The organism is Anaerococcus kampingae (assembly GCF_046365475.1).
In the GTDB taxonomy this organism is placed as follows: Bacteria; Bacillota; Clostridia; order Tissierellales; family Peptoniphilaceae; genus Anaerococcus; species Anaerococcus kampingae.
The window spans coordinates 1-55430 of record NZ_JBGMEF010000033.1; the positions used below are offsets into that span (position 1 = coordinate 1).

Sequence of the window (55430 nt, forward strand, 5' to 3'; positions counted from 1 at the left end):
TATTTTTTAATACCATAGTTACTCTTCTATAGCCATATCTACCTTTTGATGCTTCTATTATGGTTGTTATTTCTTTTCTAATTTCTTTATCTTTATCTATTGGTTTAGCTAATTTCATCTTCCATTCATAGTATGATGATTTTGGTAATTTTGCTATGCTTAACCATTCGCTTATTTTACTTTGTGGATATTCTTTTATTAAGTTGAGGATTATCTTTGTCTTTTCCTTGCTTCTGCTTCCTCTTCCAGGAGCAAGGCTTGTAGCTTTTTTTCGTATATTATCTTCATTTTTAGAAGTCTATTTTCTTCTCTTAATCTTATTAATTCTTCTCTTTCACTTTCATTTATTGGAGTATTAAGTTTAGACTTTTTATTTGATTTGGTCATGTCTTTTTTAGGCCTTCCTCTATTATCTTCTAGCCCAGATAGACCACGTTCTTGATAAGCTTTCTCCCATCTGTACACCATAGATCCATTTACAAGCTTGAAATGTTCTGCAGTCTCTCTAAGCGAAGTATTATTGATTTGCCTATATTGTATTACAGATAGCTTAAATTCACTAGTGAATTTATCCTGATTTTGCTTTTTTGATAAGTTATCAAATCCACCTGATTGATATTTGATTATCCAGTTTTGTAATGAACTTTCGGGTATACCATATTTTTTAGCAACCATCGGGCTGCCTCCAGATTCCCCTGATAAATATTCCGTTACTAGTTTTATTTTAAATTCTTTTGTGTATTTTGACATACTAAAACCCCTCCATCCGTATTCCGGATTTTGGGGTTCAGGTCATTTGGGCTCTTTTTTTAAATCATTTATAGGTCCTGTATATTTATTTGGTAAAATCGTTTTCTTGGTTTATAATTAGGATAGGGAAAGATTTTTAATTTAGAAGAAAATATCTATATAGGAGGCAAATATGAGTGAATTCAGGTTAGAGAGAGATTCTTTGGGAGAGCTAAATATACCAAAGGATGCATATTACGGGGCAAATTCTTACAGAGCTTATGAGAATTTTAAGATCACAGATAAGGCCATGGACCCTTATTTTATCAAGGCTATAGTCGAAGTTAAAAAGGCTTGTGCCATACTTAATAACAAGGTTGGAATCCTATCTGATAAGAAAATGCAGGCTATAGTTGATGCTTGCGATGAAATCTTGGCAGGCAAGTACCTTGACCAATTTATTGTTGACCCAATTCAGGGAGGGGCTGGCACTTCTTTTAATATGAATGCCAATGAAGTTATAGCAAATATTGCAAACCTAAGCCTAGGGGGAAGCCTGGGCCATTATGAGCACATCCATCCAAATGATCATGTAAACCTAGGCCAATCTACAAATGACGTTATCCCAACAGCGGGCAAGGTTGCCATAATCCGCTATATGGATGATTTATATGAAGAGGTGGAAAAGCTTGTCGAAGCCTTTGACAAGAAGTCCAAAGAATTTGATGAATATATAAAAATGGGCCGCACCCAGTTGCAAGATGCGGTTCCTATTACCCTTGGCCAGGAATTTAACGCCTACAGACGTGTTGTAAAAAGAGGGCTAAAGAGATTTAAGGCTGCAAAGAAGGAGCTATCCTATGTCAATCTTGGAGGAACAGCTATTGGTACAGGCCTTAATGCTGATTATTATTTTGTAGAAAATATAGTAACAACCTTAAGCGATATCACAGGTCTTGACCTAAATCAAGCCAATGACCTCATAGATGCAACACAAAATTTGGATGGTTTTTTATTTACATCTTCAGTTTTAAAAACTTTTGCAGCAAGCCTTTCAAAGGTTGCCAACGACCTAAGGCTTCTTTCATCAGGACCAACCACAGGGATTTCAGATTTTAAATTACCAGCCAAGCAGGCAGGATCATCTATCATGCCAGGCAAGGTAAATCCGGTAATTCCAGAGGTTGTAAACCAGGTTGCCTTCTTGGTAATAGGCAATGATATGACAGTGACAATGGCAGTTGAGGCTGGCCAGCTAGAGCTAAATGCCTTTGAGCCAGTAATTTTCTATAGCCTAATCGAGTCAATAACTGCTCTTAAAGGTGCAATTTCAACTCTTACCCTAAATTGCGTTGAAGGAATTACAGCCAATAAGGAAAAATTAAGACGCAAGGTTGAAAATTCTGTGGCAATAATTACTCCATTTGCACCACATATTGGCTATGATGCTGCAAGTGCCATCGCCAAGGAATCAATGAAATCAGATAAGTCCGTAAGGGAGTTAATCCTTGAAAAGGGCCTTATGGATGAAGTTGAAATCGATAAGATACTTGATTACAAGAGGATGACCAGACCAGGAATCCTTGATGAAGAACATATGGAGAAAAATTGATGAAAAAGCGCATAGAACACGATTCCATGGGCGAGATAGAGGTTGCTTGCGATAGGCTTTGGGGAGCTCAGACCCAGAGGTCTTTTGAAAATTTCCCCCAAGGCTTAAAGTTGATGCCAAAAGACCAAATCCATGCCCTAATCCTAGTAAAAAAGGCGGCGGCTATAGTAAATGAAAGCCAAGGCAAGCTTGATAATAAGCGAAAGGAAGCCATAGTTAGGGCTTGTGATAGGCTTCTAGCTGGTGGTTATGAGGACCACTTCCCGCTTACAGTCTATCAGACAGGATCAGGGACTCAGACAAATATGAATGTCAATGAAGTTATAGCCCACCTTGCCAATGAGCTCTTGGGGGAAGATTTAATCCATCCAAATGACCATGTAAATATGAGCCAATCTACAAATGACTCCTTCCCGACAGCCATGCACATAGCAAGCCTACTTGCTATCAGGGATAGGCTCTTGCCAGAAATAGAAAATTTAGGACAAGCCTTTAGGAAAAAGGCAGAGGAATTTGAGGGGATAATTAAAACAGGCAGGACCCATCTTCAAGATGCCACCCCCCTTGCCCTTTCCGATGAAATAAAGACCTACTCAGATCTTATACTTAGAGATGAGGACTACATCAAAGAAAGTGCCAAAGCTTTAGAGAAACTTGCCATAGGTGGCACTGCTGTGGGCACAGGACTAAATACCAAAGAAGGCTACGATAAGGAAATGGCCAGACTTTTATCAGAATTTACTGGCCTAGACCTTGAGGCTGACCCTAATAAATTCTTGCAATTATCATCCAAAGGTGGACTGGCAAGGACTCATGGAGCTATAAAAATCTTAGCCAGCAACCTCTTAAAAATTGCCGAGGACATCAGATTTTTATCATCTGGCCCAAGAACAGGCATTGGCGAGCTAATAATCCCAGCCAACGAACCAGGCTCATCAATCATGCCTGGCAAGGTAAATCCAACCCAAGTAGAGATGTTAAGCATGATTTGCCTAGAAGTGCTGGCAAATGACCAGGCAATCACCATGGCCAACTCCCTTGGCCAGCTTGAATTAAACGCCTATATGCCACTAATAATCTCAAAGACCTTAGAATCAATTGATATTTTAGCTGGGGGCATCCATTCCTTTAATATCCACCTAGTTCAGGGCCTAGTTGCAAATGAAGAGAAAATCAAAGAAAATCTAGAAAAGTCCCTCATGCTTGTTACAAGCCTATCTCCGTTCATTGGCTACGAAAAGGCGGCAGAACTTGCTAAATTTGCCCACAAAAAGGGTATAAGTTTAAGAGCAGCTAACAAAGAGCTAGCTTATGTGTCTGACGAAGAATTTATAAAAATCGTAGACCCAAAAAAGATGATCTGAGAGGAAGAATGAACAAGTCAATTAAAAATACTAATTTCAACGATAGACTTCAAAAAGCCATAGAGAATTTGCTCGCAAGACATGGCAGTGAGAATGAAGCCTACAGGGCAGATAAGAAGCCCTTTGCAGTCTTTGATTGGGATAATACCTCAATTATAGGTGATGTAGAAGAGGCACTTTTATATTATATAATAACCCACTTAGCCTTTAAGATGGATCCTGAAGAGCTTATAGAAGTAATAAAGAAAAATGTCCCTTCTGACAATCTTGATGAAAAATTTAATAATCTAGATGGAGAGCCTGTAAATATAGACCTCCTTGCTAGTGATATAAAAGAAGCCTATGACAAACTTTACGGGACAGCTAAGAGCCTTGGAGGGGATATCGACCTAGAGGATTTGCTAGATACCAATGTCTACAAGGAATTTGTAAGTAAGATGTTTTATAGGTACAAAGCTATCAGGGCAAGGTCTGATGCAAGGGAAGACTATTGTTGGATGTCATTTTTGCTTACAAATTACACCACAGAAGAGCTTTATAATCTCTGTCAAGATGCCTTTGCCTATGTCAAAAAAGAGACCCCTAGAAGGGAAATCTTTACATCTCCAGATATAGAAAGCTCCGCAGGAAGAGTTGAGATATCAATCTTTGTGGGCTTGGGTGATATAGATGAAATGGCAAAGCTCTATAAGACTTTAGAATCAAATGGAATTGACGTTTATATAGTATCAGCCTCCTTCATAGATATAGTAAGGGCTTTTGCCACATCAAGGGCCAATGCTTATGGATTTGACAAGGACAAGGTCCTTGGCCTAAGGTTAGAAAAAGATGGTGATGGTAAAGTTATTCCAAATCTTGACCCAGCCTACCCTCCAACCCTTAAAGAAGGCAAGGTCCAAACTATAAATAAATTTATAAAAAATCCAAATAATTACGGGCCAATCATGGTCGGGGGCGATAGCGATGGCGATTATGCCATGCTTACAAGCTTTGATCAGACGGACCTAGGTCTTATAATTGACAGGGACATAGGAGGAAAGATAAATGACCTTAAGGCTTTTGCCCTAGATGGAGATAATAAATACCACCTCCAAGCAAGGGATGTCAGAGCTAAGACCTTTATAAAAGAAAAAAGATCTAAGGAGCTTAAGAATGTATTTTGAAGATTATGAAATAGGAATGGTATTTGACAAGGAAATAGAGCCCATCAAATTTAGCGAAGAAGAACTGATTTGGGCTGGAGAAAAATACGACCCAAGGCCAATCCACACTGATAAAGAAAAGGCAGCAGCAAGCTCTTTTGGAAGGATAATCTCGCCAGGTTCTTATTCAAACATGGCCTTTTGGGGCCAATGGGTGAAGACAGATATAGATAAGCCAGGCATCATAGCTGGTATTTCTATAGAATATGGCAAATGGCTAAGACCAGTCTATCCCGACACTCTTTATGATATAAAAGTCGAAATTGTAGATAAAAAAGTTAGAAAAGAAGGGGTAAATGGTGCAGTCACTTATTTAATGACAGCGACAAATCCTCAGGGAGAAGTAGTAAGCGAATATTGTTGTACAGGACTTGTAAGATTTAGACCGGAATAAGATATTTGAGCAAAAGCCTAAAGAGAAGTGTAGGGTGGTTTGGAGAAATACGAGATATCTGTTATAATTAGATTATTAAAGTAAAGGCTTGCCTGAACTAGGCAAGTTTTTCTATTAAAGATAGGGGAGGATATACTTGAAAATCGTTTCGCTAAACACAACCAGAGCTTGCAATCTTTATTGTAAACATTGCTATAGAAATTCTGGTGAGGATGTAGATACCTCTGGAGAGCTTAGCACAGATGAGTGCAAGGCACTTTTTAGGGATATGAAAGAAGCTGGCTTTAATATGATCAAACTAAGTGGTGGTGAACCCCTTATGAGAGATGATATATTCGAGCTTGCAGAATATGCTCAAAACTTGGGACTATATACTTGCTTGGGGTCAAATGGAACCTTGATTAGTGAAGATAACATAGGAGAAATTAAAAAATACATAAGATCAGTTGCAGTGTCAATAGACTCAACTGACAAAAAATCCCACGATGACTTTAGGGGCTATGAAGGAGCTTTTGATAAGACCTTAAGAGGCATAGAACTTTTAAAGAAAAACGGTGTAAAGGTTCAAATAAATACAACCATATCAAGGATAAACAAAGATGAAATCCACGAGCTTTTAGATTTTGCAAGCTCTCTAGGAGCCAGCTCAGTACACGTATTATTTTTGGTAATGACTGGTAGGGGCAAAGATTTAGGGGGAGTCTACCTAAGCAAGGAAGAATATCTAAAAGCTATAAAGGAAGTTCTTGAATACGAATCAGACCTATTTATAAAGCCAACCTGTGCCCCACAGTCTACAGTTATAGCTAGAGAACTGGGTCTTGATCCTAAGGTTAAGAAGGCATGCATAGCCGGTATGTCATATTGCTCGGTAGTCTATGATGGAAGGGTGAATATTTGCCCTTATGCAGAAGTGACTGCTGGCAATCTAAGAGAGGAGAGCTTCCTTGATATATGGAATAAGTCTGAAGTCTTTGAAAAACTAAGAGACTATGATAACTACAAAGGAGCATGTGGAGCTTGTTCCTATAACGATGTCTGTGGAGGATGTAGGGCTAGAGCCTTTGCCAATACAGGAGACTACTTAGAATTTGATAATTATTGTTCACTAGGAGATTAAAATGAAGAAATTTACATTAAAAGATTGGGTCTTAATGGCACTTTCCTTAGCTATGATGATAGTAGTAGGAAAAATGCTTTACACTATAAGTCTAAGCTTACCTATCCCATCATCAAGAGTTTTAGTTACAGCACCAGTATTTGCCTTTATCTATACAGCTACAGCTATGCAGACAAGAAGAATAGGAACAGTTAGCTTTATATCTCTAGCCTATGGTTTGTATATGCTTAGATTTTCAATATTTGGGGCAGCAGCTGGAGTACTTTCAGGAATACTTTGTGACCTTTTAAGCCTATTAATATTTAAAAACTATGACAAGATAGAAAATATAGTTTATTCAGTACCGATCAAATCAACTTTATCAGTTTGGACATCATACTTTATAGTTACAAAGTTTGTACCAAATTCAAGATTTGTCCAGGCAGGTTTAATACCAACCCTAATAATTAGCGTAATAATCTATTTTGTGGGTCTTGGAGCAAGTAAATATACAGCTAGAGTCTTTTCTAAAAGGATGGCTATAGCGTGAGAAAAACAGAAGTAATAGAAGATTATAGGGCTAAAAATTTAGACCTTAAGGATAGAAAATACATCCTAGCCCATGATGATGATACTGGAGATTTGTATGTCCATATACTAGAGGATTTTAAAGATTACAAGCTATCAGATCATCTAGATGAGGTTTTCGGATATTGGAAAGATGATGATTTTGTATTTTCTTGCTTGCTTGATAATGATAAAAGTTCCTACACGACAGAGGGTAGGTATCTAATCTTTAAAGGTCATTTGAGAAATTCGGTATTGACTATGCTTAAGGCAGAAAGAAAATTAAAAGAAGAAGATTTGAATGTATCTTTAATAGAGATTTATAAATCTAATAATCCAAAATTTAATAAGATAATAAAAAATAAAAATCTCTATGATTTCATATATGAAAATGGTAAATTTGTAGACTATGAGAAGGGATTTGATTATGAGACTTTGCTAGGATATAAAAAAGGCTAAGAAGGATTTTTCTTTAAGCTTTTTTTGATTATTTTAAAAATATAAGACTTATGATCTTCTTAGAAATTGTCTGTAGGAAATCTTACAAATGATTTCCGATAAGGGATAATTTTGATAAAAATAAGAAAATTTATGAATTTTTTTAAAAAAAATCATGAAAAATGTAAGGGCTAACATCCTTTATAATATCAAGTTGATAATTTTCAAACAAAGAAAATCATTGATATTTTTTGGCGAATCCTCCCTCAAAGTGTTGACATAAACGTTTTTATAATATATAATCTAGTCAGATAGGAAATACAAATTGATATAGATTTTTGATAAATAATTAGTAATGATTTTGGGATAAGGCGACCCAGGTATATTTTAGAAAAAATCTACTTTTTTGATTCTATCGATTGCAAAGGTTTACATATTACATAAACAAGGAGAGAAAAATGAAAAAAATTGGTTTAATTCCAAGAATGATTTGTGGTATAATCTTAGGTATCTTAATAGGATCTTATCTACCAGAATCAATAGTAAGAATTTTTGTGACATTTTCATCTATCTTTGGTAACTTCCTAAACTTCATAATTCCACTTATGATTTTAGCATTCGTTACTAAGGGTATAGCAGACCTAGGAGAAGGAGCTGGTAAGCTTTTAGGTGTTACAGTAGCCCTAGCTTATGCATCTACTCTTATCGGTGGTTCTGCATCATACTTCATGTCAAGGGCAATCTTCCCTAACTTTATCAACGAAAGTCAAGTAGCAGCTATCCAAGCAGCAGATGAAATCAAGCTTGAACCATATTTTACCGTTGAGATTGCACCATTCTTTACAGTTACAAGTGGTATTATATTCGCCTTTATGCTTGGTATCTGTATTTCATGGTTAAGGAAAAAAGGCTCTGGCAAGTACCTATATGGAGCAGTTGATGAATTTAACCAAATCATCACCCAAGTATTAGCAGTAGCTATAGTTCCAGTACTTCCATTCTTTATCATGGGTAACTTCGCTAAGATGGCCTTTACAGGTTCTGTATTCGCAGTTCTTTCAATTTTCTGGAAGATATTTATCTGCATTATAGCCCTACACTTAATCTACATCACAATATTATTTGTGGCATCAGGTTCATATGCAGGCAAAAATCCATTTGCTATGCTTAAAAACCAACTTAGGGGCTACTTTACAGCTGTAGGTACCCAATCTTCAGCAGCAACAATTCCAGTTAACCTAGAATGTGCTGAGGCAAACGGCGTATCTCAACCAATCAGAGACTTCGTAATTCCATTAGGAGCTACAGTTCATATGCCAGGTTCTATGATTACAATTACAGGTTGTGTATTTACAATCCTTACAATGTATAACATGGACCACTCATATGGCCTAATGATCCAACTTATAGCTATCCTTGGTGTAGCAATGGTAGCAGCACCAGGAGCACCAGGTGGAGCAATCATGTCAGCACTTCCATTCCTACCAATAGTAGGAATTAGCCCAGAGTCAGCAATGGCAACATTAGCTATTTCTCTATACCTAACCCAAGACTCATTTGGTACAGCAGCAAATATCTCTGGTGATACAGCTCTAGCAGTAGCAGTGGATAAATTCTATCACAGAAATATCCTAGGAGACAAAAACTGGCAAGCAGACCCAGTTAAATAATAAGATTAGTAAAATTTTGCAAGATAAGGGGATGTTAACAAAATATCTATTGGGTTAACTCCCCTTTATAATTTAAGGAAAAGGAGAAATTATGGCAGTAAATGCTTCAATTTTTGAGATAATGGGACCAGTCATGGTCGGACCATCAAGCTCTCATACAGCAGGAGCTTGTAGGATAGGCAATATAGCCAGGAGAATGGTCGATAGAAATTTCAATGAAGTAGACTTTTATCTACACGGTTCTTTTGCCAAAACCTATAAGGGACATGGTACAAACAGAGCTTTAGTAGGTGGAGTTTTAGGTTATGAGCCAGATGATGATAGGATAATAAATTCATTTGACTATGCAGATCAAGCTGGAATTAAATACAACTTCTTAGAAACAGACCTAGGCGATGTACATCCTAATACAGTAAAAATAGTCTTCAAATATCCAGACAGAAGCCCACTAGAAGTCCAAGGTTCTTCTATAGGTGGTGGATCAATAGTAATAACCAAGGTAAATGGCAATCCTATCGAATACAACGCCACAAAGCCAACCCTCTTTATGTCTTATGGAGAGCAAAAGGGAGTAATAGCCTTTGTATCAGGAGTGCTATTTGAGTATGGTTATAATATTCACATGATGAAGACAATCAAAGATGGTGACAATGTAATGTTAGTTTGCGAGCTTGATGAACCACTCAAAGAAGGAGTCCTTGAGGAAATCAGAGCTGGTAAAGACTTCACCTTCTTAAAATATATAGAATAGGATAGAAATATGCTTACAACAATGAAATTACTAAAAGAAAGATGCGAGAATGAAAATCTCAATCTTTGGCAATTAGCTATAAAAGATGAAATAGAAAATACAGGCAAGACTGAAGAAGAGATATTTGCTAGACTTCAAAAGACCTTAGATGTTATGAAAGCATCTGCACAGCGTGCCCTAGAAGAAGACGTAAGAAGCGTAACAGGCATGACAGGCGGCAATGCCAAGAAGATGAACGAATACTTCCTAGGCGGGGAAAGTGTCCTAGGAGATACCCCATCCATAGCGATGGCCATGGCCCTATCAACATCAGAAGTCAACGCAGCCATGGGAAGGATAGTAGCAGCACCAACAGCAGGCAGCTCTGGAATAATCCCAGCTACCATGATGACCATGTACAAAAAATATGGCTATGACGACAGGAAGCTAAAAGAAGCCCTCCTAGTAGCAACCCAAATTGGTCAGGTAATCTTTGATAATGCGACCTTTGCAGGTGCAGAAGGTGGCTGCCAAGCAGAAACAGGATCAGCAAGTGCCATGGCAGCAGCTGCAGTATGCTACCTCAGAGGTTATGACATCCAAACCCAAGAAAATGCCGCAACAGCAAGCCTACTAAATATTATGGGCCTAATCTGTGACCCAATAGGCGGCATGGTAGAATTCCCTTGCAACCTAAGAAATGCAAACGGCATAATGAACGCTCTAGCAAGTGCCGACATGGCAATGGCTGGAGTGGCAATGTTTGTAAGCTTCGATGAGGCTGTAGAAGCCATGAAGAGAGTAGGAGATGCCCTACCAGAAAGACTTAGAGAAACAGGCGAAGGAGGCATAGCAGTATGCCCGTCAGCCTTAAAACTAAGAGATAAATATATAGACAACCCAGTAAAGGGCCAAACAGTAGAAAATGAAGCTAAACACTAAAAAATTGGGGAAGAAATTCCCCATTTTTTTATGCCTTTTTTTAAAAAATATATTTTTTGGAAAAATTTTGGGAATAATCATAGTAAGAAGGAGGTACTATGAAAAGGTATGAAATAGAGAAAATAAATAAGCAAAGAGATGACTTTCTTAAGGCTGTCAAAGAATCTGACCTTGACTACATAAAAGAATTTTTCCCTCAAGTAAAGCTTATTTTTACAGGAGAAAAGCTTGGAATAAGAGGAAGGGTAGCCAAGGATCCGCTAAGAAGTCTTAAAAATATAACTCTATCCTACAACACCCTATACTTTGTTAGTGCCTTAAGTGGCGGGATGGATCCTCTAATTGGCCATTATATGGCCGAAAAATATGCGATTATGATTGAATACACTGATAATGAAGAGGACTTGTGGAAAATACACGAAGAAATGCTTAATAGGTATGCTTCAAGGGAAAATAGACTCCACAACAAGGGCCTTGATACCTTATCTAGAAAGATAAATGCCTACATAGATAATAATTTCATGGAAGATATAAATAATGATAGCTTGGCCTCTCATTTTAACATATCTAAGGAACACATGATGAGGACTTATAAAAAGGAGACGGGAGATACAATAAATAATTATATAGTAGCCAAGAGAATAAAGGAAGCAAAAGACCTCCTTCTCTTATCAGACCTATCCATGACAGAAATAGCCTTTAGGGTTGGATTTAAAAATTCTCAATATTTTTCTAACTCCTTCAAGAAAAACACAGGTTTTTCTCCAAAAGACTACAGAAAATCAAAATAAAGTCATTAATTTATAAAAAATAGTCATTTTTTTAGAAGAATTCATCTGGGAAAACCTATATCATATAAGTATAAGTTTATTTTTTAACTAGCAAGAATAAAAAAAGGAGGAAGCGATGAAGGTTTTAGGACCGATAGAAGTAACAGAAAATTCGCACCCATTCTCATCTATGAAATTTGCGCGAGAAGTGATAAATGTAGAAGATTATGGTTTTGTAGAAGAAGAGTATTTTGTATCAGATCTTGCCAATGTGTATGATTTTGACAAGGATAAGGAAAAAGTTTTCAAATTTCAGGAAAACATTCCCTACACTACAAGAATTTTAGTAAGAAGACCTATTTCTAAAGAAAAATTTACTGGTAGATGCTACATAGATATAATGAATGCTTCAAATAACTATGATATAGAGGACTTGTGGAGAAGATCTTACCTACATATCATGGAAAATAACCATATGTATATAGGAGTTACATCCAAACCTACAAATATTTTGTCCCTAAAGAATTTTGACCTTGATAGGTACAGATCCCTATCAATGCCTGCCAAAAATCCTGCACCTCAGCCAGCAGCCCTAGATACAAGGACAGGGTCCATAGATGGGTGTGAAGATGGGCTTATTTGGGATATTCTCTATCAAGTAGGAAGGGAAGCTAAGAATAATCCACAAAGTTTCTGTGGTGGTCTAGATGTTAAATATCTTTACTTAAGTGGCCAAAGTCAATCAGGTATGTATCTAAATACCTATATCAACTTTATGCATAATTATTACAAGGACCAAGGCTATGAGAAAGTATATGATGGTTACCTATCCTTAGCTTCTGGAGGCTTGACAAGAGCCTTAAGGCAAGACCCTGATGAGAAACTAAATTTTGCCATAAGACCTAGCCGTGAAGAAGAAATAGATGTACCAGTTATAACTTTTAATACCGAGTGTGACTACCACTTATTTGGGACAATGGGTGATGGTCTAGTAAAGACAAAGAATGAAAATTCGCCTACAAATAAGAGAAGGTATTATGACATGACTGCAGCAGCACACACAGACGCAGCAAGTCCATTGGTTCCAACCAATGAAGAGATAGAAAAGACCAAATGTCCACCAAGAATTCTAGATAATGAATATGATTTTAGGCTAAATGATTTAAAATTTGACTATTACATCAATGCCATGCTTGATAGGCTCCACGAATGGGCAACAGGAGGAAACCCACCTGAAATAATAGAAGCGATTGACTTTGAAAATACAGATGCTTACGGTCACCATCTGGGAGGCTTAAGATCTGTTTATCTATTGGTGCCAAAAGCTTATTACCAAGCATGTGACTTCCCTGGATCTACAAATGGAAAGATGGAATTTTTCTCAAAGGAAAAAATGGAAGCAATTTATGGAAGCTTCGAAAATTATTTAGAGAAGTTTAAAGAAGTTGCCAAGGCTCAGGCCAAGGAAGGTCTTTTGACAGAAAAAGATGCCCAAAGAGCCATAGACTGGGCAGAAAATTTAAATGAGTAAGAAGAGGAGAGTTTATGAAAACTAGAGAATTTAGACCTTTTAGTAAAAAGGATCAAATAGGATATATAGCAGGAGATATGGCAGGTTCCTTTGTAAACCTCACCATGGATGCTTTCTTCCTGGTATTTTGTACATATGTACTTAAGGTAGACCCAAAATTCATGTCTGGTCTATTCTTATTTGCCAGACTTTTTGATGCCATCAACGACCCACTTATAGGATCACTTCCAGATAGGTTTTCTATCGGTAAGAGTGGAGATAAATTTAAGCCATTTATAAAAATTGCCATGTGGCCACTAGCTATATCCATTCTTTTAGGATTTTTTGATGTTACAAAATTAGGATTTTCAACAACAGCCACCCACATCTGGGTAGCCTTTACCTATATCCTTTATGGAATGAGCTACACAGGTACATCCATGCCATTTGGAGCTATGGCTACAGTAGTTACCTTAGACCCAACAGAAAGGTCAAAGCTATCCGCAGCTAGAGCCATCGGTGGTACAGCAATCGGTTATGGATTCTTATCTATAATTCCAATGTTTATTTGGGATGCTAACAAGAACCCAAATCCAAGCGGTTACACCATTGTATCGATAATAGCAGCCCTAGGCTGTATAATCTGCTACTACATCCTTTGTGGTCTAACTCAAGAAAGATATGCCCACCTAGCCCACAAGGCAAATGATGGCAAGAGTGGTTATTCATTTAAAGAAGTAATAGGACAAGCATTTAAAAACAGAGCAATGCTCGGCATCATGTTTGCATCAATAGGATCATTAATCTATATAACAGGAAACTCTCAATTTGGTGGTTTTATCTTTAAGGAATTCTACCAAGCACCAAAGATGCAATCAGTAGCTATGTATGTCCAATTGCCAGTAACAATTGCTATGTTCTTTATAGTGCCAAAGATGCAGGCGAAATTTGGAAAGAGAAATCTCCTCCTAGCCATGCTCACATGGAACTTTGCCCTATCTTTATTTATATTCCTAAAACCACTTGAAAATGTAACAGCCTACATTATCCTAAACGCCCTAGCCAATCTCGGTCAGGTGACCTTCATAATGGTAGTTTGGGCCTTTGTAGCAGATGCAATCGACTATCACGAATATAAATTTAATTCAAGAAATGACGGAACCCTTTATTCTATCTATACCTTTGCTAGAAAAATCGGTTCAACCCTTGCAAGTTTTGGAGCGACAGCTGCTCTAGCTGCCATTGGTTTTGTAGCTACAGCTGAAGTTCAAAGTCCAGAAACTATATCTGCAATTAGATATCTAGGTACATCTATACCGCTAATTGCAAGCATTATAGAGATAATCGGAATTAAATTCATTTGGAATTTAACCAAAGAAGACTCTGAAAATATTACAAAAGCTTTGAGAGATTCAGAATGAAAAAAATAGATATTCATATCCACACTTCTAAGGATAGTGGTCATAAGATAAATGGCCAAGAGCTGATAAACAAGGACCAAATGATAAAATCAATGGCAAAAAGAGGGGTAGATAAGTCTGTCCTCATGTCTTCATCAGCCAAAGAATCAGATTTGTTGTCAAACGATGAACTTAGACAGATTTGTCAAGATTCTGATAGGTTTTACTATATGTCTATGGTTGATTTTGAAAAAGATATTTATGAACAGTTAAAAAGAGAAAAGGACCTAGGCTCAATTGGGGTCGGAGAACTTGTTTATAATAAGCCTTTCAACAGCCCTGAAATTTTTGAGCTCTTAGAAGCAGCTGAAAGCCTAGAGATGCCAGTTTTATTCCATATGAGTCCACAAATTGGAAAGTATTACGGAGTCTATGACCTAAAGGGACTTCTTTATCTAGAAGAAGCTCTAAATAGATTTAAAAACCTAATATTCATAGGTCATTCTCAGGCCTTTTGGTGTGAGATTTCTAAATATGATGACAACGACCCATCTTACAGAGATTCTTATCCAGAAGGGCCAGTTGTTGAAGGTAGGATAGGTGAATTGATGAGAAAATATCCAAATCTCTATGCAGACCTATCAGCTAATAGTGGAGCCAATGCTATCATGAGGGATAAAGACTACGGAATTTCCTTCATCAAAGAATTTTCAGATAGGTTATTTTTTGGAACTGATACCTATAATAAAGATCAAGAATTCCCACTTGATGCCTACCTTGAAAAATTAGGTCAAGATGGACTAATAGAAAAAGAAGAATTGGAAAAAATTTATTACAAGAATTTTGAAAGAGTTTTTAAGATTAAAGAAAAACAAGGCTGCTAGCAATAAGCTAGCAGCTTTTTTGGAGTAAGTTTTATGATATAATAAAAGAAAAGGAGAAGATATGCAAGATATAAAAATAATTTTTTTCGATATAGATGGCACCCTGATAAGCCTAGATAAGGACGATATTTCAGCAAAAACTAGAAAAGCCCTAAGTGCTCTTAAGGAAAAGGGGATAATTCTTGTAATAGCTTCAGGCAGGTCGCCAATCCAGATTCCTCACTTTGACGGTATAGATTTTGATTGTCACTTAACCTTCAATGGGTCCTTGTGTTTTAATGACAAAGACCAAATTTTTTCAAACCCACTTGATAGGGCTGATGTTTTAAAATTGATAGAAAATGCCAAGGCTATGGATAAGCCTTTGGGTCTTGCAAGCAGGGATAGATATGTAGCAAATTATTTAAATGATGATCTAGGAAAATATTTTTCTTTCGGCTCTACTATGCCAGACATAGTAGATGATATAGGGAGATTTGTAAGAGATAATGATGTTTATCAAATGGTCATGCCTATTAAAAAAGAAGAATACGAAAAAGCCTTAGCTGGCACAGATAAGCTTAAAATCACAGCTTGGTGGGATAGGGCAGTTGACATAATCCCTCATGATGGGGGCAAGGGCAGGTCTGTAGAAAAAATCCTAGAATATTATGGTTTTGACAAAAACGAGGCCCTAGCTTTTGGTGATGGGGATAATGACATAGAAATGTTTGAGCAGGTAAGGGGTATAGCTATGGAAAATGCTTCAGAAAACCTAAAAAATATTTCCTTTGATACCTGTAAGAGCGTAGATTCAGATGGAGTCTATTATTATTTGAAGGATAAGGGCATAATATAAAGCTTACCTTCTCAATGAAAAAATCCCACCAAGCGGTGGGACTTTTAGATTATTTTACATCCTTAGCAGGTTCGTGGATTTTTACAAATTTAAGTTTGTTATTATCATCTACATCGTATTCAAGGATGGCACAATTTCCTAAGTGGCCTGGCTTATCCTTTTCTGGATTATCCAAGGTTGAAAGGACGTGGGTCCACATGGCGCCAGCGTGGCTGACCATGAGGATGGTATTTGCAGTTGACTTTTCAAGGATTTCTTTGATTGTCCTACTCATTCTAGATGCAACTTCCTTATCGCTTTCGCCACCCCAAGGCACGAAAAAATCTTCGTGGGTCATTTGGTCAGGGCGTCTTGGTACTTTTTGGAGGATTTCAGCTTCACCTTCCATCATGCCAAAATTCCACTCTTTAAGGCCCTTGACTCTTTTGTAAGGGATGTCTGTTATAAGCTCAAGTGTATCGCAAGCTCGCTCCTGGGTAGATGAGTAAGCCTCATCAAATTTTATATTGTTTTCCTTAAAATACTCCCCAACTTTCTTAGCTTGTCGGATACCAAGGTCTGTAAGTGGCGAATCACACCATCCTTGAGTCATGCCCTTGAGATTAAAAAGTGTTTGTCCGTGTCTAACTATATATAATTTTCTCATAATTCCTCCTATAAATTTTTCAAAAATAAAACCATCTGGCCAATTGCTATAATAGACTCTGGCCATTTTGGATAGCAAACGGGAAAGACGTGGCCGAGAGCTTGGTCTATTCCTTTTCCAAAGTCAGCAAATTCATAAAATCCGCTTCCTTCGTCAAGATAGTCCCTAAGGTCATAAGAGTGGTCTCTAATAAAATCTTCCTTGCTAGTTTGGATAAAAATCGGGCAAGGATTTACCTTATCAAAAATCTTAATCATGTTTTTGGCATAAGTTTTTAGATCATCATGGTTTAAACCGCCTATAACAAATTCATTAATACTTGAAAATGATCCGTCATCTGCAAGTCTAGTCATAGGAGAGATAAAAACCATGCCGTCAATTTCAATCTTTGGGCAGGAAATCCCAAATAAATCTTGAAGTTCGCCACTATTTATGATTGCAAAGGCAGCCATGGCCAAATAGGCCCCTGCTGAATCGGCACTTATAAAAAGTTTATCCATATTTAGGTCAAATTTCTCATGATTATTATAAATAAAAGAAATACCACTTATAATATCAGAGATTTGCTCTTTAAGACTTACTTGAGGAAGTAACCTATAATTAAGGGCTGCTACATTAAAACCAGCTCTAGCAAATTCAATATTAATATTTCTATTTAATTCTTTTCTCCCATAAACAAGGCCACCACCGTGGATATTTATTATGGTAGGCAGGGTTTTCCCCTTATTTTCTTCATTATAATAAATATCAAAAAGGTGAAAGTCATCCCTATCATTGATATAAGCAAGATCAGATTTAACTATCACTCCATCTGTGGGATAAGATTGTTTAGCAAGTCGCTTTCTGTCATTTGTATCCATGTCATTTATGATTTCTTCTAAGCTGTGGTTTGGATAGAGGTCCTTGGTCATTTAATAAAAATTCCTTTCATTTGCATTAATTTTATCATTCTTTAAGAAAAATATTTCATATATTAGAAACACTGATAAGATAGCCCCTATACCAAGAAATATTCCAGTTAGGCTTGTAAATCCTGTGATTTTCTTAAGGGCCATCAGGCAAAGAGGGGCGATGAACATGCCGAGGTTATTGGAAGCAAATAAGATCCCGGTAGCCTTGGCCAGGTGCTTGCTTGCCATATGAGTTTCTAAATCTCCAAGTAAAAAGGAAATACAAATTGATTGGAAAAATGTAGCGATTCCCACCCCTAGGACCAATAAAATTACAGACTTATCCGTAACAGAAATTATCAGACTTCCAATAATCACCATCAAGGTCGCTAGCTTTAAGGTATTTTCTTTAAAGATTTCAAAGAATATTCCATAGGCTAGGCCGCCAACCATACCAATAAACATAATAGCCATTGTATAGAGACTTATGGACTCGCCATGGACCCCGTTATTGGCGAGAACACTTGGGAATCTAAGATTCATGGCATTTATTGACATGATAATTGCTAGGGATAGGCCTATGTAATATTTAACAATCCCATTGGCCTTGAATTTTGACTTATCTTCCTTGTTTGCAATTTCAATCTCTGGGACTGATGTTAAGAAAAATATAAGTGGGATTAGGGCTAAAATATAAACTGCAAAAGACTTATAAAAATCATTCCTACCAAAGATCCCGGCTATAAAAATCGTAAGTATAATTCCAATCATTTCGAAGGCATTCCTAAAACCATGTAATTTGGCCTTTTTCTTGCCTGAATTAAAGAAGCTTATATAAGTAGATGAATTTGCAGCATAAATTCCAATGCCAGCCCCTAAAATTAGCCTATTAAGGATAAGAGAGACTTCGTTTTTAAACAATATAGGTATGAGGCCACTAATGCTTATAAGGCTTAAGCCCCAGATGGTTGTCTTTCTCATGCCAAATTTTTCATTAATATTGCCAGCCATAATCAAAAATATAGTGCCAGTTATAGCATTTAAACTAAGTATGAGCTCTCCTGAGCTTATAGATATGCCGAGGCTGTCTACAATATTTGGGGCAAACTGGTTTATAGCTATGGGAGATACATGATAAAGAGCCAGAAATAAGGTTGCCCAATCTCTCCTGCTTATTTTTTCCATTACATATAGGATTCCTTTCTTTATTCTTATTAGTATTTTACATTTTTAAAGAGTAATTAAAACCTCCATAGCTAAACCATGTAATTTAATATTATCTATTAAATAAAATTTTGTAACTATCCATGGTGATTTTAACAAACGTTAACAATGAATGTAGAAATAAGTGTAATTGACCATAGTTTCAACCTATTATATAATTGGGTTAAATAGATGATCTATTATTTAATCTTAGGGAGGTGATACAATCGAAAGACAATACAAGATGCTAAAAATTCTATCTAATCATAATGAACCTATTTCATCTAGAAGATTAAGTGATTACTTGCAAGTGTCTAGAAGAACAGTTTTTAAAGATATCGATAGTTTGAGAACAATAGCAAATAGATACAATATAGATATTGTTAATATTCCTTCGAAGGGAATCTTGCTTAAAACAAATGATACTGAAAATATTATAAATTTAGAGAAAAAGATTAAAGGAAGAATAGATAGTGATAATTACTCTGTCGATAATAGGAGGGTTTACATTATCAAGCAGCTTTTTTTAACGAATAACAATCTAACCTTAGAGAGTTTATCTGAAGAATATCTTGTAAGTAAAACTTCAATTTATAATGATATAAAGGTTATTAATAAAGTAATAGAAGGATATGGATCAAAAATAGTTTCAAATATATCAGGAATTGAGTTGATCGGAGACGAGTTAAATATTCAACGTTCTTTAATAGAGATAATATTTCATTATTCAGATAAGGTTTCATACTTAAGTTCAATAAATAAAGCTCAGTTAACATTTTTTGATGAAAATATAGTTAATAGGATATACGAAGAATTGTTTCTTAATAGTAAAAGTTTGATAGAAAATCTCCCCGATTATTATATTCAATCATTCCTGACATCTGTATTTACCTTATGTTCTAGAGTTAATATAGGATGTCATATTGAAGATGATTTTAATTATAACAATCCTGAGCTTAATGATAGTGAATCAGAGACAGTCAAAAGTTTTGTTAATTTTTTAAAAGATGAATTAAAACTAAATTTAGAGACCAAAGATATCACATATCTTAATAAACAACTTTATGCCCATAGGTTGATGGATAAACAAATAGGAGATAGAACTGACAATTCCTTTATAGTAAATAAATTTATTGGAAGGGTTAGCAAGATTGAAGGAGTCGATTTTAGTAATAATAAAGAGTTGGTTAAGGCACTTTCATATCATATATCAGCTATGGTTGAGAGATTAAAACTAGGTATTCATATACAAAATCCCCTTTTAAAAAGTTTGCGTCAAGAGTATAAAACCTTATTTAGTATAATTTGGTATTCAGCTAATATATTGGAAGATTTCTTTAAGATAAAGATGAATGATGATGAAGTATCTTTGATTTTAATATATTTTCAAATCCAGATAGAAGCCTCGAATAAGTCTAATAATATTTTGGTTGTATGCCAATATGGAGTTTCGTGTGCTCAGCTTATATATAACAAAGTAAAAGGATTTCTTCCAGAAAAAGATATTCTATCAGTAAAAACATTAGATGATTTGAGTAAAAGTGATTTAAGTGATGTAGATTTTATTATTTCATCTATAAATTTGGACTATTTAAATTTAGATATACCTTATGTTTTTGTTAATCCTATAATTAATAATGATGACTATATAAAAATAATATCTGAATATACAAAAATATTTAGTAAGGGACATCAAATAAGGAAAGACAAGATAAGTAGTGAAAATATAAATAATATAGACATTGCTCAGCTAATATCTTTAGAAACTATATTTTTGAGTAAAGAATTTGAGAATAAAGAAAAATTAATCGAATATGTTGGCCATTCATTAAAGAAAAATAAATTTGTTGATGATTCTTACTTGAAGTCTATCTTTGCTAGAGAAGCTATAGGAATTACAGCATTAGAATATGGGGTAGCTTTACCTCATGCAAGTCCAAAAACAGTTAATAAAACACATATAGCAATATGTACTCTAAAGAGTCCTATCGACTGGGACGGGGTCCCGATATCATTAGTTATTTTCATGAATTTTGAAGATGATGAAGAAGAAAATATTCGCTATATAGTAGATAAAATATATAAAAAGATAAACTCGAAAGAGAAAGTCAATAAATTGGTAGGATGTTATAGCCCTAAGGAATTAATAGAAGAAATTAGAAGTATATGAGGTGAATATGTATTTTAATAAGAAGTTAATAAATATTTTTGTAAGCGTCAATAGTCAGGATGAGCTATTTAAATTTATGTCAGATTGTTTAAGTAATAGCGGATGTGTAAAGGATTCTTTTTATGATGGAATAGTAAGTAGAGAATCTGAGTACCCAACAGGAATACAAATAGGAAATGTTGGATTTGCTATACCACATACTGATTCAAAACACGTTTTGGAGTCACAAATTTGTTTTGCATCTTTAAAAAAACCAATTGATTTTTCGGACATGACAGATGTTAATAATAAATTCCCTGTAAATTTAGTATTCATGCTTGCTATGAAGGAACCTGGTGATCAAATAAAAACTTTACAAAAATTAATGGAATTATTTGCTAATGAGGAAGTTATAAATTTTCTTCTAAAATCAGATAATAAGGATGAAATTCTAAATATTTTAAAAGAAAATGGAATTGACTAAAATATAGTTTAATAAGGAGGATTTAATGTCAGTTTTAATTAATTCGTTTCAATGGTTCATAGGTCTTGGATCAAATGTTTTTTTACCAATAATAATCTTTATTTTAGGAATTATTTTTGGTTTAAAGCCAGGAAAGGCCCTAATGTCAGGTATAACAGTAGGAATTGGTTCGATTGGTCTTGGACTAGTATTGAACTTGTTGTCAGGTAGTTTAGGAAGTGCAATTCAAGAAATGGGAAATCATTATGGTAGTTCTCTTAATATATTAGATATAGGTGTGGGAGTTGGAGGGCCTTTAGCTTTCTCTACATCTTTAGGCTTGATGATGATACCTATTTCACTTGTAGTTAATATATTGTTCGTATTTTTGGGTTTAACTAGAACTTTGAATGTAGATATTTGGAATTTTTGGTTTCCAATATTTATGGGAATGATTACTCAATCAATTACAGGTAATTTTGCGTTTGGTCTAGTAGGTGGAACTGTTGCAGTAATGATTCAATGGTTACTTGCAGATATAAATCAGAAAAAAACTAGTGAATTTTTTGGATATCCTGGTATAGCGATAAGCCACATGATGGTTAATTCTGGTGCAATAATTGCACGTCCTTTAAATTGGGTTTTTGATAGAATACCTGGTCTAAATAAAATTGATCTTGACGCCGAATCTTTAACTAAAAGATTTGGGATATTGGGAGATACTGTTTTTATAGGATTAGTTATAGGTGCAATAGTTGGTATTTTTGCTAAATATGATGCAGCTAAGATCGGAAATCTTGCTATATCTACAGCGGCGGTAATGAAAATAATGCCTAAAATGGTTGCGATGTTTATGGAAGGCCTTGGACCAATAGCAGAAGCTGCTTCAGATTTTGCCAATAATAAATTAGGTGGTAGACAAGTTAATATAGGAATGGATGCTGCACTTGTAGTAGGACACTCTGCAGTTATGTCTACATCAATATTATTAGTTCCAATTTCTTTGGCTTTAGCATTAGTATTACCAGGTAATCAAGTTTTGCCTTTTGGAGATTTAGCATTTTTCGCATTTGCTATAGCTATGATGGTTCCTTTCTTTAAAGGAAACGTTATTAGAACTGTACTAGGAAGTGCTATATATGTTGCTGCTTGTCTTTATTTATCAACATGGTTAGCTCCAGTAATGACAGACGTATTTAATTTAGCTAGCTTCGATGTAGGGACAGCAGGATTAGTAACAATGCTATTAGCGGCTTTATGGCCTGTTGTTTTATATGTATTAGCATTAAAATATTTAGGCATAGTAGGGGTAGTAATAATAGGAATGTTGGTAATACTAATAATGTATTACATCAATAAGGTTAAGAAAATTTCTTATTTTCAATAGAGTAATAATATAAAGGAGATTATAAATGAAAAAAATATTAGTAATTTGTGGAGCCGGTCATGCAACATCAACAATAGCTGTTTCTAAGATAGAAAAGTGGTTATCTGATAATAATTTAGCCTCTGATGCTAAAATTTATCAATCAAAAATTGCTGATGAATTAAATAAATTTGATGATTATGATGTTGTTGTTAGCACAACGGTTGTTCCTGATTCTGTAAAGGCAAAAGTAATAAATGGTGTTGCTTTATTAACTGGAGTAGGCAGAGAAAAAGTATTTGAACAAATACGTAAAGAATTGGAAAAATAATGATTATACATGATTCTATTAAATTAGAAACAGTTGCAGGAAGACCATCCTTCCATGATATAACAGATAATATTAAAGATATAGTAGATAAAAACGCCATAACAGATGGAATAATAGTTATTTCAAGTTCTCACACAACTTGTTCATTATTTTTTGATGAGGATATGCATGATAGAAATTATTTCGGTGATGATTTCTTACATGTTGATATAGCTGAAATGATGGAAACAATAGCCCCAACTATGAGGTCAGAGGGTGATTACCATAGCCCTGGAAATAAACATATTGAGTTTGGATTAAACTTAGGAGATTCAGAATTCCCACCAGAAAAATGGACCATGCTTAATACAGATGCCCATCTAAAATCTTCACTATTTGGAAGTAATTCTATGACCCTCATAATCAAAGATAAAAAAATCTTATTAGGAAAATTAGGTAAAGTATTCTTTGTTGATTGGGATCAGCTGAGAGAAAGAAATAGAAATATTAATATTTTATTGCTGGGTGAAAAAAATGGTTGATATACTACCTTCAATTTTAAATAGTGATTTTTGGAATATTAAAGAGACATTAAACATTTTGAACAAAAGTGAGATAAAAGAGATTCATATAGATATAATGGACGGAAATTTTGTTGAAGATATGGCGTTTGGGCCTAAGTTTGTAAAAACTTTAAGAGAACATACAAATCTTAAATTAGATTTACATCTTATGATGATGAATCCAGAAAGAAAAATTGAAAAATTTATAGAAGCAGGGGCTGATAGTGTAACTTTCAATATTGAGAGTACTTTTAATGTTATGAATATTATTCAAGAAGTAAAAAAACATAACAAAAAAGTTGGCGTAGCGATCAGCCCGCACACATCAATATCCGTCATAGAAGCGATTTTGCCTTTTGTAGATCAAGTCTTAGTTTTAACCATAAAACCTGGAACATCAAATTCTAAAATAATTACAGAAATGTATGATAAAATTAAAGAATTATATGAAATAAAGATAAGGAAAGAATATTCATATAGGATAATGGTTGATGGAAAAATCGATGATAAAACACTTGGACCAATACTAGAAAGCGGTGCTGAGGCTGTCGTATCTGGTGGATATATTTTTAAAAATGAAAAAATATTAGACAACATTGAAATATTAAGAAAGATAGGAAGTAAATATGAGTAGTCAATCTTACTTAGAATTAATAGAAGGTGAAATTATCGAGTTTTTCAAATCAAATACATGTATTGACTTTGAAAAACTATCCAAATACTTTAAAAAGGATAGAAGGATTTTTGTAGGTGGGGTTGGAAGATCAAGCATGGCAGCTAGAGGTTTTGTAAATAGACTAGTTCATCTAGGGTACTATGCATACTTAATAGGGGATATTAGCACTCCTTTAGCTAGAAAAGATGATACAGTATTACTTATATCTAATTCAGGAAACACAAACTCACTGTATGCTATAGGAGAACGAGTCAAGAAAGACGGAGCTAAAATTTTAAGTATAACATCCAATAAAGATTCTAAAATTTTTCAAATTAGCGAAGATTCATTGGTATTAAAGGATGTTGATAAATCAAATCAGCCTATGGGTAGTTTATTTGAACAAGCAGCTTTGCTTGTGACTGATGCTTTCATTTTGTTTCTAATGAATCTTAACTCAGAAACTTCTGAGTCAATGAGAAAAAGACATTCAAATTTAGAATAAAGGTTAATTTTTTAATATTCTAGATTAGACGATAATAGGTGTAGTATTCTTTAAAGTCTAAATTTATTTTAGATGAATTGCAAATAATATTGCAACACCTAAACCAAACTAAGTTCATGCATAAATAAATTAAATGGAGTTTGATATTCTAGACATTTTCTAGGTCTGGTATTAAGCTCCATTAAGTTTTTAATCAGCTCATTAATAGATATTTTAGATAAATCTGTTTTCTTAGGGTAATATTCCCTTAACAAACCATTAGAATTTTCGTTACTACCTCTTTGCCATGCTGAGTATGCATCAGCAAAATAAAAATTCATCCCTCGTTTTTCAACATCTTCATAACAAGCAAATTCTTTGCTTCTGTCAGATGTGAAAGTATTTAAAGCTTCTAATGGTAAAGATTTAATTAGCTTGTCAATTGCTTCTAGCATAGAATTTTTACTTCGATCTATCATAGGTAAGGCTATGTAAAATTTAGTTTTTCTTTCTACAAATGTTGCTAGGCAACCTTTACATTTACCTCTGGATGACACAATTGTATCTAATTCCCAGTGAACAAATTTATTCCTTTTTTTAACTTCTTTAGGTCTTTTATTTATTGATTTACCAATGTTAAATCTACCTCTTGTTTCTTTGGCTTTTCTTGATTTTCCTTTTATTCTTAGTTTGGAAATATCAAAATCTATAATTCCTGAATAAATCCAATTATATATTGTTTTAAAGCATACTATATCTTTACATACAGTGTTTGCTATTTGCTCAGGAGACCACTTCTTATGAAGTTTTTCCGATATGCATTTGGTGATATTATCATCAAATTTTGGTTTTCTTCCTTTAGATGATGATTTTTTAACCTTATCTTTTTGAGCATAGACAGCTTCATAATCATTTTCACACCTTTTTAATTCTCTAGATATTGTGGAGTGATGAAAACCTAAAATTTTTGCTATTCTTCTAGAAGAATAGTCCTCTTTTCTTAGTACCTCTATCTTATTTATTTCATTTATGGTAAGATGATTGTAAGCTATTTTGATACTCCTTAATGTTTTTTGTGTAATTTAAGTGTATCATAAATGGCTTTTTATTTCATTTAAAAGTGTCTGGATTAATTTTACTATCCGAGATATTTCAAACTGGCAAATATGAAAAATCATATTCAAACTCTAGAGAATGGTTAAGAAGAAGAATCAGAATGTGTGCATGGAAAGGCTGGAAGAAAGTAAAAACCAAATTTACAAACTTAGTAAAGTTAGGAATAGCAAAATTTCAAGCTTGTCAATGGGCAAACACACGCAAATCCTATTGGAGGATAGCCAAAAGACCAGTACTAAGCAGAGCTCTTAACAACAAAAGAATAGCTGAAAGGGTCTATATATCCCTAATCAGCTATTACAATAAAGTTCTTATTAAACTGTAGAACCGCCGTATATGGAACCGTACGTACGGTGGTGTGAGAGGTCGGTAGATGAATTAATCATTTACCTCCTACTCGATTTATATTAATTTTAATCTACTATTTTAAGCTTGTGAAATTTGTATATCATCAAAATTGAAGTCTTCATCTTCAAATGTATCATTATTTCTTGATGCTTCTTCTTTGGTTATTTTTTTCTTTGTCAAAATTAGTAATACTGAAGTAACTAAGGAACCTGCTAATAAAGCTAATACAGCCATACCAGGCCTTGTCATTGCTGGAATTACAAAAACTCCACCAGATGGCACTGGGCTTCCTACATCCATACTAAAGCTGATCGCTCCTGTGACTCCACATCCTATGGAAGTACAAAAAACTGTTCTAACTAAGTCGTTCATGGCAATAGGAATTACACCTTCTGAAATCATACACAATCCCATAGGAAAAGCAACTTTAATATTTTCAACTTCAACATCGTTATAAATTCTTTTGTTAAATAGTTTGCTCCATACTAAGGATATGGTTACACCTATTGGTGGAACCATTGCTGCTAGAACTTTTATAGCTTCTGGCTCTAAAATTCCTTCAAGAAGAAGTCCGTCACATATTAGATTTGGAACTTTGCTAATTGGGCCACCGTAATCTAAGCAGCCTAAAAATCCTATTATGAATCCATAAGTAACTTTAGATGTTCTATCTAAATTCTTTATGAAATAAGTTAATTTTGATGTCATCCATGCGATTGGTTGACCAATTACAAAAAACATAATTAGTCCAGCAAATATAGCTGTTAAGGTAGGAACAATTAGCATAGGCATTAAAGCTTCGGCCCATTTAGGTACTTTTAGATTATCAATCAAGAATTTTGCTATGTAACCAGCAATTAAACCACCTACAATACCTCCTAGGAACCCTGCACCAAGGAATGATGCTATTTGTCCCATTAAGAAACCCGGTGCTATTCCCGGTCTATCTGCAATTGAATAAGCAGTGTATCCTGCTATGAATGATGGTAATAGACCCATACCAAATACACCTAAAGTTGTTAATGCACTTGGTATTGTTAATTCACTAAATTCTTTAACTACTTGACCACCTGTTAAATTTCCAATTGCTATTAGTAAACCAGAAGCAACTACTAATGGTAACATGTAGGAAATTGCAGTTAAAATATGTTTCTTCAATTCATTTAGAAATTTTTTCATAATAAACTCCTATTTATCTATTTTATCTTTTATAGTTTCTAACAATTTCTTAGGAGATTTAACACAATAAGTTGTTGGAACAGTCACAACTTTTTTACCTTTAAATCTTTCTTTTCCTGTTATAGCAATATCAACTGCCAATAGAATAACATCTGCTTCATTAATCATTTGATCTGTAAGTTTGTTCTCAGTTCCTATGGTACCTTGAGTTTCAATATTTATTGTATAACCAAGTTCAGAAGCAGCGTTTTTTAATTTTTCTCTGGCTATATAAGTATGAGCAATCCCTGAAGTACAAGCACAAACGCATGCTATTTTCATATATTCCTCTTTTCTTTAATTAATAATAGTATTTAACTTTATCGTTTGATTTAAATAGTTTAACTTTGTGTTTAACAACCTCTGACATTGATTCAATGCACTCTGGATAAATTACGTTAGGTTCTCTTATATTTTCGTTTCTTGCTAAAACTTCTCTACATTTTGTGTAAAACGCTAGTTTTATATCTGATGAAATATTGATTTTATTTATTCCTCTATTTACAGCTTCAGCAACTTCTTCATCAGGGTTTGATGAACCGCCATGTAATACAAGTGGTATTTTTACTAACTCCTTAATTTCTGACAATAAATCGAGCTTCAAATGTGGGGTGAAATGTTTTGGGTATAAACCATGAGCGGTTCCTATAGCAACTGCAAGTGTATCACAGCCGGTCTCATCCACAAATTTTTTTGCGTCATCTGGCACGGTATATCTTATATCTTTTGTGCTTGCATATTCATCTCCTGTTTCAGCACCAATGGTTCCAATCTCAGCTTCCACTGATACATCAACAGTATGCGCTATTTCTACCACCTTTTTTGTTAATTCTATATTATCTTTAAAACTTAAAGTACTACCGTCAATCATTACGGAAGAAAAACCATCTTTAATAGCTCTTACAACTTGAGGAATGTTAGCACCATGATCCAAGTGAATTACGACAGGTATCTTTGTTTTGTTTGCTTTATCGACAACAGTTTTAATAAAGCTATCACCAACATATGATAACTCATCAGGGTGAATTTCTATTATTACAGGTGAATTTAATTCTTCGCATGTGGCTATAACACCATTCAACATAGGTAAAGAAGAGATGTTAAATGCAGGTACTGCAAACTTTTCTTCATTAGCAACGCTTAATAATTGTTTCATATTTAGTATCATTTTTTTCTCCTTTAATTTTAATAATTTAATGTTCAAAGTAATGTGAGTTATAAAATATGTATAAAATATTTATTACATGGCAACCTCCTTAATAAAGAACCTATACAAAACATTCTTTAATATCATTTTTGCTTATAGCAGAAAGAAGCTTATTCAAAATTTCATCATTAGCGAGAGAAGAAGCTACTTCTGAAAGAAGCTTAAGATGATTGTCTGAAAAATCTTTTCCGTTTTTTACCACAAATAAAACAATGACCTTAACATTATTATCATCAAGAGTTTCCCATTCTACTTCATCAACCAATTTAGCAATTGATATTGTAGTTTTTTTAACGTAGTCACTTTGGCCATGAGGAATTGCTATGTAATTTCCTATCCCTGTAGTTCCTAGTTCCTCTCTATAAAGAACATCATCAAGAAAACCTTTTTTATCTGATATGTAGTCATATTTTAGTAAATTTTCAGACATTTTATCAAGGGCATCAATTTTAGAATTTGCTTCTAAGCTCTCCATAATTAGATTATCATCCAAGATTTCAATAATATTCATATAACCTCCATGTAGTATTGTTTTTTATAAACTCATTACAAAACTATTAAGAAATATCATTTCATATATACAGTATACAGAATTTTTTCGGAATAGTCAAGATAAAATGTAATTTTATTTTTTGAAAATAGTTTTTTATGTAATATAATTACATAAGAGGTGTTTATGAAATCAAAACTTACTGAAAATAATGTGATTGAAACATTTAAAGAAAAATATGATAGTTTATTTAAAGCTGAAAAAAAAGTAGCAGAATTTATTATTAATAATCCGAATGAAGCATCTTTGATGAATGTTAAAGAAATAGCTTCTCGAACTGAAGTTAGTGATGCAACTGTAGTTAGAATGTGTCAGCATTGTGGTTATGATGGATTCTATCAAATGAAGATATTATTGCTAAGAGATTTAAATAATGCGAACGTTGCGGATTTTAAGAATTTTAATGAAAAGCCTATTCAGTTATTTCTTAATCGTAAAAAAGAACTAATTGATACAATTAATTATGAAGAGAATATTAATAATATAAAACAGCTTATAACACTAATTTTTGAATCGAAAACTATTTTAATATGTGCTGCTGGGAATACAATGCCAATAGCACATGATCTAGATTTCAGATTAAATAGGTTAGGTATTAATGCATATACATCTAATTCAATAGAAAATTTATTGAATTACGTTAGTAATTTAACAAAGGAAGATCTCATCATTAATATTTCAAAATCTGGACTTTCCAAAAGCATACTTAAAATTAGTGATATAGCTTATAGAAATAATGTAAGGCAGGTTAATATCTCTTCGGATGTTAATTCGAGCCTATCTGAGAAATCTGAGTTTACAATATGTTCAGGAAGGCTATTTAATGATGTAAATGATTCTCATAATGGATTAGAAACTCATATAGGTGAATATATTGTAAATGATTTGATTATTGCATTTATTATTTCAATAGAGATGAATAACAACAAATTTATAAAGTCACAAGAATTAGAATATAAATTTTTTTCATCATTAAAAATATAAAATTTGGGCCTGTAAATAATTTTGTGTATCAACTTAAATTCTGATAAAAGGGTAAGGGTTGATACATTTCTTACGTATCAATGTTTCTCCATTCCTATAGGAATGGAGCTTCTTTTAATTGAACACATTTTAATAAATTGTAAAATTTTCATGAAAATTTGCAGCTGATTTCATGATCAATTTTGTGATTGATTAAAATCTCCCTTTAAAAAATATTTATAATTGGGATAAAATTTAATCCCATCCATGTATTCTCCTTGTCCATTTGCTTGATGCATCTACCATTGCTAGATACAAGATTTTTTTAGTGCATAGTCATTTGGAAATGTGGTCTTGTTTTTAGTTACTTTTCTTAGTTGCCTATTGAAGCATTCTATTATTCTTTAATTAACATTTTAGCTATTCTGCTTCTTCTTGTTTCTGGTCTTTTTCTTGGCATATAAATTCCTCCTGATTTGTTTTTCTTTAACCTAATCAGGAGGTTTCTATACACAAAATTTTACAAAATCTCTATTTTTTAATAGGTTGCTTAATTCAAAAAAAAGGAAAGCCACATGACTTTCCTTTTTTTGAATTCTTATTTTATTAAATCGTCTTCTTTAAATTCGGTTTTTACTCCGGATTCTTCTACTTCGATCTTTATTTGATTACGTTCTTCTTCTGTAAGACCTTCTTTTTTGATTTCTTTTCTTACAGCTATGTCTTCTGCTATAAGTTCCATTTCTTTTCTATCTAATGGATAGAATCTGATAGCTATCATAGTTACTACTAAGGTTGCAAGTATTATGCCCATGATTATTAGGCCGCCCTTGTAGATTGCTGGTGTTAGGGCATCGCCTGGTTGTGGGTAGCCATCTGTGTAGCCTATGCCTGCTACTACCCAGCCTATTACGACTGGAGCTAGGGATGAGGCTATTGAGTCTGTTAGGGAGAAGATTGTTCCTATTAGACCTGGGGCAAATTTGCCTGTCTTAGCTGTTACATAGTCTGTGATGTCTGCTGACATGGTTAGGACTATGGATGTTGGGTATTTTAGTGCTACTGTTGCTATTATCCATAGGGCTATGAATATTAGTGACATGCCTTGGAGGCTAGATAGGACTCTTGTATCTGGTGTTACAAATAAAAGTCCAATTACTGCTGCAAGACCGATTGTAGCAATTGATACTGCAGTTTTGTAGGAGGTTTTGAGGTCCTTCTTTTGAGCTAGTCTTGTTAGTCCAAATACAAATAGTAGTTGTGGCACTACTATCCAAGCTGATACATCACCTGCTAGCATGTAGTTACCAAGTAGGATACCAAAGAATATAGCTAGGAAGTTTTGATCTCCTACCATGGTTGCTGCAAATTTAATCATTGCTCCACAGAAAGCAAGGACTGCTAGTGGTTTGTTGCCTTTAAGTACAGAGAAGTATTCTTTGAATGATTGTTTCTCGACTGATTCTTCACCAAGACCGAAGTATTTTACATTATCTTTTCTTCTGATACCAAACATAGCAAGTACTGTAAAACCAAATGATACAGCACATAGTAGTGGTAGGAATCTGCCGTAGAATTCCATGTTATATTCGCCAATTTGAGCAAATAGGTATCTAGTTACAAATAATTGGCCACCTGTAAATACTACTAGGTTGAAGATTGAGTCAAAGACTGAAAATAGTGGTCTTTGGGCTGGGTCGTTTGTTAGGGATGCTTGAGCAGCCTTTGTTACTGTTTGTTGGAAAGAGTAGACAATCTTGTGGAAGATTAAGCCTATAAATAGGGCTACTACTGTTGGGATTGGCATCCTATGTATGTTAAATAAGAATACAAATGATAGGATTAGGCCGATGTTTGATAAGAGCATGATAGGTCTGTAACGTCCCCATCTTGTGTTGATATTATCGATTGCTGTACCGATAGCTGGGTCTATAAGTCCATCAAATAATCTGGCAAGACCAAGCACGCTTGCTATGAGTACTGTTGTCATTCCTGCAACACCTGTTGCGTAGAAACCTAAGAAACCAAAGGCAAAGAGGTAGAAGTTTGATGCACTGTTGTTTAATGAAAATAGAGCAATTTCCCACATCTTGGCTGTGTGGTAGGTTTCGGTTTCATGACCGTCGACGTATAATTTTTTCTCGTCCATTTTTTCTCCTTAATATATATTTGCGGTTTGTAATATGTATAATAGGTTTATATTATAATTTCAATAATGTAACCGCTTACTACCCTTATAGAATATTATCTTTTGAAATCCTTGTCAAGCCTTTTCCCAATTTTTTTAAGAGGGTAGAATTTTATATTGACTTGTTAAGAATTTTAGAAAATTTATAGGTGCAAAAAAGAGGAGCCCAAAGCTCCTCTAATAATCTTTATAGATTTAAATCATTTTCATTAAATTCTGTTTTTATACCGTCTTCTACTACTTCTACTTTGATGTCATTACGTTCTTCTTCTGTAAGACCTTCTTTTTTGATTTCTTTTCTTACAGCTATATCTTCTGCTATAAGTTCCATTTCTTTTCTATCTAGTGGATAGAATCTAATTAAGATCATTGTCACTAGTAGAGTAAGGAAGGCTATTCCGATAAGTATTAGACCACCCTTATAGATTGCTGGTGTTAGGGCGTCTCCTGGTTGTGGATAGGCATCTTTAAAGCCCATTAAAGCTACAACCCATCCTATTACTACTGGGGCTATGGATGATGATATTGAGTCTGTTAGGGAGAAGATTGTTCCTATTAGACCTGGAGCGAACTTACCTGTCTTAGCTGTGACATAGTCAGTTATATCAGCACTCATTGTTAGAACTATGGATGATGGATAGCCACCAGCTATTCTAGCTAGAATCCAAAGTGCGATGAATACTATTGATACAAAAGACATATTTGAAAGTGTTGTTGTATCAGGTGTTACAAATAAAAGACCAAGGACAATTGCTAAAGCGACTGTAGCTATGGTTGCTGAAAACTTATATGATGTCTTTAAGTCCTTCTTTTGAGCTAATCTTGTAAATAGGAATACAAATAATAGCTGTGGAGCTATTGACCAAACTGATACATCGCCTGCTAGCATGTAGTTACCAAGTAGGATACCAAAGAATATAGCAAGGAAGTTTTGGTCAGATACTAAGCTTAAAGAAAACTTAACTAAGGCTCCGCATAGGGCAAGGATTTTTAGTGGTTTATTGCCCTTGAGAATTGAGAAATATTCCTTAAGTGAGTTATGCTCTGTTGATTCCTCACCTATACCGAAGTACTTGCTGTTATCTTTTCTTCTTATTCCAATCATGGCTAAGATAGTGAAAATAAGTGATGAAATTATTATAAGTGGTAGGAATTGCTTGAAAAACTCCATTTTACATAAAAGTAAATAAAAAAGAGACCTAAGCCTCTTAAATGTTATTGAAAAATTCACCAATCTCATCAAGGACAAGCTTACTCTCAGCGAGCTGAGGATGAGAAATAGCAAAACCGTGGCCTAATTGATATGAGGGATTTTTCTTAAAATCTAAAAATTTGTTCTTGATATTTTTTGAATCCAGAAGATTTTTGAGAGAAAGAGCCTGATTTCTAATAAAATCTTTCTCGCTAGTAATAATTATAGAAGGAGGAAGAGTCGTATTTTCTAAAGCCAGCAGGATATTATCTAAAAAAGGAATTTGATTTTTGGATAGATTTCGCCTTGCAGGTTCATTAATAAGCGAAAGAGAGCCCGACTTCACAAGACCAGTCATCGGTGAAATGAAGGCTATGGCAGAAATAGGAAGGGCATTAGCAGAAATTTCAAAAATTTCACTAAACTTCTTATCTTTCATAAGAGCGAAAGCTGCTAGTGATAAAAGAGAACCAGCCGAATCCGACAAAATAAAAATCTTTTCTTTACCTAGCTTAAGTCTAGAAGAATTTTCATAAATATAAGAAAAAGCATCCACCACGTCTTTTATCTGGTCAGCAAAAGTCACATCTGGAAGGAGCCTATAGTTGATATTAACCACATTAAAATCCTTTTGAGCAAAAGAAATCCCTAAATTTTTATTAACTTCTTTCTTACCATAAATAAGCCCACCACCGTGGACGATAATAATTGTCGGAAGTGGCTCGTAGTTGGAATTATCATAATAAATATCAAAATCATGGTACATGTTTCCATCAGACTTATAAGAAAGATTAGAGAGGGTCTCCACTCCACAAGAAGAAAAATCCTCCAAAGCCAAACGTTTACGGTCTTTGTCACCTAAAATTTTAATAATATCAGAAAGACCTAAATTGGGATAAAGGTCCGAATTTTTAGTACTCATAAAGACTCCTTAATTTACAATTATAAGTTTAACCTAAGATAGGTGGTCATTCAAGTTTTGTTATAGGTTGCAGCTTCACTTGATATGAATCTATTTAAAAAAATCGTGTAGTTAAAATTATTTACCGAATAATAACTACACGATTTTTATTTAATTAAACATCATCTCCAGTGTTGACTATAAGTTTATATTTTATTATAATCCTGTCCATCCAATTGTATTTAATAAATAAATAACTACAAATGCAGCGAGTACTAAACAAATTAGCGGCTTAATCACCCATTTCACCCATTTGTTATATGGAACCCCAGCAATTGCTAATGCTCCCATAGTCCAACCTAAAGCAGGTGAAATCATATTAGTAAAGCTATCGCCAAATAAGAAAGCTTGACAAGCGATTTGTTGATCAATACCAAGAGCGTTTGCTAGTGGAGAAACAATTGGAACAAGAGCAGCACCCTTTGCCATAGCAGAAGGTATTAATGGGTTTATAATGGTTATTACTGCTGTTATTCCAACAGCTGATAAAGATTTATTTAGTTCCATTAATGGTCTTGTAATTCCATAAACTATAGTGTCCATTATATTTCCATTAACCATTACAGCTTGCATAGTTGATGCAAGGCCTATAATAAAGCCGACAAGAGCCATGTTGGAGATTCCCTTTGTTATACTTACAGCTATTTCGTCAAAAGTCAATCCACCAGCTTTTCCGAGAATAAATGAAAAGACTAAGAAATAAGCTGTCATAAATTCTATAGGTCTATCAGCAGAAACGAATAGATAAACAACTAATAGTAAATATTGAGCTAGTAGTATGCCAAGTACAATAAATGACCTAACTGGAGTAATATGATGTTCACTATCATCTTCATCATGTAATACAAACTCTGTTTGCCAGTTTGTATCACTCATTATAGAAAGTGATGAATCTTTTTGAATTTTCTTTATATATGATGAAGAGAATAAGTAACCAATAAGTCCGAATCCATACAGAATAAGAACTCTTACGCCAAATCCAGATAGAGGAGCTATTCCGAACAAGCCTTGAATTGGTATTACCCTTATAGTTATTCCAAGACCAAAGCCTATTACAGATGGGAAGAATGATACAGCAAGGGCTGCCATAGGGTCTAACCTAAGCTTTTTAGCAAACAATACTCCTATAGGAACAACCGCTATTAGTGCATCTGTAGATGCAAAAGCAGCAATTGTAAGTATTAGAAAGTATAGGATAGGAACTAATACAGTTGATGATTTGTTTTTAAGTTTAACTGTTGCATAGTTTAGAACGTTATCAATCGCTTTTGTATCTAGAACAACTTCCATATTAGCTCCAGATATTAATACAATCCAAATAGTACCTGAAGCTGCTGCAAGTCCTCCGGCAATCATATAAAACAGATCTACTAGACTTACTGGTGTTTGCTTACCAAGATAATTAAATTCGTTAGCATTTATGTTACCATTAGAATCAACTCCAAATTGACCTGCTGGTATAATATATGTCAACAAGCTCATCACAACCAAAAGACCCAATACTATATAAAGTATATGTGGTAATTTAAAACTTCTTTTTTTCTTTTGCATAATTTCTCCTAGTTATTATTCAAATATTCTGATGTAAATTTAACCATCGAACAGGTAGCATAATACAAGCTTTCCTCATCTAGATCAAAGTATTCGTTATGGTGTTCGGCACCTGAACCTATAATATCGTTTTTAGTCCCTACAAGGGCGAACAAGCTTGGGGCTAAGCTTCCATACTTTGAGAATGATTCTGACGCAAACCAGTTTGAATCGTATGCTAGATAGTTATCTCCTAGAACACTTGAAATTGATTTTCTGGCAAGTTTTGCTAAGGCTAAATCATTTATTACAGGTGAAGCTACTACGTTTATTTTATTTGCTATAAACTCACAATCGTGCGCTTCGGTTGTTAGTCTTCCGACTTTCTTTAATATTCCAACCGCTTTATTTCCCTCTTCAAGATCAAAATATCTTAGTGTACCTGTTATATTTACAGTATCAGGTATAACGTTTGCTGCGCTACCGCCATTTATAGAGCCTAGTCCTAAAGTAACAGTTTTTGTAACATCGACTCTATTAGCCCAAGCTGATGCTAGGCCGGTTAGAACATTTGCTGCAGCAAATATTGGGCTTATGGATAGGTCAGGCCTGGATCCATGACCGCCCTTACCTTTAATTGTGAAATCAACCAAAGCACAACCAGCCATTACTGGACCATCTCCTATATAAATTTTTCCTGTATCAAGAAAAGAAACTAGATGGTTACTATAGAAGGCATCAATTTTTTCTTTTTCAAGGGCTTTAATCATTTTATCTATGCCTACCCCTGTTTCTTCACCTTCTTCAAATATAAAGATGATTTTTCCATTAAGCTTATCTTTATGCTTAGTTAGAATTCTTGCTGTAGCTAGGCTAATAGCCATATGACCATCATGTCCACAAGCGTGGAATACACCATCTACTTTAGATTTACACACCCTATTATTTTTTAAGTTTAGATTATTTTCTTTAACAGGAAGAGCGTCTATATCAGCTCTTAATCCTATGGTTTTTCCTTCTCTTCCTGTATCAAGTATTGCATAAAATCCTGTTCCGTCTACATTGTGTATATCAAGACCTAATTTTTGACATTCATTTTTCAAGAACTTGCTAGTTTCAAATTCTTCTCCAGATAGTTCAGGATTTTCATGTAGATGTCTTCTTGTATTAACTAGAAATTCTTTTTCTTCTACAACTGAGTCAATTATTGTTTTGTTTTCTAAAGCCATATTTCTACCTCCACTATCTAAATAATAATTAAGTTGACTTTTCTCTATCTTTTATCGGTAAATTTTTCATTGTGCTTATTATTAAGTGCATCTGCCATTCTCTCAAGACCTTCTTTTAGATATGATCTAGGACAAGCTAGGTTTAGTCTTACCATTCCCTTTGCATGTTCTACGAAGGATTTATCAGCTTCGATTAGGACGCCTGCTATTTTAGCGAAGAATAGCTCAACATCTTCATCATCTTCAAAATAATTCCTGAAGTCTACCCAACCTAGGTAGGTTGTATCTGATTTAGTAACTACAGTCTTATTTAAGTTTTTCTCGATAAATTCTTCCATAAATTTAAAGTTGTCATCTAGATAAGCTGTCATTTCATCAAGCCATGCTTCACCTTTAGTGTAAGCTGCAATTGTTCCTGCGTTACTCAATGGATTTAGTAGATTCATATATTTATAGTTCCATATATCTCTTACTTCTTTATTTCTTATAAAGATTGCTGATTGTTGAAGCCCAGCTAAATTAAATGTTTTTGATGTAGCCATACAAGTTGTCATTTTATCATAATCTTTAAGTATTTTTGCGAATGGTACGTGTTTTGGTGCATCAGCCCTTCTTATATCACAGTGGATTTCATCGGATATGACCCAAATATTATGTTTTTTGATAAGTTTTGCAAGCTTCTCTAGCTCTTCCTTTGTCCAAATCCTACCTGTTGGATTATGAGGAGAGCATAGGATAAATAATTCAACATCATCTCTTCCCATTTTTTCATCAAGATCTTCAAAGTCTATATCATAAGTGCCATCGTTGTTGTGTATTAATTTGCTTGTGATATACTCTCTTCCAACTCTTTCGCTAGCAAGAGCAAACTGCCCATATGCAGGTGTGTTAAATAGAACTTTTTTATCTTCTGGTACGGCGTATTCGATTATCCTTTCTATGGCTGTTACTACACCATCACTAGTTACGAATTCTTCTCTATTAATATCCCAATCATATCTATTCTTACACCAATTACTTACGGCATTAAATAAGGTGTTATCAATATTGGCAGTATAACCAAGTATTTTCTTATCAGCTCTTTCTTTTATAGCCTCTATTATCTCTGGAGCTATAGCCCATTCCATATCTGCTACCCACATGTGAATAAATTCGTTGTCTTTAAATGGTAACTCAAAACTGTCATCGGCTCCAAAAATATAAGATTTATATCCTTCTAATTTCATGGCGTTTGTGTTTGCTCTATCAATTATTTCGTTAAAATTGTACATAATCAATCCTTTCTACATGTTAACGTTTTTCTATTGATTAAAAGTATATCAAGTAAATTTTCAATAGTCAAAACCTTAATATTTTCTTATGAAGAAACTTATTTTAGAAAAAGTATCGTATGAGTGGAAAAAATGATGATATTAGGATAGAATGTTATTAATATAAAAATTTAAAAATGTTTTCCCACAAAAAGTTGATTTATAAGAAAAGAGGTAAAAATGAAAACAGATATTAATAAAGAAGTGGGTGCTAAGATAAGAATGTACAGAAAAATAAAAAATATGACCCTAGAAGACCTATCAAAGAAGGTATATAAGTCTAAATCTACAATATCCAAATATGAAACTGGACAGATACAGATAGATGTTGAAAGCCTGTATGCTATAGCAGATGTATTTGAAATTAATGTTGAAAAGTTACTATTTTATAAAGACGAATACATATTAGAAGATAAGAAAAAAGAACTACCAGCATTTTTTAGAAATTTGACTCGCCTCTATACTTATAGTTATGATGGAAGAAATAATAAAATAATTAGATCCAGGGTGAATATAAATTCGAAAGTAGAAGATAATAACTATAGGGTTAGCATGTATATGAACTACAGCGATAGCGAAACCTATCAAGTTTGCGAGAACACCTATTCGGGCTACATTGAACACTTTGATGCTAAATCGAATATTATTTTAACAAATAGGGATACCCCAATGGAAAAAGCTATAATACAGATACCGGCATCATTTCTTGATAGTGAAACAAAGTGGTCATTGTGGTCAGGGTTTTCTACTAGGCCTATGATGCCTTGTGCTTCAAAAATGTTAATCTCAAAAGAAGAGATTAAATACAGCAAAGAATTTGAAAGTAGCCTTAAGGTAAACAAAGAAGATATAAGATGTCTCAGGTTATACAATATGTTATCTGTTGTGTAAATAATCATAAAAGTAAATAATAATTTAGAGATTTAAATTTCAAGATTATTGTTTACTTTTTATATTGGGGCTTCTAAATCACTCCCCAATATATCTCAAATACTCCTCATACTTTCCATGCCAATATTTCTTGTCTTCTTCGTTGATTTCCCTGATTACCCTTGCAGGGTTGCCTGCGACTATGGTCATGGATGGTACATCTTTTATGACTACAGACCCTGCCCCTACTATTGCTCCATAACCGATTTTTACTCCAGGAAGGAGTGTTACAGATCCTCCTATCCAGGCCTTATCTTCTATTATTATTGGCCTTGCCTTTTGGATACCCTTAGCCCTAATTTCTGGATCTGTGGGGTGGATGGCTGTGTAGATGCCGGTGTTTGGTCCTATTAGGACGTGATTTCCTATTATTATTTTGCCTACATCTATCATGGCTACTCCGAAGTTTATGAAGGAGTTTTGGCCTATTTCGATGTGATTTCCATAATTGCATCTGAAGGGTGGGAGGATTTGCGAGCCTTCACCGATTTTTCCTAGGATAACTTTAAGATTGGCCTGCATTTCTTGGTAGGATTTTGACTTATTGAATTTTAATAATTTTTCCCAGCAGGCTGATAGGGAAATTTGGAGATCTTCATCTACCTTATAAAGGTCGCCTGCTTGCATTTTTTCTCTATTTGTCATATCTACAATATACATCTTAGAAAAAATATGACAATTGCCTTTTTTATTAGTATGATAATAAAATTAGATTAGATATATAGAAAGGTTGACTTATGAATAGGAAAGTAAATTTATTGACAGGGGAGATTAGGCCTACCCTCCTTCGCCTGTCCTTGCCGCTTGCCCTTACTGCCTTTATTCAGATTGCCTATGGTTTTGTAGATACGATTTGGATTGCTAGGCTTGGTACTGATGCTGTGGCAGGTGTTGGGATTGCAGGCTTTATTTTTTGGATTGGCAATTCTATTGTCCTTATTCCTAAGGTAGGGATGGGAGTTTATGCTTCCCAGGCCTATGGGTCTGATAGGGAAGATGAGACGATTAGGATTATTAATAACGGCTTTATCCAGGCTCTTATTATGGGTCTTGTTTTTACAACTTTTTGCTTGCTTGTAAAGAATGTTTTTATTGAGTTTTATAAGCTGGGAGATGTAGCAGAGGCCTGTGCTAAGGATTATTTCTTTGTGGTGGCTCTTGGTATGATTTTATTTTTCATTGGACCCATGCTTACCCAGTCTTTCACATCCTTGGGGGATTCCTTTACTCCTTTTGTGATTAATGCTGTTGGTCTTGTGATTAATATTATTCTTGACCCTGTTCTTATCTTTGGCTTTGGCCCAATTCCTGGACTTGGGGCTAAGGGTGCTGCAATTGCCACGGTTTTTAGCCAGTTTGTGGTGGTTGCTATTTATTTAATTGTTGTCTTTTCTAAGGATGGGATAATCAAGTCAGCCCTTAAGGAGATTGATTATAGGGAAAATTGGCAGCTTGAGATTTTTAAGCTGGGACTTCCTGCGGCTACACTTTCAGCCTTCCATGCGACTATTTCTATGGTTCTTAATAGGTTTATGTCATCTTTTGGACCAAAACCTGTTGCTGTTGCTTCAATCGGAGCTCAGCTTGAGTCTATTTCATGGAATACAACCGAGGGTATCCAGGTTGGAATCCAGGCCCTTGTGGCACAAAATTATGGGGCGGAAAATAAGGAGAGAGTGAGAGACTCTATAAAAGAATCCTTCAAACTTGTGGCCTTTATCGGCTTTGTGGCAAGTCTTGTCCTAATTATTTTTAGGTTTAAACTTTTCAGTATTTTTACACCTGGAGATGGGGAGGCAATTAAGCTTGGTGCTGCTTATTTATTTATTCTAGGTCTTTCCCAAGTCTTCATGTCTGTAGAAATTGGCCTGGCAGGATGTTTTAATGGAATGAGTGATACCAAGACTCCGGCGGCCCTTGGGGTCCTTTCAAATATCTTTAGGGTCCCTATAGCAATTGTTCTTATGCCTCTGGTAGGGGTCTACGGAGTGTGGATTGCTATGAGTGCTACCTCTATTGTTAAGGGCCTTTTGGCGACAAGCCTTATTTATAGGAAGCTTAAGAAATATTTGTATAAGTGAGATAAGACTTGCAAAAATAATAACTAATAATATAATTATGGTAAGAGAGCGACCTCTTATAAAGCCCTTGACATGCTCAAGGAATAAAGAGAATAGTGCGATTCTCCATGAGAATCAACAAATAAAAAAGGCAGTAGTTCCCAGCTACTGCCTTTTTTCTACTTGTTATTACTTTTATTTTCTATATATTTTTCAATATATTTGAAAATGATCGCTACTAACAAGGGAAAAAATAAATTTTCCAATAAGAATAGTGCTATCTCCATGATTATCAACTCCTTTGTAGGAGATGGTAATATTATATTATTAATCAATGAATTTTAAAGAAATAATTAGTTTATATTTGATAAATATGTAAGGTCCCTTTAGAAAGAAAAGGTTTACAGAATTGGGTTTTTGTAATATTATAATAGTATACATAATTACAAGGAGGACTAAGTGAGAAGTATTAGATTGCCTTATGGCAAAGAATTTATAGAAAAAGAAGTAGATGATAAGGTTTTTGTCCTTGAAAGTGCTGCTCATACATATAAGGCTGCCAAAAGCCAGGAAGATTTGGTAAAAGATGCCCTAGAAAACCCAATTGATTCAGAAAGGCTAAGAGATTTAGCCAAGGGCAAGAAGAGGATTACCCTTATAACATCTGACCACACAAGGCCAGTACCATCAGCTATTACCCTTCCGATTTTGCTTGAAGAAATTAGAAAGGGAAATCCAGATGCTGATATTACAATCCTTATAGCTACAGGCTTCCATAGGCCAACTACTAAGGAAGAGATGATCTCTAAATTTGGCAAGGAAATTGTTGAAAATGAAAAAATCGTAAACCACATCTCATCAAAAGATGAGGATATGGTTGACCTTGGAACCTTGCCATCTGGCGGAAAATTACTTATTAATAAAATTGCTGTTGATTGTGATTTGCTTATTTCAGAAGGCTTTATCGAGCCACATTTCTTTGCAGGTTTCTCTGGAGGAAGAAAGTCAATACTTCCTGGTGTTGCTAGCCAAAAGACTGTATTTGCCAACCACTGCTCTAAATTTATTGCAAGTGATTATTCAAGAACAGGTATCCTTAAGGAAAATCCAATCCACAAGGATATGGAATATGCAGCCAATAAGGCAGGCCTTGCCTTTATATTAAACGTTGTAATAGATGCCGATAAGAAGATAATAAATGCCTTTGCAGGAGATAAGGTGACAGCCCACGCTACAGGTTGTGAATTTGTAAGGAAACTTTCTACTGTTGAAGGAGTAAATGCAGATATTGCCATTACAACAAATGGTGGTTATCCGCTTGATCAAAATGTCTACCAATCAGTCAAATCAATGACAGCAGCAGAAGCAGCTGCAGCTGATGACGGGGTTATAATTGAAATATCCAGATGTAATGACGGCCACGGTGGTCAAAGCTTCTATGAGACCTTTAGAGATGCCAAAAGCCCTAAGGAAGTAGAAGACAGGGTTCTACAAATTCCAATGGAAGAAACCATAGCAGACCAATGGGAAATCCAAATCCTTGCAAGAATCCTAGTTCGCCACAAGGTAATATTTGTAACTGACCCATCAAACAAAGAACTAATTGAGAATATGCATATGGAATATGCAGAAAACTTAGACCAAGCCCTAGCAAGAGCTAAAGAAATCAAGGGAGAAGATTCCCGTATAGCCTTCGTGCCAGATGGGGTATCTGTAATTGTTAATAAAAAGAAATAAAATGAGATATGCAAAAGACCGGCTAAAAATAGTCGGTCTTTGTTACTTATTTTAGATTTTCTATATTTATTTCTACTATTGTATCCATTACTAGGTCGGCTTCTTTTTTTATGTCTTCCCATTCATTTTCATTCCATGGGAAGTCCTTAAGGCCTACTGTCTTTATTCCTTCCTTGCCTGCAGCCTTTATAGCATAGAGGGCATCGTCAAAGAGTATGCAGTCTGACGCCTGTGCTCCGTGTTTTTTGATTATATAGTGCCAATAGTCTGGGTCTGATTTTTTCATATCCAAGAGGTCAGGTGTGGCGAAAAAGTCGAAATAATCAAAGATTTCTAGCCTTTTTAGGGCCATTTCTAAGTAAGGATAGGGAGTAGAAGATGCTACTGACATTGAAAATCCAGCATCCTTAAGTTTTTTGAGAATTTCTTTTGCTCCTTTTTTTGGCATAAGGGTATTTTTATAACCATCTGTAATTATGTCATCAAAGTGGTCCATGACTTCTTGGGCTGTCATATCTTTGGCTATTTCATCGGCTATATAGACGCACATAGCCTCAAAGGATAGGGCTTCGATTTTGCCCTTTTCTTCTTTTGATAAATCCTCAAGCTTAAAGCCATATTTGGAAAAAAGTTCGTTTTGTGGCTTAATCCATATGTGCATTGAATCAAGTATTGTTCCATCTACGTCAAATATTAGTTTTTTCATTAAGGTCCTTTCTATTTTGTGGGTGATTTGCTGCTTATATATATTTTATAGGATTTTTATAATAAAGGCAATTAAAAACAGCCTAAACTTTCGCTTAGACTGCAATTTTTAATATGGGATAGCTAGGGCATTCATTGTGCCGACAGCTAATTGTTCAAATGATCTGTGGTTATTTTCAAAGGCTGGTGAATATCTATTGATAAAGGACTTATAAGATGTGTAGCCCTTGTTTGCATAGCCTTCACGCATTAGTTTAAAAAGGACCTCAACCCCTGCTTCAACTGTTGGTGGGTTGATCCATTTAGATCTGCCAGCGTAAGCATAGCCATATTCAGAACCATAGCCGCCCTTGTAATAACGGATAGATCCGAAATTGTATTTTCCGCCTGCAGGATTTTTGCCGAAAGTTGTTTCCTTAGCGATTTGTCCCATGAATATTCCAACGTTGATGCCGTATTTTTGAGAATATTTCATGATTGTATCACCATATCCCTTAAGAGCTGAATAGTGCCCTCTCTTTTCTAGGAAACGGTCAATGTAGGCTCCGTCAATATGGTCAGGGTTTTCGGTACGGATATCAAAATTTGAAATAATACCTTGTCTGTAGCCTCTCCAAGCAACTCTGCCTGGTTCATCTTCATTACCTGTTGCATTCTTGCTTGTACCAGTGATTTCTATCCTATCAGGGTGATCTTCTTCTTTTTTTTCTTCCTTTACATCAACTTCGTTTGCTTCCTTATAAAGGGTAGGTTTGATGATGGTTTGTTCTAAGTTTTCTTGGCCTTTTTCGCTAGATTCTTTAATTTCTTCTATGTCAAGGCTAGTTTGGTCATAATAAACTACTGTTTCTGCCTTTGTAGCTGTTACATCTTCTGCAGCAAAGGCTGGTTTTGTCAGGCTTGCAAAAAATATTGCTCCTGCTATTATGTATTTAAAATTCTTCATATTATCTCCTAATTTCTTAACGATAGTTTATATTCTATACCATATTTATGGAAATGTCAACAAAAGAATTACAAAATATTTACAAATAGTTTACAAATGCTAATAAATACCCTACATTTAGGGGTTAAATATTACAAAATAAATTAAAAACCTAGGATAGTGGTCAATCTTGAGAAATTATCGGCTTGTTATATAATCAAAGCAAGATGATTTTTGAATAAATCGAAAGGAAATTAGTTATGAACATACTTTTAGACTTATATATAACTTTTTTTAAAATTGGCCTTTTTACCTTTGGTGGGGGCTATGCTATGCTGCCCTTGCTTGAAAAGGAATTGGTTGATAAGAAATCCTGGGCCACCAGCGAGGAAATCCTTGATTATTATGCCATCGGCCAATCGACACCTGGGATTATTGCTATAAATACATCCACTTTTTGCGGATACAAGATGGCAGGGGACATGGGAGGCCTTGTGGCAAGTCTTGGCTTTATTAGCCCATCTGTCATTATAATTACACTTATAGCAGGTTTTCTTAAGAATTTTTCCCATATTGTGTGGATTCAGCACGCCTTTTCCGGCATCCGCATAGCCGTATCTGCCCTTGTTTTGTATTCGGTGATTAATATGGTGAAGAAAAATGCCAATACAAGTATGAAATTTTTGATTTTTATCCTTACCTTTTTGGCTATTGGGGTCTTTGACCTATCGCCAATTCTTATTGTAGTAATCGTAGCAGGCCTTGGTATAGGACTTGGGAGGGTGAAAAATGCTTAGACTAATGTGGGAATTTTTTAAGACAGGACTTTTTGCAGTAGGTGGGGGAATGGCGACAATTCCCTTCCTTCAAGATATGGGAGAGAAGTACGGATATTTTACAAGCGAAGAGCTTTTGGATATGATTGCAGTTTCAGAATCTACACCAGGGGCCATCGGAATAAATATGGCAACCTATGCTGGCAACAAGGCCTACGGTCCTCTTGGTGGAATTTTAGCAACCCTTTCCTTAATTGCAGGACCTATCATTATAATTTTAATAATTGCAAGGATGATGAGTAAATTCAAAAATTCAAAGCTAGTGGCAGATGCCTTTTCTACCCTAAGACCAGCTACAGCTGGCCTAATACTTGGTGCTATGGCATCAGTCCTTGTCATAACATTATTTGACCTAGACTTATTTAGGCAAAGCGGAAATATAACAGACCTTATTAGGCCCCTACCAATAGCCCTTTTTGCTATATTTTTAGGAATCATGTTTAAATTCAAAAAACTCCATCCCCTATGGATCATAGGAGCTGGAGCCTTGTGCGGGGTAATCTTTGCCCTTTAATATTTATTAAAATCTCTATGACCTATAAATCTCTGGTCATGGAGATTTTTTATAGCTTGATTCTTAGGGACCTTAGGCGGATTTTATTGATGTTTTCAAGACTTCCCTTGATTTTTATGAAGGTTGCGGAAAAGATTCCAAAATCATAGGTGGTTTTGCATGCTTCTTTTATAGTTTTTTCTGGTCTGATGACTTTAAAACTATCTTCATCCTCGCTTTCTCCGATTAGAAAGCTTATATCTTCTAAGGAATCCGTTGAAATTATTTCTATTTGGCTAAAGACCTGCTGGGTGTCAAAGGCGAAGAAGGCTTCGCTTTCGTTTTTTGCTTGCCTTAAGGCAAAGTCTTCTATATAGGCATCTAGCCTGTATTTTTCTACTAGCTTGTTGATTTTTACCTTTCCATGATAGGTTTTTCCACAAAGGTCAAGACTTGATTTAATTAGGTAGGAGTCATTTTTTATAAAATCATCTTCATCAAAATTATCATATTCTATATTCTTGCCATGGTAGATAATTTTCCCCTCATCATCTATTAGAGGTAGAGATTTGGGAAGGACTGGGTCTTCTCCTTCAAAAATTCCCATTTCATAGGCCATAAGCCTAGAGTCTTTTTTTAGATTCTTTATATAAAGATTTATAGGAATATTTTCATCAAAGCTCTCATAGCTTGCAAAATCATCGTCTTTATTGATTTCTATTAGCTCCCAAGTTTTAGCATCTTTGGTGAATATTTCTGGATAATTTTCCTTATCAAGTGCAAGAAGATACTTCTCATATTCTACGCTTTGGTCTTTTTTAAATTCTCCTCTTGATTCTATTTCTATTTGAGTTTTTTGTATATTTGCCCCATAAGCCTTGACTACGACAGGACCGGCACCTATTGCCTCTATTATGGCAAGTAGCCTTCCACCGTAGGCTTTTTTGTGCTTTGTTTTAAAGGGCTCATGGTCTGTTTGAAAACCTGAGTCTAGGGCGAGAATTCTTGCGTTTTTAGAGACTTCTACAAATATTTCATCCCTTGCATCTGTTTTTATTTGGCTATTTTTATCGACAAGGTCGATTGCTATATAATTTATTTTTTTACAGCCATCAGAAAAATAAGGATAAAAGGATTCTAGCTTTATGAAAGTTTTATCTCCTGGTGTCCATACTTTTGACCTGCCCAATGTATTTTCTATTATTTTACCATTCTTGTCATAGGAGATTGCCTCGATTTTTCCCTTTTCATAAGGTAGGTGCCAAGTCATGTAGAGGGCCTTGTGACCACTTTCTCCTTTTAGTTTTTTGTAGGTAAAACCTGCAGGAGTTTTTACTTCCTCCATGTATTTTTTGCCGAGAGATTGTCTATTGCCTTTGGAGTCTGTAAAGATTAGCTCTACAGCCCAGGCGTTGGTATAGACAGTAAGAGGTACATTTTCTGTAAAAGATCCAAGTTCTTTGTCATTCCAAGAAGGCAGAAGGTGGGTGGTTGTATCCTTATCATTCCACTGGGCCCTATAAAAATAATAGGAATCCTTGGCAAAGCCGGCTGTATCGACTATGCCAAAGAATGAAGACCTTGGGGCTTTTTCCCCATAAGGATATCCTCTTGCTATAGCATTATAAGGAGTGGGTTCTCCTAGGTAGTCAAAGCCTGTCCAAATGGCCTCGCCCATTATGAAATCACGATTTATGACATCATACCAAGCCTCTGATGCTAGATTTCCCCAAGCGACCTTTGAATCATCAAAGGATGTTAGTCTGAAATCATCCCTCAAATCTCCTCCAAGTCTATCGTAGCTGGCCCTGGAGTTGATGGATGAGGCTGATTCAGATTGCCAAAGGATCCAATGTGGATAATCTTTGTGGATTTGGTCATATTTTTCGCCATAACAATAATTTAGGCCTACAAGACCCTTGTTCTTAGTGATTTCTTCTTCGATTTCAAGAAGGATTGGGTCATAGCCATCTCTTAGGGAGTTATCACCTATTGTAAGATATCTTTTCTGGTCAATCTCCCTTGCCCGGTCAAGAAGATTTTTGGTTATTTTTGGATAGTCTTTTCTCTTGCTTTGGTTGGTCCCGCACATGAGTTCATTGCCCAGAGAATAGGCGATGATGGCTGGTGAATTGTAGTCTCTCCTTAGAGTTTCCTTTAGGTCATATTCAGCCCGGGTCATTTCTTCTTTAGAATTTAAAAGATGGCTTGGGCCTATTTTTTTATCAAAAAACCTCGAATAATCATTGTAGTCGTTGTTTTTATCCATTATCCACCCATCAAAGATTTCTTCGATGAGGAGGATGCCGTATTTGTTGGCTATATCGATTAGCTTTGATGAGGCAGGATTGTGGGTAACCCTTATGGCATTTGCTCCCATATCTTTCATTATGAGGACCTGTCTTAAAATCGCCCTATAGTGGTCGGCTGCACCTAAGGATCCTTGGTCGTGGTGGAGGCAGACTGCCTTAAGCTTGATAGCTTTGCCATTTAATTTAAGGCCGCTTTGGCTAGATGCGGAGAAATACCTAAAGCCGTAGTCGTTTGTGACTATATCAAGGACTTGTCCATTTTTTTCTATAGTCGATTGAATTTTATAAAGATGTGGGGAGTCTGGCTGCCAAATTTTAGGGTATTTTATTTGGATCTTGCTTTCTATATTCAAATCGTCTGTAGGATTTATTGTAAAATTCTCTGACTTAAAAGTTTTGATGATCTTATTATCGTAAAGGATCTTGTGGCTTATCCTTATTTTTTCTTGGTTTTTGCCTTTATTTTCTAGATTGGCCTTGATTTTTAAAGTGACATCAGCCTTATTTTCCTCAAGACCAATGTCATTTATTTTTATTTCTTTAAAGTAAATGTCATCTGCAAGGATTAGGTCCACATCTCTAAAGATGCCAGAACCTGAATACCAGCGACTGGTGGGGATTGGATTATCAACCCTTATAGCCAAGATATTTTCCCTATCGTAATAGAGAAAATCAGTAAGGTCAATCATAAATGGTGCATAGCCGTGATGGTGGCTGGCAAGAAATTTCCCGTTTAGGTAAATGTCACAGTCGCAGTAGATACCATCAAAGGCGATTAGGACTTGTTTTTTATCCCCTATATAAAATGACTTCCTATAAAGGCCGATGCCAGCTAATTTGTAGGCAGATTGGGCCTCACCTGCCCTTGAATAATTCCTATTAATCGAATAGTCGTGGGGGATATCTACGATCTCCCAGCTTGAATCATCAAAGTCAGGCTTGTAAAAGCCTGGAGCTTCTCCAAGGGCATGGCGCCAATTTTTATTTAATTTATAAAGTCTCCTGTTGGCATCGATTTTTTCTGTAAAGTGTTTAGTTTTCATAAGCTTCCTCGCTTGGTAAGAGATTTAGTCTGAAGCTAATCTTCTTTACTTTTATTAAATCTTGGTGGCTTATTTCTTTGGATTTGAATGGCTTGCCGTCGATATTAAGATTTTCTAGGAAATTTTTGTGGGGATAATTTTCCTTAGTTTCAATCTCTAAGATATTTCCATTAGAGAGTTTGACCTTCATCTTATCAAAAAATCCTATTCCAATTTGATAAGTCCCAGATCCTGGACAAAGTGGGTAGATGCCCATGGCTGAGAGGATGTACCAAGCTGCCATTGACCCGTTGTCCTCATCTCCTGGGAAGCCATCAAAGCTATAGGAAAAATAATTCCTCATGATTGTCTTAACTATGAGCTCTGTCTTATGATATTTTCCGATAAGATTATAAAGATAAGGCAAGTGGAAGGATGGTTGGTTGGAGATAGCAATTTGACCAAGGTGGGCATCATGCATCTCAACCATCTCGTGGATGTCATAACCGTAGGAGCCTACATGGTAGATTGAATCAGCATTTGCTATTTCATCTAGTCTTTTTTCAAAAGCCTTTTTTGAACCAAAAAGCTCTATGAGCCTTGGAAAATCATGGTAGGTGTTGTAGGAATTTTGGTAGGCAGAGCCTTCTGTATAAGGGGAGCCCCAGGCAAGGGGGTCAAAGTCTTTTAGGAAATTTCCATCTTCATCCTTGGCCCTTAAAAATTTACTCTCAGGATCAAAGAGCCTTTCCCAATTTCTAGAATATTTGTAATACTTATCTGCTAGGTCGATTTTTCCGCAAAGTTCAGCTACCCTTCCTATAGAATAATCTGCAAGAGAATTATCAAGGCTCTGGTTTACAGATTCATGAAAAATTGCAGGAACATATCCATATTTCCTGTAGGTTTTGGCCTTATAACGACCGTATTTGTCATTATCTGATTCTTTTTCTGCAGTATCAATCATGGCCCTTAGGAAATCTTCCTTCATATGACTTCCTATGCCCTTTGTTAGGCAATCTGCAATCACATTATCAACTAAAGTCCCTGGCATGAGGCCTCTTTCATCTGGTGATAGCCACTTTGGCAAAAATCCTGTATCCCTATAGAAATTTAAAATTCCTTCAAGGATTTCCTCCAAATCATCTATGGCAACTAGACTTAGAAGGGGGAAGAGGGTCTTTTGCCCATCCCAAAAACCGATATTTGTATAAAATTTGCCAGCTTTTACAGATTTTGACTTGGTGTCATAATAGATTGGATTTGATTTTTCGTCTTTCTCATAAAATTTCATAGGAAAGAGAAAGGCCCTGTAAACTGCGTGGTAGAAAAATTTCACTTGGTCTATTTTTTTATAAGGGGTAAATTTTGAGAACCCATCCTTATAATCATCATGGACTAGGCTAAATTTATCAAAATACTTATCCCAGGTCTTTTTTGATTTTTTTAAGAATTCTTCAAGGTCTTTTGGAGATCGCTTGTAATTTAATTTAGCTTGGTCTGCTGAAATAAAGGAAGTTGCAAAAATTATTGAAAACCTATCTCTACTTGGCTTTACATAGTAGATGTCTCCTTCTTTTTTAAAATCAAAATCTACATCAAGGCCAATCTTTATGTACATTTTTAAATTTTCATCTTCACAACCTGCATAGTTTATTACATAGCCTTCTATAAAATCTGAAGACTTATCGAGGGTAAGGCCATCTGCAAAGATTTTAAAAGAAGAAACCCTATCAAAATTAATTATCTCGGAAGAAGTATCCATAGATGCTCTAAGCCTTGAACCATTTTTGTAAGAAATTTCTAGAAAATTTGGCCTAAAGATGGATTTGTCCTTGTCATAAATATTTTCCTTATTATCAAATATAGGAGAGATTTGAAAATGCGAAAAATCACCCATCCATGGGCTTGGCTGATGGGTTAGGCGAAGGGCGATCAAGTTTTCATCTTCAGGATGAAAGAAAAAACTAGGGTCATTTCTGGTCATTAGGGTCAAATAATTATTCCCATGGGGGATTGCACAAAGGGGTAGGGTGTTGCCGTTTGAAAAATCCCTTGTTGACGCGCTTCCTATTCTGGTATCCGTATATCTTATGTCTTTTAAAATTTCATCGATTATTTTCATGAAGTTACCTTTCAAATATTTATGTCAATTCCTTAGATGTTTATAATAATTCTAACAAGAAAAGGTTTCCTTGTAAAGAAAAAATCAATTTTAGAAATAAAAATACCAGCCTGGCTCAAGCCTGACTGGTATAAAAATTTATCTTATTTTTTTCTTACGATTTTTCCTATTTCACCTAAAACTAATGGGATTAGGGATAGGATTAGAACTGGAATCCATTCCCATGTGAAGGATACTATCTCAAAGAGTTCTGTTAGGACTGGTACATACATTACTACTAATAGTAGTGAGAATGATAAAAGTACTGCCTTAATTAGGTTAGGGTTTGTTGTAAAACCTAATTCTTTGAGGGTGTATTTGGTACTTCTTACTGAGAAGGCCCTTAATAACTCTGATGTGATTAGGGTTGCAAATACCATTGTGTGGGCACCTTCTATAGAATCTGGGAAGATCCATTTTAGTCCTACTATATAAGCAGCTAGAACTGCTATTGTAATATAAATTGATTGTAGGATTAGGTTGGTTTTTACATCACCTGAGATTATTGATTGTCTTGGATCTCTTGGTGGTTCTTCCATAAGACCTGGCTCTGCTGGTTCAACACCTAGGGCTAGGGCTGGGAAGGCATCTGTGACTAGGTTTAGCCATAGAAGTTGGATAGGGGTAAGTGGGCTTGGAAGGCCTAGAAGTATTGATATAAACACTATTAGGACTTCTGCGATATTACATGATAAGAGGAAGGATACAAACTTTTTGATGTTTGAGAAGATTACTCTTCCTTCTTCTACTGCATTTACAATTGTTGCGAAGTTATCATCTACAAGAATCATATCTGAAGCATCCTTGGCTACGTCTGTTCCTGTTATACCCATTGATATACCAATGTCAGCGTTTTTGATAGCTGGAGCATCGTTTACTCCATCGCCTGTCATGGCTACTATCTCATCATTTTCTTGTAGGGCTTTTACAAGCTGAGTTTTATTTTCTGGAGATACTCTGGCAAAGATTCTCTTTGTTTTTACTATCTCTCTGATTTCAGCATCTGTCTTATCGTTTAGTTCAGAACCTTGCATGGCTTGGTCACGGGAATCCGCTATACCTAGGTCTTTTGCTATGGCAAGGGCTGTTTCGAAGTAATCGCCTGTAATCATGATTACATCAATTCCTGATGCGTGACATTCTGCGACTGCTGCTCTTGCTTCTGGTCTTGGTGGGTCAATCATACCTGTTAGACCAACAAATACCATATCGTGTTCGATATTTTCTGTTGTAAGGTCTGTATCAAGGCTTTCTAAAGGTTTGAAGGCATAGGCCATTACCCTTAGGGCTTGGCTGGCTAGGTCGTTATTTTCATCAGCAAGCTCTTTTCTCTTTGCATCAGAAAATTCGATTAAATTGCCATCAATTAGAATTTTTGATGAATTTTTCATGATGACATCTGGAGCACCCTTGGTCATGGCATAGTATTTGCCGTCAAGTTCGTGGAAGGTTGTCATCATTTTTCTAGTAGAATCGAAAGGTATTTCTTGGATTCTAGGGTGTTTTTCATTTAGATCTTCTTGGTTGATGTTCCATTTTTCGGCAAAGGTAAGCATTGCACCTTCGGTTGGATCACCTGTAATCTTGTATTCTTCGCCATCACGAATTAAGTTAGCATCGTTACATAGAGATGCTATGGTCATTAGAAGCTTGATTTGGTCATCACCATCAACAACTTCTTTTTCTTCATCTCTGATGTCACCTTCTGGCTTATAACCAGAACCTTCTACCTCGTATTCTTTGTCATTGGTATAGATTTTGGTGATGGTCATTTCGTTTTGAGTAAGGGTACCTGTTTTATCTGAGCAGATAGCTGTGGTTGAGCCTAGAGTTTCTACAGAAAGTAGGTTTTTAACAATGGCCTTTCTTTCTGCCATTCTATTCATACCGATTGATAAAACTATTGTAACAACAGCTGTTAGACCCTCTGGAATTGCAGCAACTGCAAGAGATACTGCTATCATGAAGTTTTCAAGTAGGTCTGCTCCGCCCCTTAGGTAGCCTACAGCAAATACAGCTATACATACCACGATTACAAGGATAGCAAGAACCTTTGAAAGTTTTTTAAGTTGGTTTTGAAGAGGGGTATCCTTATCTTCAACCTCATCCAGACTTGTTGCAATCTTACCAATTTCTGTATTTGATCCTGTGCCTGTAATAAGGCCGATACCGTGTCCATAAGTAACAATAGATGATGAGTGAGCGTAGTTTTCTCTATCGCCAATACCTACATCTTCATTAGTTGTAAAAGATGCATCCTTTTCAACAGCTACTGATTCACCTGTTAGAGAAGATTCATCTATCTTAAGGTTAGATGTCTCAATAAGTCTCATATCAGCAGGGATGATATCACCTGTTTCAAGGACAACTATATCGCCAGGGACAAGATCCTCAGCCTTAACATGGCCTCTTTTGCCATCACGAATAACAGTTGCCTCAGGCGAACTCATCTTTTGTAGGGCTGCCACAGAATCCTCAGCCTTACCCTCTTGGATAATTGACATAATTGCATTGATTACAACGATTGCAATGATAATCGCACACTCGATGGCATCACCTGTGAAAGCTGAAACAATAGCTGCTGCTATAAGTAATAAAACCATAGGATCAGCGATTTGTTCAAAAATTTTCTTCCAAATAGACTTTTTATTAGACGACTCAATCATATTTGGGCCGTACTTTTCAAGTCTAGCAGAAGCTTCAGATGAAGTTAAGCCACGTTTGGGATCAGTGCCGTGTTTTTTAACTACTTCATTAATACTGCCTTTGTAGTCCATAATTCCTCCTAAATATTATTGCAAAGGTATAAAAAAAGCGGAGCCAATGGCAATTTGAAATTCAAATACACCAGCTCCGTCTTGCCACCACAAGGGTTTATTTAACCGGGATAATCCGTGTCTTGACGATTAAATAATTGGGCTACTCCCTTTTGCTATTAACATTATATATTAAAAGCAAGTAAAAATCAATCATTATCCTTAAGATTAAACTTTTTTCTTAAAATAAATTTGCTAAGAGCAAATAAAAGCAAAAAGTAAAAGATAAGTGAGATTATTAGAATTATAGAAAGAATATTTCTATCAATTTCTAAATAGATTAAAATAGGAATTATGATTCCATAAAAAATCCCACCGAGGCAAATAGCTAAAATCCCAGCAAACTTATTACCAAATCGCCATGTCTCCTTAGAATAACAAGCTTCCCACACATGAAAACCCACAGTCATATCAGGAAACTTGCTATGGAAAAATATAAAAAATATACCAATATAAATTGAAAAAATTAGCAACATCAAATCGCCAACAATAACTGGACCCAAAAAATCACTCCTTTTTATCCTTGATAAATTAAATTAGGGGGATATTCTCCCTAAGACCTTCTTTTATTAGTATACTACTTATTTTGGGTTTATTATCCAAGATAATAATATTATGAACTTTGATTCTTCGGATTATCATCTCATAGTTAACAATATTTATATAATATTGAATCTTCGTACTTAGGGGGAACCCAAGGGGGCGGCAGATGCCCTATGGTACCCCCAAAAAGTTGTAGC

General features: G+C 35.1%; 52 protein-coding genes and 1 pseudogene. 29 read left to right on the forward strand and 24 right to left on the reverse strand.

The features are described from left to right. Window positions 1-118 (reverse strand): IS3 family transposase (locus ACCQ42_RS08165; protein ID WP_410035913.1); only part of this gene is annotated, 118 nt, incomplete at its 3' end. 92 nt (window positions 119-210) lie between these two features. Beyond that, the gene (locus ACCQ42_RS08170) at window positions 211-750 is read right to left on the reverse strand and encodes a helix-turn-helix domain-containing protein (RefSeq protein WP_410035889.1); all 540 of its coding nucleotides are present in this window, start codon (window positions 748-750) and stop codon (window positions 211-213) included. A gap of 172 nt (window positions 751-922) precedes the next feature. Here ACCQ42_RS08170 and ACCQ42_RS08175 point away from each other — a divergent pair, with 172 nt between their 5' ends. The 15 genes from ACCQ42_RS08175 to ACCQ42_RS08245 all read left to right on the forward strand — a co-directional run bounded on the left by ACCQ42_RS08175 (window position 923) and on the right by ACCQ42_RS08245 (window position 16149). Continuing rightward, window positions 923-2341: an aspartate ammonia-lyase gene (locus ACCQ42_RS08175; protein WP_410035890.1), complete on the forward strand. Its 1419-nt coding sequence runs from the start codon at window positions 923-925 to the stop codon at window positions 2339-2341. Continuing rightward, a complete protein-coding gene (locus ACCQ42_RS08180; protein ID WP_410035891.1) occupies window positions 2341-3705 on the forward strand; it encodes a class II fumarate hydratase in 1365 nt (454 codons plus the stop codon). Before ACCQ42_RS08175 ends, ACCQ42_RS08180 begins: the two co-directional genes overlap by 1 nt. 8 nt (window positions 3706-3713) lie before the next feature. Then, window positions 3714-4868 carry an HAD family hydrolase gene (locus tag ACCQ42_RS08185; protein ID WP_106461179.1) on the forward strand — a complete coding sequence of 385 codons (1155 nt, stop codon included), beginning with the start codon at window positions 3714-3716 and terminating at the stop codon, window positions 4866-4868. Beyond that, entirely contained in the window at window positions 4858-5301 is a 444-nt protein-coding gene (locus ACCQ42_RS08190) for a MaoC family dehydratase (RefSeq protein WP_410035892.1), read from the forward strand. Before ACCQ42_RS08185 ends, ACCQ42_RS08190 begins: the two co-directional genes overlap by 11 nt. Before the next feature lie 136 nt (window positions 5302-5437). After that, window positions 5438-6421, forward strand: coding sequence for a radical SAM/SPASM domain-containing protein (locus ACCQ42_RS08195; protein ID WP_410035893.1), 984 nt, complete (start codon window positions 5438-5440; stop codon window positions 6419-6421). A 1-nt stretch (window position 6422) separates the two neighbouring features. Beyond that, the gene (locus tag ACCQ42_RS08200) at window positions 6423-6950 is read left to right on the forward strand and encodes a hypothetical protein (RefSeq protein WP_106461176.1); all 528 of its coding nucleotides are present in this window, start codon (window positions 6423-6425) and stop codon (window positions 6948-6950) included. Further along, complete coding sequence (locus tag ACCQ42_RS08205) at window positions 6947-7426, forward strand: staygreen family protein (protein ID WP_410035894.1); 480 nt, start codon at window positions 6947-6949, stop codon at window positions 7424-7426. Before ACCQ42_RS08200 ends, ACCQ42_RS08205 begins: the two co-directional genes overlap by 4 nt. 437 nt (window positions 7427-7863) lie before the next feature. Next, a complete protein-coding gene (locus tag ACCQ42_RS08210; protein ID WP_410035895.1) occupies window positions 7864-9075 on the forward strand; it encodes a dicarboxylate/amino acid:cation symporter in 1212 nt (403 codons plus the stop codon). Window positions 9076-9166: 91 nt separating this feature from the next. Then, entirely contained in the window at window positions 9167-9826 is a 660-nt protein-coding gene (gene sdaAB / locus ACCQ42_RS08215) for an L-serine ammonia-lyase, iron-sulfur-dependent subunit beta (protein WP_106461174.1), read from the forward strand. A 9-nt stretch (window positions 9827-9835) separates the two neighbouring features. Then, window positions 9836-10747: an L-serine ammonia-lyase, iron-sulfur-dependent, subunit alpha gene (sdaAA, locus tag ACCQ42_RS08220; protein ID WP_410035896.1), complete on the forward strand. Its 912-nt coding sequence runs from the start codon at window positions 9836-9838 to the stop codon at window positions 10745-10747. A 98-nt stretch (window positions 10748-10845) separates the two neighbouring features. Further along, the gene (locus ACCQ42_RS08225; RefSeq protein ID WP_265213112.1) at window positions 10846-11538 is read left to right on the forward strand and encodes an AraC family transcriptional regulator; all 693 of its coding nucleotides are present in this window, start codon (window positions 10846-10848) and stop codon (window positions 11536-11538) included. Between the two features lie 115 nt (window positions 11539-11653). Beyond that, window positions 11654-13048, forward strand: a complete 1395-nt coding sequence (locus ACCQ42_RS08230; protein ID WP_265213115.1) for an alpha/beta hydrolase domain-containing protein — start codon at window positions 11654-11656, stop codon at window positions 13046-13048. Between the two features lie 14 nt (window positions 13049-13062). Continuing rightward, window positions 13063-14448, forward strand: coding sequence for an MFS transporter (locus tag ACCQ42_RS08235; protein ID WP_265213117.1), 1386 nt, complete (start codon window positions 13063-13065; stop codon window positions 14446-14448). Next, the gene (locus tag ACCQ42_RS08240; protein WP_265237957.1) at window positions 14445-15311 is read left to right on the forward strand and encodes an amidohydrolase family protein; all 867 of its coding nucleotides are present in this window, start codon (window positions 14445-14447) and stop codon (window positions 15309-15311) included. Before ACCQ42_RS08235 ends, ACCQ42_RS08240 begins: the two co-directional genes overlap by 4 nt. A 61-nt stretch (window positions 15312-15372) precedes the next feature. After that, window positions 15373-16149 (forward strand): Cof-type HAD-IIB family hydrolase, encoded by a 777-nt coding sequence (locus tag ACCQ42_RS08245; RefSeq protein ID WP_410035897.1) that lies wholly within the window; start codon window positions 15373-15375, stop codon window positions 16147-16149. 49 nt (window positions 16150-16198) lie between these two features. Here the strand turns inward: ACCQ42_RS08245 and ACCQ42_RS08250 are convergent, their stop codons facing one another. From ACCQ42_RS08250 to ACCQ42_RS08260, 3 genes are read right to left on the reverse strand one after another with little or no spacing between them, the layout of a single operon-like run. Continuing rightward, the gene (locus tag ACCQ42_RS08250) at window positions 16199-16795 is read right to left on the reverse strand and encodes a histidine phosphatase family protein (RefSeq protein ID WP_265237958.1); all 597 of its coding nucleotides are present in this window, start codon (window positions 16793-16795) and stop codon (window positions 16199-16201) included. Window positions 16796-16803: 8 nt separating this feature from the next. Next, a complete protein-coding gene (locus ACCQ42_RS08255; protein WP_410035898.1) occupies window positions 16804-17706 on the reverse strand; it encodes an alpha/beta hydrolase in 903 nt (300 codons plus the stop codon). After that, the gene (locus tag ACCQ42_RS08260) at window positions 17707-18870 is read right to left on the reverse strand and encodes an MFS transporter (protein ID WP_265237960.1); all 1164 of its coding nucleotides are present in this window, start codon (window positions 18868-18870) and stop codon (window positions 17707-17709) included. Between the two features lie 262 nt (window positions 18871-19132). Between ACCQ42_RS08260 and ACCQ42_RS08265 the strand changes: the two genes are divergently transcribed. Genes ACCQ42_RS08265 through ACCQ42_RS08295 form a run of 7 tightly spaced genes read left to right on the forward strand, consistent with a single transcriptional unit; the run spans window position 19133 to window position 24899 of the window. Continuing rightward, window positions 19133-21058 carry a BglG family transcription antiterminator gene (locus ACCQ42_RS08265; RefSeq protein ID WP_265237961.1) on the forward strand — a complete coding sequence of 642 codons (1926 nt, stop codon included), beginning with the start codon at window positions 19133-19135 and terminating at the stop codon, window positions 21056-21058. Between the two features lie 7 nt (window positions 21059-21065). Next, on the forward strand, window positions 21066-21521 hold the full coding sequence (locus ACCQ42_RS08270) for a PTS sugar transporter subunit IIA (RefSeq protein ID WP_265237963.1): 456 nt from the start codon (window positions 21066-21068) through the stop codon (window positions 21519-21521). Window positions 21522-21546: 25 nt separating this feature from the next. After that, window positions 21547-22887, forward strand: coding sequence for a PTS galactitol transporter subunit IIC (locus ACCQ42_RS08275; RefSeq protein ID WP_265237965.1), 1341 nt, complete (start codon window positions 21547-21549; stop codon window positions 22885-22887). 25 nt (window positions 22888-22912) lie between these two features. Then, entirely contained in the window at window positions 22913-23197 is a 285-nt protein-coding gene (locus tag ACCQ42_RS08280; RefSeq protein WP_265237967.1) for a PTS sugar transporter subunit IIB, read from the forward strand. Further along, window positions 23197-23718 carry a YjbQ family protein gene (locus tag ACCQ42_RS08285; RefSeq protein WP_265237968.1) on the forward strand — a complete coding sequence of 174 codons (522 nt, stop codon included), beginning with the start codon at window positions 23197-23199 and terminating at the stop codon, window positions 23716-23718. The genes ACCQ42_RS08280 and ACCQ42_RS08285 overlap by 1 nt, the downstream gene beginning before the upstream one ends. Then, window positions 23711-24373: a ribulose-phosphate 3-epimerase gene (locus ACCQ42_RS08290; RefSeq protein ID WP_265237970.1), complete on the forward strand. Its 663-nt coding sequence runs from the start codon at window positions 23711-23713 to the stop codon at window positions 24371-24373. Before ACCQ42_RS08285 ends, ACCQ42_RS08290 begins: the two co-directional genes overlap by 8 nt. Continuing rightward, on the forward strand, window positions 24366-24899 hold the full coding sequence (locus ACCQ42_RS08295; protein WP_265237972.1) for an SIS domain-containing protein: 534 nt from the start codon (window positions 24366-24368) through the stop codon (window positions 24897-24899). The genes ACCQ42_RS08290 and ACCQ42_RS08295 overlap by 8 nt, the downstream gene beginning before the upstream one ends. Window positions 24900-24997: 98 nt before the next feature. Here the strand turns inward: ACCQ42_RS08295 and ACCQ42_RS08300 are convergent, their stop codons facing one another. Continuing rightward, a complete protein-coding gene (locus tag ACCQ42_RS08300; RefSeq protein WP_265237986.1) occupies window positions 24998-25930 on the reverse strand; it encodes an IS30 family transposase in 933 nt (310 codons plus the stop codon). Between the two features lie 68 nt (window positions 25931-25998). On the opposite strand from ACCQ42_RS08300, the gene ACCQ42_RS08305 reads away from it, so the two are divergent. Continuing rightward, window positions 25999-26319, forward strand: a complete 321-nt coding sequence (locus ACCQ42_RS08305) for a hypothetical protein (protein ID WP_410035899.1) — start codon at window positions 25999-26001, stop codon at window positions 26317-26319. Window positions 26320-26420: 101 nt separating this feature from the next. Here ACCQ42_RS08305 and ACCQ42_RS08310 read toward each other — a convergent pair whose 3' ends face one another. From ACCQ42_RS08310 to ACCQ42_RS08325, 4 genes are all read right to left on the reverse strand, one after another. Further along, window positions 26421-27521, reverse strand: coding sequence for a PTS fructose transporter subunit IIC (locus ACCQ42_RS08310; protein ID WP_265237974.1), 1101 nt, complete (start codon window positions 27519-27521; stop codon window positions 26421-26423). Between the two features lie 9 nt (window positions 27522-27530). Then, complete coding sequence (locus tag ACCQ42_RS08315) at window positions 27531-27842, reverse strand: PTS fructose transporter subunit IIB (protein ID WP_265237976.1); 312 nt, start codon at window positions 27840-27842, stop codon at window positions 27531-27533. A gap of 19 nt (window positions 27843-27861) precedes the next feature. Continuing rightward, window positions 27862-28728 carry a ketose-bisphosphate aldolase gene (locus tag ACCQ42_RS08320; RefSeq protein WP_265237978.1) on the reverse strand — a complete coding sequence of 289 codons (867 nt, stop codon included), beginning with the start codon at window positions 28726-28728 and terminating at the stop codon, window positions 27862-27864. Between the two features lie 100 nt (window positions 28729-28828). Then, complete coding sequence (locus ACCQ42_RS08325) at window positions 28829-29278, reverse strand: PTS sugar transporter subunit IIA (protein WP_265237980.1); 450 nt, start codon at window positions 29276-29278, stop codon at window positions 28829-28831. 165 nt (window positions 29279-29443) lie between these two features. On the opposite strand from ACCQ42_RS08325, the gene ACCQ42_RS08330 reads away from it, so the two are divergent. Next, the gene (locus tag ACCQ42_RS08330) at window positions 29444-30301 is read left to right on the forward strand and encodes a MurR/RpiR family transcriptional regulator (RefSeq protein WP_265237982.1); all 858 of its coding nucleotides are present in this window, start codon (window positions 29444-29446) and stop codon (window positions 30299-30301) included. 234 nt (window positions 30302-30535) lie between these two features. Here the strand turns inward: ACCQ42_RS08330 and ACCQ42_RS10285 are convergent. From ACCQ42_RS10285 to ACCQ42_RS08360, 7 genes and pseudogenes are all read right to left on the reverse strand, one after another. Further along, a pseudogene (locus tag ACCQ42_RS10285) lies at window positions 30536-30678 on the reverse strand (transposase); the annotation flags it as partial. Between the two features lie 200 nt (window positions 30679-30878). After that, window positions 30879-32429 (reverse strand): MFS transporter, encoded by a 1551-nt coding sequence (locus ACCQ42_RS08335; RefSeq protein WP_410035900.1) that lies wholly within the window; start codon window positions 32427-32429, stop codon window positions 30879-30881. 226 nt (window positions 32430-32655) lie between these two features. After that, window positions 32656-33639 (reverse strand): MFS transporter, encoded by a 984-nt coding sequence (locus ACCQ42_RS08340; protein ID WP_410035901.1) that lies wholly within the window; start codon window positions 33637-33639, stop codon window positions 32656-32658. A gap of 37 nt (window positions 33640-33676) precedes the next feature. Further along, window positions 33677-34582, reverse strand: coding sequence for an alpha/beta hydrolase (locus ACCQ42_RS08345; protein WP_410035902.1), 906 nt, complete (start codon window positions 34580-34582; stop codon window positions 33677-33679). A gap of 195 nt (window positions 34583-34777) precedes the next feature. Continuing rightward, a complete protein-coding gene (locus ACCQ42_RS08350) occupies window positions 34778-36172 on the reverse strand; it encodes an AbgT family transporter (protein ID WP_410035903.1) in 1395 nt (464 codons plus the stop codon). Between the two features lie 8 nt (window positions 36173-36180). Beyond that, entirely contained in the window at window positions 36181-37380 is a 1200-nt protein-coding gene (locus ACCQ42_RS08355; RefSeq protein WP_410035904.1) for an amidohydrolase, read from the reverse strand. 44 nt (window positions 37381-37424) lie between these two features. After that, on the reverse strand, window positions 37425-38651 hold the full coding sequence (locus ACCQ42_RS08360) for a MalY/PatB family protein (protein ID WP_410035905.1): 1227 nt from the start codon (window positions 38649-38651) through the stop codon (window positions 37425-37427). 219 nt (window positions 38652-38870) lie between these two features. Between ACCQ42_RS08360 and ACCQ42_RS08365 the strand changes: the two genes are divergently transcribed. Further along, entirely contained in the window at window positions 38871-39581 is a 711-nt protein-coding gene (locus ACCQ42_RS08365; RefSeq protein WP_410035906.1) for a helix-turn-helix domain-containing protein, read from the forward strand. A gap of 78 nt (window positions 39582-39659) precedes the next feature. On the opposite strand, the gene ACCQ42_RS08370 is transcribed toward ACCQ42_RS08365, so the two are convergent. Beyond that, on the reverse strand, window positions 39660-40280 hold the full coding sequence (locus ACCQ42_RS08370; RefSeq protein ID WP_410035907.1) for a sugar O-acetyltransferase: 621 nt from the start codon (window positions 40278-40280) through the stop codon (window positions 39660-39662). A 77-nt stretch (window positions 40281-40357) separates the two neighbouring features. On the opposite strand from ACCQ42_RS08370, the gene ACCQ42_RS08375 reads away from it, so the two are divergent. Together ACCQ42_RS08375 and larA are read left to right on the forward strand one after the other, a co-directional pair. Next, the gene (locus ACCQ42_RS08375) at window positions 40358-41701 is read left to right on the forward strand and encodes an MATE family efflux transporter (protein ID WP_410035908.1); all 1344 of its coding nucleotides are present in this window, start codon (window positions 40358-40360) and stop codon (window positions 41699-41701) included. 438 nt (window positions 41702-42139) lie between these two features. Beyond that, window positions 42140-43417 (forward strand): nickel-dependent lactate racemase, encoded by a 1278-nt coding sequence (gene larA / locus ACCQ42_RS08380; RefSeq protein WP_410035909.1) that lies wholly within the window; start codon window positions 42140-42142, stop codon window positions 43415-43417. A gap of 46 nt (window positions 43418-43463) precedes the next feature. On the opposite strand, the gene ACCQ42_RS08385 is transcribed toward larA, so the two are convergent. Then, window positions 43464-44123, reverse strand: a complete 660-nt coding sequence (locus ACCQ42_RS08385) for an HAD family hydrolase (RefSeq protein WP_106461105.1) — start codon at window positions 44121-44123, stop codon at window positions 43464-43466. Between the two features lie 108 nt (window positions 44124-44231). Continuing rightward, a complete protein-coding gene (locus tag ACCQ42_RS08390; RefSeq protein WP_106461104.1) occupies window positions 44232-45068 on the reverse strand; it encodes a glucosaminidase domain-containing protein in 837 nt (278 codons plus the stop codon). A 239-nt stretch (window positions 45069-45307) separates the two neighbouring features. On the opposite strand from ACCQ42_RS08390, the gene ACCQ42_RS08395 reads away from it, so the two are divergent. Both ACCQ42_RS08395 and ACCQ42_RS08400 read left to right on the forward strand, forming a co-directional pair. After that, on the forward strand, window positions 45308-45844 hold the full coding sequence (locus tag ACCQ42_RS08395) for a chromate transporter (protein WP_106461103.1): 537 nt from the start codon (window positions 45308-45310) through the stop codon (window positions 45842-45844). Next, entirely contained in the window at window positions 45837-46397 is a 561-nt protein-coding gene (locus tag ACCQ42_RS08400; protein WP_106461102.1) for a chromate transporter, read from the forward strand. Before ACCQ42_RS08395 ends, ACCQ42_RS08400 begins: the two co-directional genes overlap by 8 nt. A 49-nt stretch (window positions 46398-46446) precedes the next feature. Here ACCQ42_RS08400 and ACCQ42_RS08405 read toward each other — a convergent pair whose 3' ends face one another. The 4 genes from ACCQ42_RS08405 to ACCQ42_RS08420 form a co-directional block, all read right to left on the reverse strand. After that, window positions 46447-49731, reverse strand: a complete 3285-nt coding sequence (locus tag ACCQ42_RS08405; RefSeq protein ID WP_410035910.1) for a glycoside hydrolase family 2 TIM barrel-domain containing protein — start codon at window positions 49729-49731, stop codon at window positions 46447-46449. After that, a complete protein-coding gene (locus tag ACCQ42_RS08410; protein WP_410035911.1) occupies window positions 49721-51835 on the reverse strand; it encodes a GH92 family glycosyl hydrolase in 2115 nt (704 codons plus the stop codon). Before ACCQ42_RS08410 ends, ACCQ42_RS08405 begins: the two co-directional genes overlap by 11 nt. Window positions 51836-51978: 143 nt before the next feature. After that, the gene (locus ACCQ42_RS08415; RefSeq protein WP_410035912.1) at window positions 51979-54651 is read right to left on the reverse strand and encodes a cation-translocating P-type ATPase; all 2673 of its coding nucleotides are present in this window, start codon (window positions 54649-54651) and stop codon (window positions 51979-51981) included. A 188-nt stretch (window positions 54652-54839) separates the two neighbouring features. Then, window positions 54840-55166, reverse strand: coding sequence for an SdpI family protein (locus tag ACCQ42_RS08420; protein WP_410035914.1), 327 nt, complete (start codon window positions 55164-55166; stop codon window positions 54840-54842). Window positions 55167-55430 lie beyond the last annotated feature (264 nt).

Coding starts and splice junctions, on each gene's coding strand:
- ACCQ42_RS08190 (WP_410035892.1), top strand. CDS start 4,858: ATGTATTTTGAAGATTATGAAATAGGAATGGTATTTGACAAGGAAATA.
- ACCQ42_RS08295 (WP_265237972.1), top strand. CDS start 24,366: ATGAGTAGTCAATCTTACTTAGAATTAATAGAAGGTGAAATTATCGAG.
- ACCQ42_RS08345 (WP_410035902.1), bottom strand. CDS start 34,582: ATGAGTACTAAAAATTCGGACCTTTATCCCAATTTAGGTCTTTCTGAT.
- ACCQ42_RS08310 (WP_265237974.1), bottom strand. CDS start 27,521: ATGAAAAAATTTCTAAATGAATTGAAGAAACATATTTTAACTGCAATT.
- ACCQ42_RS08180 (WP_410035891.1), top strand. CDS start 2,341: ATGAAAAAGCGCATAGAACACGATTCCATGGGCGAGATAGAGGTTGCT.
- ACCQ42_RS08320 (WP_265237978.1), bottom strand. CDS start 28,728: ATGATACTAAATATGAAACAATTATTAAGCGTTGCTAATGAAGAAAAG.
- ACCQ42_RS08375 (WP_410035908.1), top strand. CDS start 40,358: ATGAATAGGAAAGTAAATTTATTGACAGGGGAGATTAGGCCTACCCTC.
- ACCQ42_RS08340 (WP_410035901.1), bottom strand. CDS start 33,639: ATGGAGTTTTTCAAGCAATTCCTACCACTTATAATAATTTCATCACTT.
- ACCQ42_RS08240 (WP_265237957.1), top strand. CDS start 14,445: ATGAAAAAAATAGATATTCATATCCACACTTCTAAGGATAGTGGTCAT.
- ACCQ42_RS08210 (WP_410035895.1), top strand. CDS start 7,864: ATGAAAAAAATTGGTTTAATTCCAAGAATGATTTGTGGTATAATCTTA.
- ACCQ42_RS08350 (WP_410035903.1), bottom strand. CDS start 36,172: ATGCAAAAGAAAAAAAGAAGTTTTAAATTACCACATATACTTTATATA.
- ACCQ42_RS08290 (WP_265237970.1), top strand. CDS start 23,711: ATGGTTGATATACTACCTTCAATTTTAAATAGTGATTTTTGGAATATT.
- ACCQ42_RS08200 (WP_106461176.1), top strand. CDS start 6,423: ATGAAGAAATTTACATTAAAAGATTGGGTCTTAATGGCACTTTCCTTA.
- ACCQ42_RS08245 (WP_410035897.1), top strand. CDS start 15,373: ATGCAAGATATAAAAATAATTTTTTTCGATATAGATGGCACCCTGATA.
- ACCQ42_RS08255 (WP_410035898.1), bottom strand. CDS start 17,706: ATGACCAAGGACCTCTATCCAAACCACAGCTTAGAAGAAATCATAAAT.
- ACCQ42_RS08355 (WP_410035904.1), bottom strand. CDS start 37,380: ATGGCTTTAGAAAACAAAACAATAATTGACTCAGTTGTAGAAGAAAAA.
- ACCQ42_RS08410 (WP_410035911.1), bottom strand. CDS start 51,835: ATGAAAATAATCGATGAAATTTTAAAAGACATAAGATATACGGATACC.
- sdaAB (WP_106461174.1), top strand. CDS start 9,167: ATGGCAGTAAATGCTTCAATTTTTGAGATAATGGGACCAGTCATGGTC.
- ACCQ42_RS08280 (WP_265237967.1), top strand. CDS start 22,913: ATGAAAAAAATATTAGTAATTTGTGGAGCCGGTCATGCAACATCAACA.
- ACCQ42_RS08400 (WP_106461102.1), top strand. CDS start 45,837: ATGCTTAGACTAATGTGGGAATTTTTTAAGACAGGACTTTTTGCAGTA.
- sdaAA (WP_410035896.1), top strand. CDS start 9,836: ATGCTTACAACAATGAAATTACTAAAAGAAAGATGCGAGAATGAAAAT.
- ACCQ42_RS08325 (WP_265237980.1), bottom strand. CDS start 29,278: ATGAATATTATTGAAATCTTGGATGATAATCTAATTATGGAGAGCTTA.
- ACCQ42_RS08260 (WP_265237960.1), bottom strand. CDS start 18,870: ATGGAAAAAATAAGCAGGAGAGATTGGGCAACCTTATTTCTGGCTCTT.
- ACCQ42_RS08235 (WP_265213117.1), top strand. CDS start 13,063: ATGAAAACTAGAGAATTTAGACCTTTTAGTAAAAAGGATCAAATAGGA.
- ACCQ42_RS08175 (WP_410035890.1), top strand. CDS start 923: ATGAGTGAATTCAGGTTAGAGAGAGATTCTTTGGGAGAGCTAAATATA.
- ACCQ42_RS08225 (WP_265213112.1), top strand. CDS start 10,846: ATGAAAAGGTATGAAATAGAGAAAATAAATAAGCAAAGAGATGACTTT.
- ACCQ42_RS08265 (WP_265237961.1), top strand. CDS start 19,133: ATGCTAAAAATTCTATCTAATCATAATGAACCTATTTCATCTAGAAGA.
- ACCQ42_RS08365 (WP_410035906.1), top strand. CDS start 38,871: ATGAAAACAGATATTAATAAAGAAGTGGGTGCTAAGATAAGAATGTAC.
- ACCQ42_RS08250 (WP_265237958.1), bottom strand. CDS start 16,795: ATGAGAAAATTATATATAGTTAGACACGGACAAACACTTTTTAATCTC.
- ACCQ42_RS08420 (WP_410035914.1), bottom strand. CDS start 55,166: ATGTTGCTAATTTTTTCAATTTATATTGGTATATTTTTTATATTTTTC.
- ACCQ42_RS08415 (WP_410035912.1), bottom strand. CDS start 54,651: ATGGACTACAAAGGCAGTATTAATGAAGTAGTTAAAAAACACGGCACT.
- ACCQ42_RS08370 (WP_410035907.1), bottom strand. CDS start 40,280: ATGTATATTGTAGATATGACAAATAGAGAAAAAATGCAAGCAGGCGAC.
- ACCQ42_RS08360 (WP_410035905.1), bottom strand. CDS start 38,651: ATGTACAATTTTAACGAAATAATTGATAGAGCAAACACAAACGCCATG.
- ACCQ42_RS08390 (WP_106461104.1), bottom strand. CDS start 45,068: ATGAAGAATTTTAAATACATAATAGCAGGAGCAATATTTTTTGCAAGC.
- ACCQ42_RS08270 (WP_265237963.1), top strand. CDS start 21,066: ATGTATTTTAATAAGAAGTTAATAAATATTTTTGTAAGCGTCAATAGT.
- ACCQ42_RS08395 (WP_106461103.1), top strand. CDS start 45,308: ATGAACATACTTTTAGACTTATATATAACTTTTTTTAAAATTGGCCTT.
- ACCQ42_RS08170 (WP_410035889.1), bottom strand. CDS start 750: ATGTCAAAATACACAAAAGAATTTAAAATAAAACTAGTAACGGAATAT.
- ACCQ42_RS08315 (WP_265237976.1), bottom strand. CDS start 27,842: ATGAAAATAGCATGCGTTTGTGCTTGTACTTCAGGGATTGCTCATACT.
- ACCQ42_RS08330 (WP_265237982.1), top strand. CDS start 29,444: ATGAAATCAAAACTTACTGAAAATAATGTGATTGAAACATTTAAAGAA.
- ACCQ42_RS08335 (WP_410035900.1), bottom strand. CDS start 32,429: ATGGACGAGAAAAAATTATACGTCGACGGTCATGAAACCGAAACCTAC.
- ACCQ42_RS08285 (WP_265237968.1), top strand. CDS start 23,197: ATGATTATACATGATTCTATTAAATTAGAAACAGTTGCAGGAAGACCA.
- ACCQ42_RS08230 (WP_265213115.1), top strand. CDS start 11,654: ATGAAGGTTTTAGGACCGATAGAAGTAACAGAAAATTCGCACCCATTC.
- ACCQ42_RS08275 (WP_265237965.1), top strand. CDS start 21,547: ATGTCAGTTTTAATTAATTCGTTTCAATGGTTCATAGGTCTTGGATCA.
- ACCQ42_RS08405 (WP_410035910.1), bottom strand. CDS start 49,731: ATGAAAACTAAACACTTTACAGAAAAAATCGATGCCAACAGGAGACTT.
- ACCQ42_RS08185 (WP_106461179.1), top strand. CDS start 3,714: ATGAACAAGTCAATTAAAAATACTAATTTCAACGATAGACTTCAAAAA.
- ACCQ42_RS08385 (WP_106461105.1), bottom strand. CDS start 44,123: ATGAAAAAACTAATATTTGACGTAGATGGAACAATACTTGATTCAATG.